Consider the following 57,671-nt stretch of genomic DNA (forward strand, 5'->3'; position numbering starts at 1 on the left):
ATTAATAAGTTAAATGAGATTGCTACTGATACAACATTAGAAGTTCATGAGCGTTTGCGACAAATAAGAGCTCACGTAGTTAAAGATCCTAACTTCACAAGAATCATCCTGACACATAAGCAAGTTAATACCTTTAGTTTTACGTACTTAAAAATGTGTTTTTTCTCACTGTTGGAAGCATTAAATTTATATACCCCTACCCGAAAGAAGCTTCTTGACCAGCTTAATGAAGCTGTAAAAAAGCCTCCTGAAATCGGAGAATTAACAAAACGTTTTGGCCTATTTGCCCCGCCCCAAACACCCAAAGAGGTCGAAGCAAAAAAATATGCAGCACCTGCTATCCCAGTTAGCTTTTCCTAATCTTATCGCGAATTATTATTCTAATTAATAATTATCATCCTAAAGACTCTTCATCACTCAAATGTTCCGCTTCAGCTTTTTTTGTATGATCTTCTGCTAACCAAAGATACATTGAAGGAACAACAAAAAGAGTAAATAAAGTACCAATTGAAATACCCATTGCAATCACTAAACCAATGTTATAGCGACTCGCAGCACCGGCGCCCGTAGCAAAAATTAAAGGGATAACTCCTAAAACCATAGCCGCGGTAGTCATTAAAATAGGGCGCAATCGAATTGCAGCAGCCGCTTTAATTGCATCTAACTTTTTTTGTCCATTGGCTTGTAAGTCATTGGCAAATTGTACAATCAAAATACCATGCTTGCTGATAAGACCAATTAAGGTAACCAAACCTACTTCGCTATAGATATTAAGATTTGCTTCACCAATACCTAAACTAACAAAAATCATCGCGCCACAAATCGACATGGGCACACTAATCAATACAATAAGCGGATCACGGAAACTTTCAAACAAGGCAGCTAATGATAAAAAGATAATAATGAGCGCGAAGAAAAAAGTAGTGATCAGACTAGAACCTTCTTGAATAAATTGTCGTGATTGCGACGCGTAATCTATGTAATACCCTTGAGGTAAAACTTCCTTGGCAATAGTGGCAAAAGTATCCAACGCCTTCCCCATTGATACGCCAGGAAAAGCAACGGCAGAAATTGTTGCTGAGTTAAGCTGTTGAAAGTGATTTAAAGATTCAGGAACAATTTGTCGTTGCAGACTCGCAACGGTGGAAAGAGGGATTGAGTCTCCAGAAGCAGTTTTTATATAATAATTTAATATCTGATCCGCATTTAGACGAGTGTCTCTCATCACTTGGGGAATAACCTGATAAGAACGACCTGCGTAATTAAAATAGTTAATATATCCCTCACTAAGTGCTGAGCCAAACAAATTACCAATATCCTGCATGGTCAAACCAAACTCGGAGATTTTATCGCGATCTAAATTAATCTTTGTCTGAATTTGATCGATTTTGAGATCCGGATCAATATAAGCAAAAATACCCGAAGCATACGCTTTATCTAAAATACGCTGTAACACATCGTTTAATTTGTCAAAAGTTTCCGTCGTATTAATAACAAATTGAATAGGAAGACCACTCCCTCCTCCTGGTAAAGAAGGTAACTGAAACGCAGCTACTTTAGCGCCTGCAATTTTATCAAGTTCATTTTGCACTAACGGTTGCAATTGATTCGAGGTTCGCTGGCGTTGATCCCATGGTTTTAAAACCATACCAATAATAGAAGTATTTAACCCTTGAACTCCATCGACTTGAAAGATGTGATCCGTTTCAGGAAATTTTTTAAAAATTTCATTCACCTCATTTGCATAAAGTTTAGTTTGAGCTAAGGATGAGTTAGCTGGAGCGGTAACTTGAGCAATAATGACACCTAAATCCTCTTGTGGTGCCAACTCAGAATCTGTTGTAATAAACAGAAAGTAATTACTACAAAGAATAATCGCAGCAAAGACAATAACTACCGGTAGATGATTTAATGTTTTAGATAAAATTCGTTCATAAAATTTCTCTAGTTTTGCAAACGAATTATCAACATAAGTCATAAATCGTCCTTTAGCCCCCCCATCACCTAATTTAAGGAATTTAGAGCACATCATCGGAGATAAAGTTAATGCAATTACAGCAGAAACAGTGACTGCGCCTGCAAGTGAAAAGGCAAACTCTGTGAACAAAGCACCAGTCAAACCGCCCATAAATCCCACCGGCAAATAAACAGCAATTAAAACCACTGTAATTGCAATAATTGGATTTGCTAATTCCCGTGCTCCCAATAAAGCCGCTTTAAATCGAGTCTTTCCTTCTTCAATATGACGTTGTACGTTTTCTACAACAATAATCGCATCATCAACTACCAAGCCTATTGCAAGCACTAACGCTAATAAAGTGAGCAGGTTAATTGAGTACCCCAGGATGAGCATAATCCAAAATGCACCAATCAGAGATAAGGGAATAGCAACTATTGGAATAACAACGGATCGAAGCGAGCCAAGAAAGATAAAAATAACCGCGGTTACAATAAAAAATGCTTCTAATAAAGAAAGAATAACTTCATGAATGGAAGAATTAACAAATAAACTGGCATCATATACGATCTTGCTTTGCAATCCTTGAGGCAATTGTTCCTGAATGGTTGGAAATATTTTTTTAATATCATCAATTACTGTCAAAAGGTTAGCGGAAGGTGCCACAACAATACCAATATAAACTGCTGTTCGCCCATCAAAACTGACTGAAGAATTATAATTTTGGGCCCCTAAACTCACCGTAGCGACATCCTCCAAACGAATAATTGCTCCATTTTGGGCTTTAATGACCATCTTCTTGAATTGATTCACATCAGTAAGATCGGTACTTGCAGTCAGGTTTTGAATAAACATCTGTCCATCCGTACGACCTACTGCGGAAATAAAATCATTATTTGCAAGAGCAGCTCCGATTTCTGCTGCAGAAATACCATATCCAGCCAGCTTCACCGGATCCAGCCAGGCGCGTAAAGCAAAAGTTTGATTCCCGAGGATCTCTGCTTTTTGTACGCCATTAACCGCCTGTAATTTAGGCTGTACTACACGAATCAAATAATCGGTAATTTTATTGATTGGCAATTCATCGCTGTAAAATCCTATATACATTGACTCAATCGTTTGCCCCACCGACACAGTAATTACTGGTTGTTGAGAATTTTTAGGTAGCTGATTCAGAACTGCATTCACTTTGGTAGTGATATCTGACAATGCTTTTAAGGGATCATAATTCAGTAGAAGATTTACTGTAATCGTGCTGGTACTTGGAGAACTAACTGATGTCATGTAATCAATACCATTAGCCTGTGCTATGGAATTTTCTAAGGGTGTAGTAATAAAACCGGCAATAACATCGGGATCAGCCCCGGTATAAACTGTAGTAACGGTCACTATGGCATTTTGAGTAAATGGATACTGCATTATGGGCAAAGAATTAATAGAGCGTAAGCCCATTGCTAAAAGCATCAAACTAATCACTGTAGACAGTACAGGTCTTTTAATAAAAATATCCGTAAACCGCATTCTTACAATCCTTAGATTATTCTTTTATCCAAACGAGTAACTTCGTAACCTGGATGAAGCGCGGCCTAACCCGGGAATGAGACGTTCACTCAATCCAGTCCCCCCTAGTTCGGGCTACAAAACTATCATCACGTTGTATTATCGTTATTTCTCAACTATCTCTGGTGAGGCCTCATTACTCGGTTGTATTTTGTTATTTATTATGATCTGGCTGCCGTTCTTAAGCTTTAATTGGCCACTGGTAACTACAATATCTCCTGCTTGTAACCCTTTTAATATAGCGATTTGATCGCCTCGAGTTTCTCCAACGGTCACAAAAATCTGTTTCACTACAAGAATTGGTTGATTATTTTTATCTTTTTGTCCGCTGTCTTTAACCAGATAGACAATATCACCATAAGGATTAAAGCTAATTGCCGATTGCGGTAACGTTAGATAGTTTTGTTTCGCTCCTGTAACAACCTCTACTCGAGTAAACATACCTGGCTTCAATTTAAAATCAGGATTAGGCAGAGTCGCCTCCACCCGAACATTACGATTAGTGCTATCTACAATAGGTTCTATAGTAGTGATTTTTCCTTGAAAAATTTCATCGGGGAACGTGTCGGTAACAACATGTACTGTTTGCCCAAGTTCTAACTTTGCTAAAACTTGTTGGGGTAAATAAAAATCAACATAAATCGGATCTAAAGACTGTAATGTAGTTACCGCATCTCCTACATTAAGATACTGTCCTGGATTAATATTATTAATACCTAATTGGCCAGAAAAAGGGGCACGTATCGTCTTTTTTTCCGCTGTTGCAGCTTGTTGTGCAACTTGAGCTTGTAAGTTTTTTAGATTCCATTCATCAGCATCTAGAGTCTGTTTACTTACTGCATGAACCATATATTGCGCTTTATCGCGTTTATAGGTAATTTTTGCCAATTCAACTTGCGCCTGTAATGAGTGCAATAATCCAAGTTCAGCTCCTGCATTCAATTGCACCAAAACAGTGCCTTCTTTAACTGCTGTACCTGGGGTGAAATAAATTGTTTGTACCATACCCGCAAGCTCTGTAGTGACATTCACACCTAATCGTGCCCGTATGCTGCCTACTGCCTTTAAAGTGGGTTGCCATGATGAAGGCTCTACCTTCATCGTGGACACCGTAACTGGAGGTGACTTCATTTGGAGAAAAAATTGGTTTCTCATGTAATGAAAAAAAGCCTTCCAACCAAAAATCAGGCCGAAAAGAACTCCCACGGAAACCAACATAATGATCATCTGTTTTTTCAAAAAAATTTCTTTCATCATAGACACTCTTTGACACACCAAGGTTTATGCCACCAGCCCCCGCCTAAGGCCTGGAATAATGCGGCCGTATCACTGTAACGCGCAGCTTGTGCTTGAATACGAGTAATTCGCGTCTGTTGGTACTGCTGTTGTGCGTTTAATAAATTGATGTAACTTACCCCACCTAAACGATATTGCTTTAGGGTCAGGTTTAAAGAATCTCGAGCGGCATTTTCAGCTTTTATTTGCGCTTGCAATGTACGCGCATCGGTTTCTATTCCTCTTAAAACATCCGCTACATTTTGAAAAGCTTGCAATACCGTTTGTTTGTACTGCGCAGCGGTCTGTTGATAAGCTGCAATTGCAGAACGTCGTTGCGCCCATAAAGCGCCGCCATGGAACAAAGGTTGCATTACTTGGCCGGTTAGAGCCCAAACTTCATTCCTTTTGGTGAAAATGTTTGCAAACGAGGTATTAAGCCATCCCTCATTGGCGGTAATAGTAAATTGTGGAAATAAATTGGCTGTTGCTACTCCAATTTGTGCACATGCTTGATGAAGTAATGCTTCAGAGGCACGCACATCAGGACGCTGACGCACCAGATTTGAAGGCAAGCTCACAGGCAACTCCGTAGGTAGCCTTAAGCGGTCCAATTGAATAATGGGCAAAGGAGCCTCTGGAAAAGTCCCTACGAGCGTAGATAAAGCATGTTTGGCCTGAGATAAGTTTTTTTGGAGTGGTGGCAAAGTTGCTTTGGTCTGTTCAAGTAAGGTTTCTTGGGTCAATACATTTTCTTTGGAAACACCCCCTAAACGATATTGGTCATTTAAAACATTAAGAAGCCCTTGTTCTGCTTTGATCAAATCAACTGTAGCTTCAATTTGTGCTTGGTAAGATGCAACAGCCACTGAGGTGGTAACGATATTAGAAGTCAGCGTCAAATAAGTAGCAATTACTTGAAATTGCTGGTAATCAACCTGAGCTTTCAATGCTTCAATTTGACGCCGTGCTCCACCAAAAACATCCAGGGTGTAGGATAAATTAAATGAAGTATAAACCAGATTAAACGTCACACTGTCACTTGGAATACCTATTTGCAAACCTGAATAACGCTGCCTTTGTACCATCTGAGATGCATCTATAGACGGCCACATTGAATTGCCAATTTGAACTTTAAGGTTTTCCTGAGCTTGACGCAAAGCGGCTGAGGCTGCAGCTAAATTGGGGCTATTTGCTAATCCCATATGAATTAGTTGATTGATTTCAGGTGAATGATAAAGTTCCCACCACAAAATAGGGATTTCTTTATTGGTAATAAACCTTTGTGCCTGACCACCTGCTCCAGGTGTGTTTACGGTTTTTTTCGGTAATGGTTTTTCAGTATATTTTTTGACTTTTGGTGGCTTGGGTGAATGAAAATTAGGTCCTACCATACAAGAAGTTTGCAACACTGTACTCAGCGAAACCAGTATAAAAACTTTTATATGCGGTCTAAAATCAAACACGAACGACAATCCTTTGCCAATCATCTGATGAATAATTATTAATTTATCATGGATCCTCGTGGGTTGACAGTTTCAGTGAACAGAATTGTTATTTTTAGTGAAGGTATTGCAGTTTAATTTAATTGAATAAAAAATAAACACGCAGTACAATGAGCACTACTTTTCATGGTCTATCTTGAAATTCTATGGACGATCAATGAGTAAGGAACTAAATATGCCTGCTGTAAAAATAACAGGAATGGGGAGTTATTTACCCAGAAATAAAGTTCTATCCACTGAACTTGATTTAAAACTTAATCGGCCCCAAGGAACGGTACAAAAAAAGTCCGGATTGATTTCGCGACACTTTGCATCTGCTGATGAAACAACGTCTTATATGGGAGCACAAGCGGGATTAATTGCAATCCAAAAAGCAAATATACAATTAACCGATATTGATGTCATCATCAGCGCGTGCGGCGTAGGTGAACAAGCAATTCCCTGTACTGCTGCATTAATTCAAAAACAACTAGGATTGGAACAATCAGGAACCGCATGTTTTGATGTAAACAGTACTTGTTTAAGTTTTATTAATGCCTTAGACATTGCATCATATTTAATCGAGGGAGAGCGATTTAAACGTGCTCTAATTGTTTCTAGTGATATCGCGTCGGCAGGATTGAATTGGCAAGATATGGAGACGTGCACTATTTTCGGCGATGGTGCTGCAGCCTGTGTGCTTGAAAAAAGTAATGGAACAAATCGAATTCTAGCATCACATCATGAAACGCATAGTATTGGTTCTACGTTCTGTCAAATAGAGGCAGGAGGTACGCGCTTACCAGCTAAAAATCCGTTACTGCGTATAGAACAAAGTCTATTTTATATGGAAGGTAAAAAAGTATTCAAATTAGCTTCCAAATTATTAGACAATCTCATGGACAATCTCTTCAGCAAAGCCAAGCTTAACCTATGTGATATAGATTGGTTCGTCCCGCATCAAGCAAGCTTGCTCGCGATGCATCACGTGCAGAAGAGATTAAATATTCCAACTGAAAATTTTGTTTCTATTTATCCCTATTATGGAAATCAAATTGCCGCATCTATTCCTACCGCATTATACACTTTAATTAATAGCAAACAGTTACAACGTGGGCAATTAGTGTTATTAATGGGTACCGGAGCTGGGCTGGCAGCTGGTGGTATCATCTTGGAGTACTAATATGGTTTGCGTTGTAACAGGAGCTACGGGTTGTCTCGGATTGAATTTGACCCAAAGATTGCTCAAAGACGGCCATGAGGTAATCGCCCTGGGGCGCAATGAGCAGCTTGGCAAAATCATTACTCAATCTGGCGCACAATTTATAACTGTCGATTTACTACATCAAGAGAAGTTAAAAAAAATAACTCAGAATGCTCAAACTATTTTTCATTGTGCGGCCCTATCTAGTCCTTGGGGACGGTATAAAGATTTTTATGATGCCAATGTGCTAGGCACCCAACATGTAATTGAAGCAACTCCCTTAAATACGCGCTTAGTTCATGTTTCATCACCAAGTATTTATTTTAATTTCACGGAACAACATAATATCAAGGAAGATGTTCCGTTACCCTCAAGACCGGCCAACTATTATGTAAAAACCAAATTACTTGCTGAAGCTCTGATTGATAAGGCCTTTCAAGAAAAAAGCCTTAATGTGATTACGATACGCCCACGAGCAATTTTTGGCCCTTATGATCGGGCCATTTTACCGCGCATCCTCCAAAATGAAAAAAAAGGGGTACTGCCTATTGTTGGAAATGGAACAAATGTAATTGATATCACTTATGTTGAAAATGTTGTAGAAAGTCTGCTTTTAGCAGCACAAGCGGATCAACAATTTTGCGGTAACAAATACAATATAACCAATGGTGAACCACGAGCGCTAATAAGCATTATTTCCGAACTTTTTAGTGTCTTACAAAAGCCATTTATACCTAAATTTATCCCCTACTCGATTGCAAAAATATATGCTGCGTGTGCAGAAGAATTCTATAGCCTCCCATTTATTCGAAAAGAACCACGTTTAACCCGATACAGTGCAGCTGTTTTATGTATGGGGCAAACATTAAATATTGAAGCGGCCCAAAAAGATTTAGGTTATCAACCTAAAGTCAATATCAGACAAGGAATAGAACATTTTGCGGAGTGGTATCAAAGATCATGATAGAGTATCAATTATTTGAAGTTGGTTTTTGCAAACATTGTGCGCGAATGACCCTGCAGAATGCTCATTGGAAACAAAGCGAATACCCTGCCCTCTGTGCTTTAATCAAACATCCAACTCGAGGTTATATTCTATTCGATACGGGTTATAGCAACCGATTCTACGAATTAACCCGAAAATTTCCTTTTTCCCTTTACAGAAACCTAACACCGGTACTACTGAAAAAATCACTTAAAGAACAATTAGCAGAACATAATATCCAGTCTTCAGAAATTAAAGGAGTTGTGATCTCACATTTTCATGCAGATCACATTGGTGGTTTAAAAGATTTTCCTAATGCTCAATTTTTCTGTCATCCTGATGCCATAAGCAACATACATCAAAAAAAAGGAATAAAAGCATTAATGCAGGGATTCTTACCCGGATTACTTCCTAAAGACTTTTATGAGCGCCTGGTTTTATTAAAAAACGAAGTTGCGCTGAACGCCAATCTATTCCCTTTTACCACTGGATTTGATCTCTTTAAGGATGGAAAGCTCATTGCGATCCCCTTACCAGGACATGCCAAGGGACAAATAGGTTTATACTTTAAAGCGGCTCAAGAAACCTTTTTGCTTGCAGACAGTTGTTGGCATCAAGAAACTTTTAAGAAAATGATTTTTCCAAGTAATCTCACTTACTTGATTCACGATAATAAAGAAAGTTATCAGCAAACAATCAAGAAATTGCACCTACTTTTTAAAAATAATAAAAAAATCGATATGATTCCATCCCATTGTCAGCACATACGGGCACGTCTTTCAGGGATTCGAGCATGATACTTAGACTTCTTTATTATTATTTCAATACCCAATTTCTGCGAAAACGATTTAAATCACGAGACCAATTAGCTGCTTATCAGGAAAAGCAATTTAGAAAGTTAATAAAAAAAACCTTATATAAATCTCCTTTTTATCAACCCTATTTGGATAAGCCATTTAAGGAATGGCCAATTATCAACAAAAAAATAATGATGCAGCACTTTGATGAAATAAATACGGTCAAAATAACGAAGGATCAGGCCTTGAAGCTGGCTTTAAAAGCAGAAAGCACACGCGATTTTTCCGCCTTAATCAATGGGATTGCCGTTGGACTTTCTTCTGGCACATCAGGAAATCGGGGTTTATTTCTTGTCAATGAAAAAGAACGCGATGCCTGGGCTGGCATTTTATTAGCTAAGGCCTTGCCCAAAGGCTTAAAGAGAAAAGAGCGCATTGCCTTTTTCCTTAGAGCTAATAATAAGCTCTATACAAATCTCAGCAAAGGTAAAAAAATTCAATTTCATTTTTTTGATTTACTCGAAAACTTCGAAATCCATCTTGATCGCTTAAATAAAATACAACCCACCCTTTTATCAGCACCGACCTCTGTATTACTGGCTTTATCAAGGGAAAAACAACGCTTATCAATTACTCCCGAAAAAATTTTTGCTGTTGCTGAAGTTATGGAACAACGTGATGAAGAAATTATAAAAAACGCCTTTAATTGTCAGGTCGCGCAAGTATATCAATGCACGGAAGGATTTTTAGCCATTAGTGATAAAGACAGTAATCATTTACTAATGAATGAAGAATATTTAATTATCGAAAAGGAGTGGTTGGACGAAAAGCGATTTGTACCTATTATCACGGATTTATTGCGAACAACACAACCCATAATCCGCTATCGTTTAGATGATGTGTTGATTGAAGAACAATCAAATGACGTTTTTACCAGGCTGGAAAGGATTGAAGGCCGTGTAGGTGATATTTGTTATGCAACCCAAAATAATAAGGTATTTCCCCTCTTTGCCGATCTGATACGTCAGAAAATGGCCTCCTTCACTTTTGAATTCGATGATTACACCATCCAACAACACGCTTTAAATCAATTTACAATTCAAATCACCCCTGACTTGCCCGATAAAGATGCATTAATCGCTCATTTAAACGAATTATTTCATGCACAAAAGTACGATATCCCTTCATGGCAATGGCAGCCTTTTATAAAAAAAGAGCTTGGGGCCAAAAACCGAAGAATTCAAGCCCTCCCTAAAATCGCGCCGTCTGTTTAAATTAATTATAAAATGGACATTAAAAGAGTAGGACTCACAATCTTGTTCCTGTATAATGCTTTTTTTTAATACAAGTCACATGAATTTTTTATGCAATCTAGACACTTTTTCACCACACCTAAAATACTTTCAAAAATAACTGTTGAGATGGATGACCTTGCATTCACAAACGATCAATTTACTGCATTGATTACTGATGGGGTTTGTACGTGCATTGCTTTTATGATTAGAGGCCAATACTGGGATGAGGAGCTTGAAGAAAAAATCAATTTTTGTGGCTTATATCATTGGTCAGGCTTTGGATATTCAAATAAAAACAAAGACCAGTTAGCCCAAGAAACCTTTGAAGATTTCCTGGAAGGTCTTCGTGCCGAATTTAACCTATTTCCTCATATTCCGATTGACATCATATCACTTCGATTTATCGGTGGGGAAAAAGAAGAAATTGACGGTGATGAAATAACCTCACATGGCACAGAAGCCGAAGTTAACTCATTAACAAAAATAGTCCAACAATATGATTTTAAGGGACATTTTTTTAATCTTCATCCTGATGCAATTGAGCATCATCATTTTTTAACCAGTGGCAATGAATTCATTACAATTACCGCAACACCCCACACTTGTGAGTTTTATATTAATTCAGGGATAGATGAAGATTTAACTTATCATCCAGAATTAGGCTCCCCCTAAGGGGAGTCGTAAAGAAATTATTGTGATGCTTTTTGAATGTCTTTACCCACAGTAGATACGTCTTTTCCAAAGCCATGAACCGTTCCACAAGAACTTAGTAGGCCAAGTGTTGTAAGACAAATACTTACGATCGCTATTTTTTTCAGAGTATTCATAATTCTCCCCTCTTGTTGTTTTTAAAAATTTCCTTTATGTACATAATTCTAGTCCATATTTTTATAAAGTTAGAAATTAATAGTCAGTTTAAGTAATATGATCACTAATGTATTTCTCAAAAAATATTGATACATTATCCAATTTCACGCATATAAAGGGAAATAAATTTTGCGATTCTCTTTAGTAACTTGTATTTTAATCACGTTCGCATCAACAGGCTGTTCTCTGTTTGGTGAACCCCATACGAGTACAGAACCACTCAATTCAACTAAGCTAGCAGTAAAACACGTTTATAAAAAACCTGAACAAAGCAAATCAGTGCATCATTTTAAACGATTTAATGATCCCCATTTATCTCAACTCATCTCTGTCGCTCTTGCTGATGCCCCTGATATGCACAGTGCCAAAGCACGAGTGATACAAGCCCAACAACTTGCAAAAGTCGCCTCATCATCATTATGGCCATTTATAGGCTCGAGCGGTTATTTGGAACAATTTTACTTTCCAATACATGGCAAAATACCGCCTCCAATTAACTCGATAAAAATCGATCAAGCAAAAGTTGCAGATATTGGCTTAAAATTTAATTATGAGCTCGATTTCTGGGGCAAAAATAGAGAAACCTTAGCCACTAGATTAAGTGAAACATTTGCGGCACAAATGGATCTAGCCGAAACCCAGCTTGTTTTGAGTGCTTCTATTGCGACCGCTTATTTTGAAGTACAAAATAACATTATCCAACAACATTTGGCCAAAGAAAACGCACGCTTGTTAAAGCAGCTTGCTGATATCATCGCAGATCGCGAACGACAAGGCATTGAATCAAATATTCCTGTACAAACAGCGGTGGCTAATGCTCAGGAAGCCATCTTATCCATAGAGGATTACAAGCGTGCTGAAATGCAATCGCGACATCAATTAGCCGTTTTAATGGGTAAAAACCCCTTAAATACACAAATTGATCCAGCACCTTTTGTTTATGACGAAAAGCAACTCCAGTTACCCACAATAATCCCAGCAAATATACTCGCACAAAGACCTGATATTGCTTCAGCACGTGCTCTTACTGAAGCTGCAGCACATCAAGTGAATGTTGCAAAAACCGCTTTTTTCCCCAATATTAATTTGAAGGGTTTACTCAGCTTACAAAGTCTATACTTTAGCAAAGCTTTTAATATATGGCTCCAAAACGATAATGCCGCTGCGGCTTTTGATTTACCTATTTTTGATGCAGGTGCAAGAAGAGCGAATCTTGGGGTTAACTATGCACAATTTGAACTTGCAGTGAACCAGTATAATCAAACTATTTTAAATTCATTACAACAAGTCAGCGATCAACTTTCTACTCTAAAAATACTTAAGACTCAAATTACAGCACAGAACCAAGCGTTAATTAATATCCAATCCAATTACAAATTATTCCAGGCGCGTTATACTCAAGGAATTATTGATTACACCCAACTAATTGAAATAAAACAGTTACTAATCCAGCAAAAAGCTATTTTGAATAATTTACAAACACGTCAAAAGCAAGCTTTTGTAGCCTTATTAGCAGCTTTAGGTGGAGAGCTATAGAATTATGGCCGAAAAAAAAGAAACTGAAGTCGAATCGAAAAAAGTTGGTGCAACAGTTAAAACATTATATAAACGAAAAATTGCTATGTTCGCCCTCGGCAGTATTTTTTTACTTACTGCATTGATATGGATTCTCTATTGGCTCATTTGGGGACGATTTGAACTCTATACCGATGATGCCTACGTCAACGGAAATATGGTGCAACTGATGCCTCAAATCTCCGGTACTGTTATCTCGATTAACACTGATGAAACTCAATTGGTTACTGAAGGCCAAATCATAATTAAATTGGATCCTACCGATTATGCAATAGCGCTACAAAAAGCGAAAGCAAATCTGGCACAAACCGTCCGACAAGTACGTCAGTATTTTGAAAATGCCGCTCAGGTACAACAAAATGTGAATGTAAACAAAGCAAATCTGGTTAAAGCGCAATTGGATTTAAAACGTCGCGAAGGGCTAGTTGGTAATCGAGCTGTATCCCGTGAAGAGATGCAACATTATAAAACAACAGTGGAAGCGGCAAAAGCAACTTATGATAGCTCATTGCATCAACTAGATGCAGCTCTTGCGTTGGTTGAAAATGCACATCTGTATACTCATCCACTTGTTGAAACTGCCAAAGCCAATCTAAAAACAGCTTATCTGAATTTTCAAAGAACAACTATTGCCGCCCCAATTACTGGTTACGTCGCAAAACGTAGTGTGCAACCGGGACAGCAAGTATCGCTCAACTCCGTCATGCTGGCGATTATTCCACTCCACGATACTTGGGTAGATGCAAACTACAAAGAATCTTCTCTAAATGATATTCGCATTGGTCAGCCAGTTACTCTCTATGCTGATGCTTACCCTGAAATGACTTATCATGGAAAGGTTGTTGGTTTAAATGCGGGAACAGGCTCAGCTTTTTCTTTACTCCCACCACAAAATGCAACAGGGAACTGGATTAAAATCGTGCAAAGACTTCCTGTGCGTATTAGTTTAAACCCCATTGAATTGAAAAAAATTCCATTACAACTAGGATTATCCATGCGAGTGACTATTGATACGCATCACTTAGACGGCAATCGGATTCCACAAACGACCGAGTCTAAGATAAAATATCACACAAAAATTTATAAAAAACAGCTCGCAGAAGTAAATTCCCTTATTGACGAAATTTTACATGCAAACTCCCCCGATATGTTCCTTCCAAGGACAAAATCATAATGGCTGATCATCTTCCACTAGTTGGTAGTAGATTAGTTCTGATGACCATTTCTTTGTCATTGGCTATCTTTATGAATGTCCTTGATATCTCGATTGCTAATGTAGCCATTCCGACCATTGCAGGCGATTTAGGCGTTAGTCCAGATAATGGAACTTGGGTTATAACTTCTTTTGCTGTAAGTCAAGCCATTATGCTGCCGCTAACTGGATGGCTAGCCAAGCGTTTTGGCGAGGTTCGTTTATTTATTTTCTCCTCAACCTTATTTACAATCGCCTCTGTGCTTTGTGGATTATCAATGAGTTTGGAAATGTTGGTTTTTTTCCGAGTGATTCAAGGTGCGGTTTCTGGACCAATGATTCCTTTATCACAAAGTATTCTCCTGGCTAATTATCCTCCTGAAAAAAGAGGATTGGCAACTGGTATATGGACCATGACTGCTGTTGTGGGACCAATATTTGGTCCAATTCTGGGCGGGGTTATTACCGATAATTATACCTGGCCCTGGATTTTTTATATTAACGTCCCTGTAGGTATCTTTTCAGTAACATTTACGCTGATTACTCTTAGTGGAAGAGAGACACCTATCACTAAATTACCAATTGACTTTATTGGCTTGATATTATTATCAATAGGCGTTGGCTGTTTGCAAATTTTATTAGATAAAGGACATGATTTAGATTGGTTTCATTCACCGTTTATTGTTTCTTTAGCAATCATCTCGACAGTTACGCTTAGCTTTTTAATCATTTGGCTTTTAACACAAAAACATCCAATTATTGATTTATATTTATTTGCTAATCGCAATTTTACTATTGGGACAATGAGTTTAACCTTAGGGTTTATGGTGTATTTTTCCACTGTAGTTATTTTCCCGTTATGGCTACAAACGCAAATGGGTTACACCCCAACTTGGGCAGGATTTGCAGTTGCTCCTGTAGGGATCTTACCCTTCTTTTTAACACCTATTGTCGGTATTTATATGGGTAAATTTGATTTACGCATTATTATCAGCCTTGGGTTTATTGTGTTTGCGGGGACATGCATATGGCAATCTACTTTTTACACTGAAATGAGTTTTATTCAACTGATTAGACCTCGATTTATTCAAGGGATTGGCCTTGCCTTTTTCTTTACCCCATTAATTGCACTTATTTTGACTGAACTGCCTCCTGATCGCTTGGCGAGTGCATCGGGCCTTGTCAACTTTTGTCGAATTTTAGGTAGCAGCTTTGGCACATCAATCAGCGTCACCTTATGGAATCATAGAGAAGCGTTACATCAAAGCCATCTGGTGGAGCAAATAACCGCGTACAATCCCTTAGTTCAACAATCACTCAATCAATTGCATTCATTGGGAATTTCGGGGCTCAAAGGGTTTGGAGTCCTCTATGCAACGATAATCAATCAAGCATTTATGCTCGCTACGAACGACATATTCAGACTCGCAGCTTGGATTTTCATATTCTTGCTTGCCATGATTTGGCTTGCTCAGCCCACCTTTGTACGCTCACCCGTAAGGATTACAGCAGAGTGATTGTTTTTGAATCAATACTTCCCTATAATCGCCATCGGCTCTAAATAATAAAAATAATAAAAAAGGTGTTCTGAAATGAAAAAATGGATTCTTCTGGCTACAACCAGCTTAATGATGATGAATGCTCATGCAGATAAATCTTGGTGTGGATATAAAGATTATTTTCGCTTAAGCGATACTTCCCACCCTGGTATCTATGTCGTAAGCGGATTTAATGATCCAGATGTGATGCTCCACATAGTTGGGCCACGTAGTTTTGAGATATTAGACTCATTTGCATGCCGTTCTGGTTATGCTCATGTTACTGTTGCCTATGATTCAGAGAACTGGTGTGTTCTTGATATTAAAGATGGACCATTAATGAATCATCCAGTTGTTAGTGCTTCTTGTAATGGAATTCGCTACATCAATACAGTATACGATGGCATGGGTAGCTATTCCTATACTATTAATCTTGATTAACAAATAACGTTATGATGTAGAATTAAGGCAAGAGTGATTCCTGGAGTATGATATAAATATTTGTCCAAACTCCTTTTGCCTTTATCCCTATCTTATCTTTTTTTGCCTGCATCTAAAGACCACCCGCCGCCTAAAGCTTTAATTAATTGAATACTTGCAATTTGACGACGGGTGTGGATATTAACTAATGCAAGTTTTGATTGCAGTGCAGTATTTTCAACAACCACAACCTGCAAAAATGTAACCAACCCTCCTTTGTATCGGTATAACTCCTGATCCCAAGCTCGTTTTGCCGCACGAGCTGCCGCCTCTTGGCTTCGATATTCCTGATCGAGCTGGTGAATCGCAATCAGATTATCCTCCACCTCCTGGAATGCAGTTAACACGGTTTGTCGATAAGCAGCAACTGTTTCAAAATACTGGGCTTTGGCTTGATTTAGTAGACCTCGCAATCGCCCACCATCAAAAATCGTCACTTGTGCTACAGGTTGAGTTAAAGTCAATAAACTCAACGGACCCAGAGCCCAAAAAAGGCTTGGCTTTGAAATGAGATTTGCAAGGCTTTGACTCTGAAAACCAGAACTTCCAGATAAGTCAATCACAGGGAAAAAAGCAGCTCGTGCTACGCCAATATTTGCATTTGCCGCTTGCACTCGAGACTCAGCCGCAACGATATCAGGCCTTCGCTCTAGAAGGGTTGAAGGAATATTAGGGGCTATTTCCAGAAAAACCTTAGGTGATTTGGCAGGAGCCAAAGAAAAATTACTGGGTATTTCCCCAATCAATACTGCGATTGCATGTTCAAGTTGGGCTCGCTGTAATCGCATTTCTGCAGCCATGGTTTTTGCATTCTCAAGCTGAGTTTCTGCTTCATCAACATCGGCTATAGGCGCAGCCCCACCTCGATAACGATTTTTCGTCAAATAAAGCGCTTTTTGATAAGCCATAACGGTAGTATCTAATATACGTTGCGCCTCATCACTCCCTCTTAATGCAAAATAATCATTTGCAAGTTCTGCTTGTAAACTCAAACGAATCGAAGCAGCATCAGCAGCGCTTGCCGTAGCATTACGCTCACTGGCAAGAACCGAATTGCGAACACTTCCCCAAGCATCAAGCTCATAAGCGAGAAAACCACCCAATAAAAACTGGTTAAATACGGGGGTTTTTACAGAATTCGCTACCGTTCGTGAGTTTTGCTGGCGATCTGCATTGAATAACCCCTGAATGGTGGGGAAAAAATACGATCGGGCAACGTGTACTAATGAAATTGCTTCCTGAAAATGAGCATAGGCCAATTTCAAATCTTGGTTTGCTCCATTCAGTTGATTTTCCAAATTATTTAATACAGGATCATTGAACGCTTGCCACCAGGCATCCGGCGTAACGATTCGTGGTGTCGATTTAATTTCCACCCATGTTCCTGGTTCTTTAAAGTGCTCAGGGATAGGCATGATCGGGCGATGATATGTTGGAGCTAAAGAACAACCCATTAATGCAAAAACAAGCGCTCCAGGGCCAATCAATTTTTTCATGAAACAACTCGCACAGTTTCCCCATTCACAATGGCATCAGGAGGATTAAGCACAACGCGATCACCTGGCAATACTCCTGTGGCAATTTCAACTGTTGCGCCAAAATCGCGTCGAAGAGTGACCAATTTTAAAACAATCTTGTTGTCTTTATCCAAAGTTGCTACTTGTAATCCTTGAGCCTGAAAAAGCAAGGTATTGACAGGAAGAATCACAGTTTTGGGAGGAATGGGTAAAGTAAACCAGACTTCAGTATACCCCCCCGGTAATAACTCCCCATTTTTATTCGGGGAAATAAATTGAGCGAGCAAAGTACGCGTATCAGGATCAATTGCTTGCGCTGTTTCAAACAGTTTGGCAGGAAAAACTTGCTTGGGATGCTCCGCAAAATGGAGCTCCACGGTCATATTTGGTTTAATCCGTGACGAGTAATACTGAGGAATTTTGACATAAATTCGCAAAGGGCTGGTTTGGGCAATACGAAATAAAGGTTGTGCTGTGGAACTGCTTCCTGCATCAATTAAGTCACCAATATCTGTGGCGCGATCCGTAATGACACCATCAAAAGGAGCAATAACACGTTCAAATCCGACTAATTCTTGTAATCGTTGCAAATTAGCCTTAGCCGAAAACATCGCAGCCTCTAAAGCCGCAGCCGTACTTACTTTTTCATCCGTCTCTTGTTGGGAGACCGATTCTGTTTTAACTAAATTAAGCCAACGTTTTGCAGTAATCTGTGCCAATTGATTATTTGCTATCGCGGTCTTCAAATCGGCCCTTGCTTGACGCGCCTGTGCATCGAGCTCAGGTGTTTCAATGACGGCAAGCAAATCGCCTTTTTTAACGTGACTGCCAATATCAACATACCATTTTTTTATATAACCGTTAGTACGTGCATAAATAGGTGATTCGTGCCAAGCTTGCACATTGCCTGGTAAAATAATTTTATCAACCCCTTTCTCTTGTTGTGCTTTCATCACCCGGACTACAGGAACTGCATCAGCAAGAGTTTCATTACGTAAGTGAATCGCTGCATAAACACGAAAAAAAACTATCACCAACATGATGAATAAAAAAACTGCAATCGCGATAATACGTCGTCTATGTTTGTGGTCCTGTCCAAATGATTGAATTGATTTAAGCATGATCCTTCCTTTGCTTCTTCTTCAACTTGCGCTCGTGAATCACATAAAAAACCGAAGGGACAAAAAAAAGCGTGGCCATCGTTGCAAAAGATAACCCGCCGATTACTGCCCGTCCCAACGGAGCATTCTGTTCTCCCCCATCTCCCAAACCTAATGCCATAGGAAACATACCGATTATCATGGCCAATGCAGTCATCATTACGGGTCTTAAACGAGTCTGTCCTGCCTCAAGGGCTGCTTTCATGGGATCATTTTCAGTTGCAAGATGATCGCGAGCAAAACTAATGATTAGGATGCTATTTGCTGTTGCAACTCCCATACACATAATTGCTCCTGTTAGAGCAGGCACACTTAATGCGGTATGAGTAATAAATAACATCCAGGCAATTCCTGCAATCGCAGCAGGCAATGCGGTAATAATAATAAATGGATCAACCCAGGATTGAAAGTTAATAACAATCAACAGATAAACTAATAAAATCGAAAAAGCTAATCCCCAATATAAACCATTGAATGCATGCTCCTTAGTTTCAATCTGACCACGAATCGCTACAGATGACCCTCTAGGCAACTCGTTCTGCGTATCACGGATAGTCTTTCGGATATCCTTGGTTATCGAGCCTAAATCTCTATCCTGGATTGAAGCAAAAATATCAATAACTGGCTGAACATTATAATGTGACTCGACAACTGAGGTCCAAGTACGTTTCAGTTTTGCAAAAGAACCTAAAATTTGCAGTTGACTAGGCAAAGTTAAACTTCCAATTGGAATATTAAGCAAATCATTTAATGAAGTCATCACATATTGCGGTGCCTGCGTAACAATCGGATAAGACACTCCATTTTTAGGATCTAACCAAAATGTGGGTGTCGTTTGAAAACTGCCTGATAGAGTCACTAATAAATCAGAGGCGACATTGAATTGAGTAAATCCAAGTTCATTTGCCAAGCTACGGTCAACCTCCACAAAAAACTCAGGATAATTATTAGACTGTCTTATTCGAACATCGGTGAGACCTGGTACTCGTTTTAGCTGATTCATCAGTTTATTGGCATAATGCGCATTGTCTTCTTTTTTTAAGCCAATAACCTGAATATTAATAGGTGATGGCAAACCAAAATTGATAATTTGGCTTACTATATCAGCAGGTAAAAATGCAAACGTCACTGCTGGAAAATGTTCTCTTAAAACGGATCTTAATTGATGCACATATTCCGAACTGGGTCGATGCCCCTCTTTTAGAGATATTAAGATATCTGCGTCTTCCGGTCCATTCGTTGCAGAATTGCTGTACGATAAATTAATTCCGCTTACAGGTAAACCAATATTATCAACAATACTACTCAGATCCTTAGGCGGTATTACTTGTCGAATCACGGTATCAATATTATCTACAATTCGTGCCGTTTCCTCTACCCGGGTTCCGGTTGGAGCACTAATATGCAATTTAATTTGTCCAGCATCCACATTAGGAAAAAAATTTGAACCAAGCCATGGCCAAAGCAATAATATTGAAATAGCAACAAAACCTAAAAAATAAAAAATAAACGCTTTAGCATTGTTTAATGCCCAAGATAATGATTTAGAATACTGCACGCGTAATCGTGCAAATTGTTCTTCGAATGCTTCGTGTAAGCGAGCAAATCGTCCCTTATTCTTCTCTTCCGTCATCAGCTCATGTTTGTGCAACCAATATTTTGCCAGGGTAGCAACCAGGGTACGTGATAAAATATAAGACATGAGCATGGCAAAAATTACGGCTTCAGCTAAAGGTACGAATAAATATTGGGCGACACCCCCCAAATAAAACATAGGAACAAACACGATACAAATGCATAAAGTTGATACTAAGGCAGGTATTGCTATCTGTTTCGCACCATCAAGAATTGCTTGCTCTACTTCCTTACCTTGCTCCAAATTCCAGTTAATGTTTTCAATAGCAACCGTAGCATCGTCAACTAAAATACCCACAGCAAGTGCTAAACCACCTAAAGTCATAATATTGATCGTTTCTCCCAAAGCAGAAAGGATAGTAATCGAGGCAATGATGGATAAAGGAATGGACAAAGTAATTATAAGCGTGCTACGTAAACTACCTAAAAAGAGTAAAATCATAAGCCCAGTTAATGCCGCCGCAATCACCCCCTCTGTAATAACCCCGCGAATCGCTGCGGTAACAAAGATTGATTGATCTGCGAAGTTGGACAAATTAAGTCCTTCCGGAAGCATGTTCTTAACTTTAGGTAATAAAGCCTTAACACGATTCACAATATCTAAAGTAGACGCATTGCCGGTTTTTTGAATTGACATCATTACTGCCCGTTTCCCATCCACTCGGACAATATTGGTTTGCGGTGCAAATCCATCGCGTACATGGGCAACATCACGAATATATAAAACTCGACCAGGTGTTGATTTAACTGGCACATCATTTAATTCAACTGCTGAAAGCGGGCTACCATTTAATTTAACAATGTACTCATACTCACCTATTTTTTGTGTTCCAGCAGGAATAATCAGGTTTTGGGCAAGAATTGCATTATTCACCTCTTGTGCGGAAATACCATAGGTTTGCATGGCTTGCAGATCTAAATCGACCTGGATTTGACGTATTTTTCCTCCATAGGGATACGGTACCGCTGCTCCTTGTACTGTTGCAAGCTGAGTACGAAGAAAGTTATTTCCCAAATCATTTAACTTTTGTTCCGGGATGGTTGCACTCGATAACACCAGTTGTAAAACAGGAACTGTTGACGCTTTATAGCTTAATACCAATGGTGGCAAAGTCCCTGGTGGCAAGCTACGGAGCATCGTTTGTGCGATTGCTGTAACTTGGCTTAAAGCCAAGTCAACATTCACATCAGGCTGAAAGAATAATTTGATCACACTGACGCCAATCAGCGACGAGGATTCAATATGTTCAATATCATTCACTGTGGTAGTAACGGCTCGCTCAAATACACTCGCAATGCGATCTCCCATTTCATCAGGAGGCAAGCCCGCGTAATTCCATACAACGCTCACAACCGGGATATCGATGTCAGGAAAAATATCTGTAGGAGTACGCATTATTGCTAAGGGCCCAATAATTAGAAGCATCAGAGCCATTACAATAAACGTGTAAGGTCGCGAAAGCGCAATCCATACAATCCACATAAATATCCATATTAACCATTCGAAAAGGATGGACATTATATCAATGAAATACATAAAACTTTAAGAATAAACTGGAGTTTTTCTTATGTAATTATGTATAAAGTCATTTAGATAGCTCTCATTCTTGAGAAAGAATGAACGATTTATAATCTGGCAATAATATATAATTTCAAGAAACAATTTTTCCAATCGGACTTTGTCTTTAAAATTGAACTGATTAAGTAAGTAATTACTCGTTTTTAACTGAGATCAAACTCCTGACCACAACGAACAAAACCTGCAAAACCATGAGCTTGTGCATCAGGAAGCATCCCATCATTATAATGATATAACCAGATCTTGGCTTTAATTTCAGGATCTAATGTAACTAACTGATTAAAATGAGCATGCACTCCGCTGGGCGTTTCCAAGGTTTCACAATCATGAAAAATCAGAGCAGCATCTCGATAATATGGTGCGAAGCGTTCCGGCGTAAATCGCGCATCAGTAGTAATGAAGTACTGTTTTTTATTATAACTAATATCCAAACCATAACTTGGCATCAACTCCTTATTAGAATAGATATGAACTGTTTGCACGGGGTTTAGTTTCTGGCCCTCCCAACTAAAACCATGGCCAGTACGAACTACGTGAACATTAAAATAATCGCTCAAAGTTGCCTCTTTATCATCAAGTGTTTTTAACCCTCCACTAAGGCTACTGTTCCATAATAGATGTACTAAGTGTTCATGAATAATTAAAAGTGGCATTTTATTCTTTTGGAAGGCAAATTTTCGTTGAAATGCGAACCATTCGATACCACCAATATGATCGGCATGTAAATGGCTAATATACAATGCGTCAATATCTTGAGAATGGTATCCTGCTTTAGTTAATGAAAAACGAATATCTGTACCACAATCTATCAGTAGTTTCTTACCACTATCTGTTAGAAGTAGCATGTTTGATTGAAAATTTTCGAAATCCGTTCCGATACCGCTGCCGGCCCCTAAAAATAACAATTTCATTAATTAATCCTTGAGCTAATTTAAGGATCAAGTCTAGCTCGTCCTAAAAATTCCCTAATAAAACAGACAGATTCTTCTTTAAAGAATAGCATTTAAAATTAGTTATTAGAAATTGCTCCATTATTATGTAAATAAGCTATTCTTGAATGTAAGTTAATTAAGTAAAAGAGTTAAACGTGCTCAAAAAGCTTCATCTTAAAAACACGCGTCTTTTATACTACTTTTTCTTCTTCTTAACGCTCTCTTTAGTGAGCCTGATCATTTGCTTATTTGCATTAAAACACATTGCAGTTCAAGAGGTCATTGATGGAAATGAGCGCTATCAATTATATATGTTAGCTAATAAACTTCGTCAAAGCTCCGATGATTTAACTGAGATGGCTCGCCTTTATGTGGTAACTGGCGAGCAAAAATACCGTAAGTACTATAATGAAATTCTAAGCATACGTAATGGAACTTCGCCTCTACCTTTAAATTATGACGAATTGTATTGGGATTTGGTTATTGATAACAAACGTCCCCAACCTTATGGCTCAGCAAAATCGTTATCTGCAATGATGTTGGAACATCATTTTACGCTAAAAGAATTTTCTTTACTGGCTAAAGCAGAAAACCAAAGTAATCAGCTCTCAGAAACTGAAATCAAAGCCATGAATTTATTTGATGGAAAATATCAAGATAAATCAGGTGATTACACCATTATCGGCAAACCTAATCCTCAATTAGCGCAACAAATGGTTTTTGGCGCTGATTATATGAGCGCCAAATTACAGGTAATGAAACCCTTACAAGAGTTTTTTACCCTGATAGATAGTCGAACATTCTTAACTAACGAAAAAATTGATATCGAGATGTCAAAAATCATTGCCTTGGCACTTGCGCTTTCACTTCTATCAACCATACTCATGCTCTTTTTTATTATTCATGCATTAAAGACATTATCGAGGGTAAATGAGGAAAATGATTTATTACTCTTGAATATTTTGCCAGAAGCGATTGCTTCACGCTTGAAAATGGGCGAGGAAGATATTGCTGATGAATATACCCAAGCCAGTGTCATGTTTGCAGATATTATTAATTTTACGCAACTCACTGAACAATTGGGCGCTAAAAAAACGGTAAATATTCTAAATCGATTATTTGCCGAGCTCGATAAACTTACTGAAAAATATCATGTAGAAAAAGTTAAAACTATTGGTGATAACTACATGGCAGTATCAGGAGTTCCCGAACAAACAACTCGACATGCTATTAATATCGCGAATTATGCTTTGGCCATTCTGGAACGAATGCTGACTTTTAATCAAGAAAATCAGATGAATCTTCAATTTCGGATTGGTATCACATATGGTACCGTAATCGCAGGAATTATAGGTCATAAAAAATTCGTTTATGACATATGGGGCAATGTAGTTAATTTAGCCAGTCGACTGGAGGAAACCTCCCTTCCTAATAAAATTCATATCTCGGAAAAAATGGCCTTTATGCTTCAAGATGAATTCCTTATTGAACCACGAGGTACTACAGAAATGAAAGGGATTGGTAATGTGAAAACTTATTTCCTTTTGGGAAAAAAAGAATAATATAACTGCCAACAATTTTTATTGTCCTTTATGGCAACGTGGACATATCCCATAAATATTCAATGCGTGATCCGTCATCTGAAAATTAGCGCGTTCAGCTATGGTTTTCTGCCTTTGTTCAATGACTTCATCAACAAACTCTTCTACACAGCCGCATTTGATGCAAACTAGGTGATCATGATGCGCTCCTTGACTCAATTCAAATACTGAGTGTCCTCCTTCAAAATTATGTCGATTCACTAACCCTGCTGCTTCGAATTGCGTTAACACTCGATAAACCGTAGCAAGACCAACATCTTCTCCTGTTTCCAATAACGCCTTATAAACACCTTCTGCGCTTAAATGATGGTTAGGAGATTGCTCCAATATTTGCAATACTTTTAAACGTGGTAAAGTAATCTTCAATCCAGCATTTTTTAGCTGCTTACTCTCTTCCATCAATGCTCCTTCGCAGTAACGAATTTGTCTTCTCTACACCTGAAAAAATTCCAGAAGATTCGGTACTTTTAGCTTGCCCAGTATGGTTTCAACTGCTTTTCCAGGTTAAAGGTGTCTTTCAGTAAATGACGTGTTATTATGGCGAAATTTTTCACGATAGGCAAAAAAATGAGAATAATAATTTTTCTACTAGGAATTGTATGCACTTTAACCCTTACGCAATGCTCATCGTTTGATCTGTCTCGACGAGTAGTACAACAAGGAAATTTGTTGCCACAGTCAAAAATAGATCGACTCAAAGTAGGAATGAGTAAAAATGATGTTGCTATATTAATGGGAACCAGTTTGTTAAGTCCTACGTTTAATGATAACCGCTGGGACTATGCATACACTTGGCGTAGAGGCCGAGGATATATGACCATGTCAACCGTGAGTTTATACTTTCAAAACGGTATTCTGGCACGTATCGAACGCGGCAAGCTAAAACCAGGCGTAGCGTCAATGAATGAACCTGACATAAATCAAGAATAAGCAGGATTTATAAAGTTTTGAGGAATTGTAGCCTGGGTGCAGCGCAGCGAAACCCAGGTTCCGCTGCGCTGCTTATACTCAAGTTCTGAATATCATCGAGTGCGAATCGCCTTTTGCCGACGCTTCTCTTTTGGATCTAAAACCAGGGGTCTGTATATCTCTACCCTATCACCTTCTTGCAACACCTGTTCTAAAGAAACCTGTTTTGCATAAATTCCAACAGGCATGCCTCGTGTTTCCTGATGAATATCATATATTCCTGATGTATTAAGCGCATCAAGTACCGTTGCTCCCTGTTTGAGCTCTAAAGTCATATGTATCGTGGTCTTGTCTAAAGCCACATAAATGAGCTCAACCCTGACCATAAATTGCCTTGGCTCGCTCACAAAATGAATCGACCATTTTATCCGTTATTTGTTCGAATACAGGCCCTAGAAGCATGGAGAACATGCGTCCAGCAAATTCAAATTCGAGATCAAAAGAGATTTTGCATCCCTCTTCAACTTCATCAAACCGCCAGAACCCCTCTAAATGACTGAACGGACCATCAACAAGACGAATTTCTATCATTTTATTAACTTGCAGCATGTTACGTGTGGTAAATGACTTACTCATACCGGCAGCGCCAATAACTAAAGTGGCCTGCACTTCATCTTCATCGCGATGATGTACCAAGCTTTCTGCGCAGTAAGGTAGAAATTCTGCGTACCGCTCTACTTCATTCACCAATGAAAACATTTGTTCACAGGTATAATTCACCGTACGTGACTTTTTCACTATGGGCATTATGCTTCTCCCCGAATTTTATCTCTAAACCAAAGACTTAAGTCTTTAATTTCCTCAAAACAAATTGAATGTTCCATAGGATACTTATAATAAGAAATATGTTCATATCCTTTATTCAATAACCAATCTTTACTTGATTCAGTCCATTGAGGCAAAACCAAGGGATCAAATTGTCCTGCTCCCATAAAAAAAGGCGTGCTTTTATCCAACTTTGGTCTGGTATGCACCGCTAAAGGTAAATAAGCAGATAAAGCAACAACTCCCGCTAAACGCGCTGTCGTATGAAGAGCGGTATGCAATGCCATCGCCCCTCCTTGTGAAAATCCTGCCAAAAAAATCTGATTGTACGCAAAACCATCGTTTAATTGGTCATCCATGACTTTACGAATCAGCAACTCGGATTGCTCAATTCCTTCTTTATCTTCTCTATCAATGAGTTTCATGCCCATAATATCATACCAGGCAGGCATGACCATGCCACCATTTAAAGTCACTGGACGTTGGGGGGCATTAATAAATACATGGCGTATCCCGACATCTGCGATCGTCAACTGATCGACTAAACCCATCATATCGGAAGCATCAGCGCCTAATCCATGCATCCAAATAACGCATGCCTGGGCCTTAGCCTGTGACTCATTTATAAGTACATTCAAAACAAATCCCCTCGCAGACAAAAAGGGAAATTATCGCTAATGCATTAGCACAGTGCAAGTTATACGTTTTCTATATTTTTTGAATCTAATAGCATCAAATATAAAACAAATTGGCACCAAATTGTGGAATTTTAAAACAATAAAGGCGCTCAACCTATTCCATTATTAGTCAACATGAATTATAGTGCGCTACAGTGCGCCAATAACTGGCAATAATATGTTCAACAAGTGGCAAGAATATGTTTGATAAAATAGAATCTAAATCATTTACCCTTACGATGTTGGGGACAGGCACAATCTATACTCCTACTCTAAAAGACAAGAAAAAAGCACCTGTAAAATTAGGGGATACAGTGATGGAGTATTACCCTAAGGGAGAAACTCTGAGTATTGTTTCTACGTTGATTAAAACAGATGACCCAGTTATTGATCACAAACAGCTTGTTCCTTATCAATCTTTAAAAGTCAGGGTTGTTAATGGCCCTAAAAATGATGGAACCAATGTTGGCGAAAAAATTGGAATTGGGCTAGGTATTGCTTTAAATGCTCTTGTTCGCGGACAAACTGAACTTAATGAGATTGGACACAGTAGAGGTGGAGTTGAATCGATTCTGATTGCTCATGAAATCAATGCGATAAAAGAAGCCATTAACTCTTGTCAAAATTTCGAGCAATTAATAAAAGAGCTCGTCAGACAGCAAGCAGAGAGACAAAAGGAAAAGCGCTATAATACCCCTGACATTATCAAACCCTTATTTACCCAATTACCTAAAGATAATGTAGCTCAAGAGCAATGGTTTAATGAACTAAAACGCAATATCGCCAAAGTATCTATGAGCCTTTTTATCATTGACCCTGTCCCTGGGGACGTCTGGCCAGTAACTTGGTACGACTCGAGATTTTTTACTATTCCACCGATTGTTAAATACGCAGAAATTGTCTATTACGAAAATGAACATTCAGATTGGGGCTTTACACCAATCTATCCGGAAGCTTCAGATCCTGAAAATCAGGTACTCATTCGCAACACCCTACCTGGTCATCATGGTACAGGTTCTGCTGGCAGTAATGCGTCACAACGAAGCAAAGTCGTTTCTCCTGAAAACACTAAATCGACCCACGTGCAAAAATTAATGATCTTTAAATTACTTCGTTTTTTAGTCAACCATGGTGTTGAATTTAAAGATGCTCAAGAAATTTTTCATGAGCGCACCGGTCTAGGTAGAAAATATATTGCTTTTCTGGACGAGATAGGAATTGATAATGGTGTTGATGTAGCAAAACTTGATTTTCCAACCATATTTCGCAAGCTTTATGACAAAATTTATGCAAATAGAGCAGCCTATGAAGCATTCAATATGACTTGCTACCTTGCTATGGGCGTAGCGCCACAAAGAAAAGTATTACGCACTGACCATAAATATGGACTCCTAACTGAGATTTTTCCTAAAAACCTTGGGTATGTTAACGAAGAGCACAGTTTTTTAATGAAAGAGTATTTCTTCAAAATACTTCAAGTTGATTCGCATGAAGATCAAACTCTGGCAGATCTAATTAGATCCGCAAAAGCTGTATTATCTAAAAACATTAGAGCCATTACCAATCTTTCATCGTCTGTTACTGAACATTCAATTGCTCCCGCTGCAATACTTGATAGTGAGGATGCCCGTAAAGATGTCTTGAGTTCTTTTGGTACATTACTTCAAAGAGTAAGCCAGCAATATCTGATAGATGACTGGAGTAAAGAGAGTAAGCAAATAGAAAAGCAAGACCTCTTTGAAGCCATCATTGCAACATTTCAAGAATTTAACAAATTATTAGAAATAGACAATACAACCATACAAGAATTTGTCAAAGCTCTTCAAATTTTGAGTTCAAATGTAATTACCCAAACAGCGGGACAACAGCACGCAAACTTGCAAGATGATTTTAATCGTCTGCAAACGCCAATCAATGCAAACTTGCAGCGCTTTTTTAATACCTTATTAACTCAGATCAATAAAGATGAAGACGCTTCTAATTCAGAAATTAACCCGGAAATTGCCGCGATCTTTAATAGTCCTGATTTTGCTAAATTAGCAGATCATCCGATAAAAATAAAAATAGAATACATTTGCCAACAACTGAAAGATAAACTGCCTCAAAGTGAAGCTGAAGAAAATTTAGTCGACCAACTTGTAATACGATTTGAGGAACAATATGGCAGTTCTTTTGATGAGTTTGAAAAACTGTATCATCAAATCGAAGTCTTTATTGATGACATTGCAGCATTGGGTCAAGTACGCGAGCTTGCGACCGAAGAAGCTGTTTTCAATAAACATGAACTGTCTCTCCGAAAAGAAGCCGAAGCGTTAATTGATGTTGCAGCACAAAAATTTTATCGAGACCGACCTAATGCCTTGCCTGAACCGGCAGAAAAAGGTACGTTTAAAGAGTTAGTTGAACGCCATGCTATTAACAAATACGGGGTAGTTGATCGACTGAAGCAAGAAAAAGCGGCTTTAGAAGTAGAAAAGAAACAATTAGTGGCTGATATACAAGATACACAGCAAAATCTAGAGGAAGAAAAGCAAAAAAAGACTGCTTTAGAAGTAGAAAAGAAACAATTAGTGGCTGGTATTCAAGATATACAGCAAAATCTAGAAAAAGAAGAACAACAAAAGAAAAATATTGCCACTACATTAAAAACAGAACAATGCAAAAAAATCGAATATCATACAGCACTAAACGATGAGAAAGAGGCTGAGCATTTACTACTCATTAAGAGAAAACTCATTCCTTTAACCGCAGAATATTTGGCTTCACTCAAATCTGAATTATCCGGTAGACCCAAAAAGTTGGAACAAGATGATGAAATAAAAAAAGCCGATGCTAAAACACAAGAGAAAATTACAGAAGTAGCCAAACTACTTAAAATCTTAAAAAATGAAGCGGAATTTCCCCACCCTAAAGATCGTGCGCGCGAATTTTTTAATAGGCTTGATATAGTTGAACCGATTCTGACAAAGCACCGTTGTCCGCGATCAATTAGATATATCAGAAATGTCGTAATTGCTGCAAGTATTCTTGTTGTCGGCCTCGGATTAATTGCACTCGCCGCTTATAACAGTGTAGGTTATTCATCTATAAAATCGTTTTTATTTTGGCAACCCTTGGGACAAAATGTTGTTTCTACATTGAACGAATATAGAAAAGAGCTTCATGTATCGATTGATAATGAAGTTGATGACGAAAGAACAGTAAGAGCACTGGATCGCAAAGTATAAAGTAGTAGAACCCGGGATTTTTATTAAATTTTCCCGGGTTACTTTAAAAAAATTGGATATTGCTTGAATTTTTACTCAATTAAATAGATAGTTACCTTCTAATCGTTAACGTGCTTATTTTTAATGAAACGAATTTACTTTTTATTTATGGTTTGTCTTGTCATATTCTTATCGGCTTGTGGGCAAAAAGGACCTCTTTATTTGCCAGAATCAACAAAAAGTTCAGCAAGTAAATAACTATCGACTTAATTGATAAAAATATGAAAATTAAATTTACCAAAATGCATGGCTTAGGCAATGATTTCATTGTGATTGATGGGATCCATCAGAATATTAATCTAAGCCCCCAACAAATCGCCACTATGGCTCAACGTCATACAGGTATCGGTTTTGATCAATGCTTGTTGATTGAATCCAGCCAACAAGATGGTATTGACTTTAATTATCGAATTTTTAATGCCGATGGCCAGGAAGTGGGGCAATGCGGTAATGGAGCACGTTGCCTTGCTTTATTTGCAAAATACTACGGTTTAATCAACAAAAATCACGTAACCGTTGCGACCAGAACGACACAGATGAATTTACATATCAATTCAGACTCTAGTGTAAGCGTCGATATGGGAATTCCTCAATTAGCTCCATCAACTATTCCACTGCGAGCGGAGCAACAAGCTATAGAGTATTCTTTAGAACTTCAATCCCAAAAAATGGTCCGTTTCCATGCCTTAAGTGTTGGAAATCCACACGCGGTGTTATTGGTAACCGATACAGAAACAGCACCAGTTGATACTCTAGGAAAACAAATCAGTTTACATTCGTGCTTCCCGGCTCAAGCCAACGTTGGATTTATGCAAATTATCAGTCCTCAGCATATTAAATTACGAGTTTATGAACGTGGCTGTGGGGAAACACAGGCTTGTGGAAGTGGCGCTGTTGCAGCGGCTGCTATTGGACGTTTATACCATCAACTGGATAAACAAATAAAAGTTACCTTACCTGGTGGCGATTTGTTTATTGACTGGCCAGCATCTAATAAATCAATCACCCTAACTGGTCCGGCCGTTTTTGTATATGAAGGTCTCTTGTTTTAAAAATAGATACTGGCTCATCTTCATATCAATTTCACTTTTTATGCAAAATTAACACAAGTATTGAATTTTATTTACAAAGAGTTATCCTGAAAGAACGACCTCACACTCGCACCGCCCCATTAAACTTCTTTCGAAACTCGCTGCAGCGAGTACATACGGGAGGAAGAGGAGCGCGCAGAACCGGAGTGTACACGGAGTACATGAGGATTCGAGCACCACATCGACAAAGTAATTTGCCGCCTCGATAGAGTTCGAAAGAAATCTATTTGGGAAACTGGTGCTTGACTAAAAGGAGAGCGCCATGACAGGAAGCAAAATACAAAGTTTTGATTTATTCAAAGCTGCGATGGGAAACCCTGAGTACTTAAAGGAGATCAACAAGGATATAGGAAGCCAAACTCAATTTTTAACAACCCTTGAAAAGGAACAATTTACTGCCCCAAACATTCTTGAGTCCATAAAAATAGTGCAAAGTCTAAAAGTAAAATCCCTCTTAATTATTCATTTATTAAGTCAAAAAGAATTCCTGTCTTATTTAAGAGGCGATTCATTATTAAATAGGTTAACGCAGCAAGATCATCATATCCCGTCACGTCTTAATATTCTAGTTCACCAACTTGATTTAGAAACACTCTCCACTCAATTAATTGGCAAATTGGAACCCGAGGCAGCAGTAAGTATTCTTTGCTCAATTCCTCACTTCCATCAATTAACCAAAAAACAAATAGAGGCTCTAATTGAGCAATGCCCTCTCTATGAGAGACACAAGGTTCTTACCTATTGGCTCTACCATTTTTCATCCATGCCAAATGCCCATTACGTCTTAGCCCATTTAATGAACATTGCAGGCCCCAATGTCATCGATGAATTAAGCAAAATGGAGTCGAATCAGAAAGAACTAATCCTTATCAATATTATTGAGCATTTAGGATTGTTTAATAACATACCTATTAAATTTTTAGAGTATGCGAATAAAGAATCTCATTTGATTTTGGCGATACGTTTATATCTCAATGGCCATTACAATAAGGCTTATGCAAGTTATATTAATCAACTAGCAAAAAGATTATTAGATAAAAATCATTCTTTTTCGCTGGAAGCAATTGAATTACTTTTTTTCCTAAATGATAAACTTGCATTTAAAGAATTAGCGAAAAGGACTGCTTTTTTAACGAATCGCTATTTAAGAAATAATGCACAACTAGGAAATGTTGCATTATTTTATCAAAATAAGCGAATTAATATTCAACGAATGCTCCAAACTGTTTATTTAAACCCAACCATTCCCGGGGGTTCAAAAGAACAAAATCAATCATTAAACTCCGATGAAAACCCCTTTATAGAGGGATTGATTAAACATGACAAGTCAATTAATTGTTTTGAGTATTTTTTAATACACTATAAAGGCAGCCCAGCACCTATCACGAAACTAATTAATGACTACATGGAATTTTATGCTGGATCAGAAAACCTAAGATCGCGAAATCAAGCAATACACCATATCGGTTTTATGTTAAGACGTCCTGAATTAGATGGAACGATTAAGGAAGCAATATTTACTGCATTTTTAAATCATCCCATTTTTTTTGATGAACAACTCAGCTATCAATTGTTTTTATTTGATGCAAAGAGGATCATCCGTTATTTTGGTTTACGTGGTGGGAAAGAAAATTATCAACGCGTGATCGATTTGTGTTCCTTAGCGCTAAAAAATCTTAATTCCGAAAATAATCAGGAAATTATTCAAGTGGCTCAACAAGCGATTATAGAGGCACGGCAAGAGTTAACCTATACTCAAAATCAAGGATTTTTTGCTAATCTAATTAAATGGATTAAACGATGCTGGACTTATGGATGGACTGGTTTTTTTAAACCCAACCCACCTGATTATGTTGCTCCAGAGTCATGGGCACCAATGGAAAACAATAAAAAAACCTTCACAAATCGAGCAAAAAAAAACCTTCAAGTCCCGGACCCAGGTAAAGATCTTCTGGATTTGTTAAACAAAATTAGTTTGCCATTAACACAGGAAAAATTTGAAGACATTATTAAAGCATTCGATAGTTATTCATTACTGCCAATGCCTAAAAAAGAATTAAGCACAAGACATAAACTCCATACCTTGTATCATTACGTAATGACCCATAAAGAGAGCAACGAGGAGCTGTGTCGCTGGCTTAAAGAAAACCAAAATCCATTTATTGTAAATCGATTCCGTTTGTTAGAATTAATATTAAAAGAAAAACAACGTAGTGAGGTGGATTCATTGCTTGCAGAAGTCAATGAAGATTCTGATCATCTCCAATATGTTTCTGATGAGTTGGATTGTCCAATGCCAGAATTAATAATCAACCCCAACCCCAAGCCTTTAAAAACACAGGAAAGCACTGACTTTGTTACAAGCGCCTCTAAAGTGATTTCCGAATATGCATGTGAAGCAACTGTATATGCACAAAGCGCATTCCATTGGGCTGAAGGTTTTTTTGCCAAAATAAAAAAGCCTACACAAGAAGAGGAAGATACCTTTGAAGTGGAGCATATTGAATCGTTTAAAACTGCAATAAGTAATTAAACTATTACAATTTGAGTTTCCAACGTTTATGCATCCAGTTCCATTGCTCAGGATGGGCCAAAATAATACGTTCTAAAGCTTGGTTATAAGCCAATGTATTATGGTAAAGCGATTCTTGAGCACTTCCATAATCTTTCCAAGGAATAGGATCATAAAACTCTAAAACATGTTTTCCATTCGGTAATCTATAGCCTGCTGCAGGAATTACTGGTACTCCCGTATAACGTGATAAAGTTGCTAAACTCCGATAAGTTCCTGCCTTCGTACCAAAAAACTCTACGGCAATACCATCTCGATTCGCTAATGAAGCATGTTGATCAAGAACAAAAATCACTGCATGGTTTTGCTCTAAAGCGGCGCAAACCTTATCTAGCGAGTTTTTTTTAGGAATAACGTTTAAACCGACTTGATAATATTGCTTAAACAAACTTCGCTCAATAAATTTGATCGATAAAGTGCGACGGATAAAATGAAACTGCCCCTGAAATTCTTTAAAATTTAAAACACCGCCGATGGGTGCAACTTCCCAATTTCCAAAATGCCCTGTCAGAACCAAAACGCCTTTTTGTTGTGCTACAACCGCCAACATGTTTTCATGACCCCGAACCTCGACCTGATTACGTAAATCATCTTCAGACATAAAACGCAATTGGATTGCTTCTTTAAAGGATTTAAGCAAATGAGAGTAATACGATATAGCAAGTCGCTTTTTTTGCGCTTTACTTAATTGATCACCGAAGACACGATCGATATTGGCCATAACTATTTGCCGCTTATAGGGTAAAAATTTATGGACAAATCGTCCTAGCCAGCTCACGGGCAATTTATTAACTTTTTGTTCTAATTCAGTCACAAGCTTTGATCACCAAACACGCATTCATACTTGCAAATCCTCGATTAATTGTCAGTGCATAAGGTCCTCTTTTTAGAGGTTGATGATCTGCACTTACGAATAAACCATTACAACTGGATGCAATATTTTGCAAATTAGCTATCCCTGGCACACATTTAGATGAAAGTGCATAGGTTGTCATTACTGCGTCAATCAAACCAGAGGCGCATATAGTATGTCCCATAGACCATTTGAAAGCGGTTACTGGAACTTCCTCTTCGGCAAAAACATTTTGTATTGCCTGAGATTCGCTATAATCTGATTTACTATTACCATTTCCATGAGCAACAATAAAACCTAAATCATGAGTATTTAGTTTTACAACATCCAAAGTACGTTGCATCAATTCAGCAAGCTTTTGCCCGCTTGTATCCACAGAAAATAATCCTTCTGTTTCACTGGTTGATAAACCGCCGATTATCTCACCGTAACACGTTGCTGAGCGCGCACGCATGCTGGCTTCACTTTCCAAGACCAAAGCAGCAGCGCCTTCGGCTAATATGGTGCCATCATGGGCTTCGTCAAAAGGTTTTAAATGTTGAGTACTCAAGACCCCCAATTGCTGATAGTAAAATAGAGCTTGCGGCTCAATAGCCATATCATAGGCAACAACGACAGCTCGTTCTGCCTGACCACTACGAATTGCGTGAAATGCTTCCAATAAAGCTTGTGTTCCACCAGCAGCATGATTGGTTACATTATGATTGGGACCTTTAAATTCATAGGTAATCCCTGTGTATGCAAGAACATTATTAGGTAATATTCGTAATAACCACATCGGATGGACTGTTTCAAATAAATGCTGCGCAAATTGCTGCATATCGCCTTGAGTTTTTGCCAACAACGGTAAAAAATCATATTGTTGAAAATATTTATTTCCAGGTGAGCCTACAAAAACAGCGGTTTGCTCATTAAATGAATTAGGATCTTCAAGAGTATCGCGATACGCAATCATTTGACTGTGCTCGATTGCTTGTACTGCAGCATTAATTCCCATCACATCCTGACGCGAAATGACTTTCATCAACTTGCGATCTGGTAGCATTTTTGCAGGATTGAACTCCTTTAGTTCGCCCCCCAAACGATGAGACCATTGTGACAAATCCCATTGAGCTATTTCAGCAATCCCACTTTTACCAGAAAGAATTGCATTCCAAGTTGCATCTGCGGTAGAACCTGATGCAGTTAATGCACTTCGACCTGTGATAAATACTCTATTGTCCTGACTCATAAATCTGCTCCCCCAAATTCAGGATGCTTAAACAACAAGCAGCTATTGGAGCCACCAAATCCAAAAGAATTGGATAAAACGACTCCCACAGAACGTTCACGTGGACCATCAATCACATAATCCAAATCACATTCTGGATCGGGGGTTGTTAAATTGGCCGTTTTAGGTATCTGTGCCTGTTCTATGGATTTAACTGATAACACCGCTTCAAGTGCGCCTGCCGCAGCAATCAAATGTCCTGTTTGACCTTTAGTCGAACTTACAGGCAAGGTTGCGACAGACTCGCCAAAAACTGCTTTAATCGCATTTGTTTCACTCAAGTCATTCATTTTGGTTGAGGTACCATGTGCATTAATATAATCTACATCAGAAGCCTGTACTCCTGCATCCTGAAGAGCACGTTCGATAGCTTGAATAGCACCGTCACCATTTGGATGTGAATCAGTAATTCGATAAGAGCTTAGAGAGTTCCCCTCACCAGCCAATTCCGCATAAATACGAGCACCTCGCGCTTTTGCCTTACTCCATTCTTCAAGAATTAAAAAGGCAGCTCCTTCTCCCAAGACAAAACCATTACGTGTCGCATCAAAAGGTCGACTCGCGGTTTCCGGTGTACTGTTGTAAGTTGATAAGGCACCTAATAGGCAAAAACTAGATAATCCCAAAGGATTAATCATTGAATCAAATCCGCCAGCTAACATGAAGTCTGCTTCGCCGCGACGAATTACTTGCATTGCTAATCCTAAAGCTTGGCCACCTGACGCACACGCGGTGTGAACGGACGAGGCATAACCGCTGATTCCGAATTGTTGAATCAATAAAGACAACCCTGAGTTTGGCGTCGTTTTACCAAAATCAGATAATTTATAAAATTCTTGTGTATTAGCAAGCAAACGTCCCCAATCTGCTTCACCATTTTGAGCACAAATTTGTTGAAATCGAGATAGATAATCAAATTCGGCAGTCATCATACCACTGCCTGTAACTACCCCCCACTGGCTTGCTGTTTGTTCTGTAGGCACGATCCCTGCATCATCAAAAGCCTGTTGAGCAGCTGCAAGAGCATAGCGGGTAAAGTGCACAGAAAAGCGACTACGTTTGGTAATTAATTTGGGATCGAGGGTAAAGTTTTTTACCTCAGCCGCAATATAAGTTGGAAAAGCACTGGCATCAAATTGTTTAATTTCAGCAATTCCGGAATGTCCTGCCAATAAATTAGACCATGTGGACTGGACATCAAGTCCTAAAGGGGAAACCGCTCCCAAACCTGTAATAGCGACTCGTCTTTTTTTCACTTTATTTACCTCTGGGAATAAGTACTACATCCACAACACAAACACGTTTACCGGCTACCTCGCTGCGATAAGCCAGGATCAACTCGTCTTCCGTTTGTTTTTTTACTGTTACATAACATTCAAGAACATCGCCAGGATAGACAAATTCATTCATTTTTATTTTGCGAAATTCACTCACTTGATAGTGAGTTGAATATCCTGCGCGCAGAACAAATTCATAAGCTAAATTGAGTTTGCATTCCAATAATACCGTTAAAGGTAATACAGGTTTCTTCGGAAAATGATCTGCAAAATAAGGAGCAGCTCGCGATATTCTTTTTTCAGCGATTAAACTAATACCTGGCTGACTGGAGCGAATTCTATCAAATGTCATGGGCACTACAGATAAATCCGAACCCATTATCAGATATTCATCTTCCACGGGTCCACTTTCTTTACTAATAACCGACCAATCACCAGGACGGTTAATTTCAGAAAATTGCTGCTTCACTTCATCTAAATTGATAAAATCATCCATAGGCAGCAAAGGGCCTAAAGCACCGTCAATACTGAAGACAAGTTCACTACCCACCCTGGCTTCACTATGATATTGCATGACTGAATCATCCAAGTGTTCTATAAATGACTCAAGCAATAAAGTTTCACCGACATAGGCTCGCCGATGCATGGAGGCACGTGCAACGATACCAGCCACAGGCCTATGAGTAAATCCTTGCAGTGCCATCACATTCCATGCGGCCAATTGCCCCAGTGTTTCTCCGATTAAAGAGGGGATAAAACAAGGCCGCCCCTGTTCATCAACTGTGAGGAACGTATCATTTGAGGTAACATGTTTGATTCCCCTGATCAACTGACCAGGAGATGACTCCACTATACGATCAACAAATAAAAATCTCATCAGTATTTATTAAACCCTATTAATCTTAATTTTAAAAGTAACACCGAAATTAAGCCCCAGCTCCGGCAGTTTGTTGCTCGTTGATCGCAGCAACAACTAATTTACAAAATGTTTCAATGGTAAACAACAAGGGTATTTCATTAACTTTCATGTTCGGTTTGAATTGATCTGCAGGAACTTCACTCAAATAGTTTTGCAATACCTGCAAACCTTGCTCAGTGATGACGCCGCCTTTTTCAAATTCATCTTCTGCCAAATCACCACGTGCATTTTTTTCCAATTGACCGCGAGGAATTTTAATTTTGAATTCTTTTTCTAATTGGAAAACCAAATCAAGAAAATCAATAGATTCGGCGCCTAGATCTGCTATCAATCGACTGTTAAGAGATACGTCTTCTGCATCAATTACTAACACATCAGCAACAATTTCCCTAACTTTAGGATAAACGTCTGCTACATTCATATTTTGTTCCTCAGAGATCAGCTAATTTAAAAAGCCCGGAATTATACCATATATTTTTTTAAAGACACAAAATTAAAGTGATGAGGTATTAACCAACCTGACTATACCCTGCATCAACGAATAAAGTATGCGCATTAATCATGGCCGCTTCCGGCAAGCATAAGAGATAAATTGCATTGGCAACATCTTGTGTTGTCAATGGTCTATCTGTCAACGAGTGGGCCTGATATTCATCAAGTAATTGTTCTCTGTTAGGAAAATGCTTTAAAGCATCTGTATCAACTACTCCAGCAGAAACAGTATTCACTGTAATCCCATCAACAGCTAACTCAAGACTCAAAGAACGAACTAATGCTTCAAGAGCTGCTTTGGAAGCTCCAATAAAGGCATAATTAGGAATCGCTCGAGATGCACCAAGACTGGATAAAGCAATAATGCGACTCCCTCTAGGCATTAATGAACGAGCTTCTGTCGCCAAATGATTTAATGCCAAAGCATTTGTTTCCAAACACCAACGCCAATGCTTGGTAGACATCTTAAGTGCCGATTTTAAAACGCCACTGGCCGCATTACTAATCAAGAAATCAAGTCGATTAAAGTGTTCGCGGAATTGAGCAAACATTTCTTTTACAGACTGATGATCGGCCACATTCGCTTGCAGAGCAATTGCCTTGCGCCCCATAGTATGAATTTCTTCGACTAAAGCTTGGGCCTCATCAGAACTGTTGTAATAAACTATAGCAATATCACATCCCGCCTGCGCTAATTTTAATGCAGTCGCCTTACCGATACCTCGCGCACCGCCAGTAATCAAGCCAACTTTATCTGCAAAAACCAAACTCATGGAATATTCCTCATCAACTTCAATTTATTAAAAATAAAAGCAACTGTTGATAAAACAATGGTACCCACTTAAGAAATCATGTCCCTGTTGCGTTTAGCCTGGGTGAACGCGAAGCGGAACCCGGGAATTCGTTCCCTACAAAACCCAGGTTCCGCTTCGCTCCACCCAGGCTACGATTTCAAGATACCAAGCGCTCGTAAATCGACGCCCTTGGACGAACAGTTACAAAAAGCTACATTTTCATTTTTATTTATCGATAAAGCAATGATTAGATCATTAAATTTTCAAATATCTTGTTTCTAGAGGGTTAACTTTGTACTATCGGCACACGATTAAGATAAACATATATTAATGAATGAAGCATTCTTGGTTTAAAACTGTGTTTCCTATAGCTGCAATTTTTTCTTTTCGCATGCTCGGCTTGTTTTTACTCATTCCTGTATTTAGCATTTATGCAGAAAATTTGCGAAGCGCAACTCCTGCATTGGTCGGTTTTGCGCTAGGAATTTATGGACTTGCTCAAGGGCTCCTCCAAATCCCTTTTGGCATGCTTTCCGATAAAATAGGTCGAAAACCCATGATTACTTTGGGCTTGCTCCTTTTTGCTTGTGGAAGCTTACTTGGCGCTATAACTGATTCTATCTATGGGATGATCCTTGCCAGAGCATTACAAGGTACAGGTGCCATTGGAAGCGTTTTAATCGCATTACTTGCCGATCTTACACCTGATGAACAACGGACTAAAGCGATGGCGGTCATTGGTATGACTATAGGGACATCATTTAGTCTGGCTATGGTTGTGAGTCCTGCCATTACACATCATTTCGGCCTGGCCGGTATTTTTTACCTCACTACGATGTTAGCAATAGCAGGAATCATTTTACTTCATTTGGTCATTCCTAAACCTGTAAATGAACGTTTTCATATTGATAGCGAAACAAATCCCGCTTTATTCAAACAAGTTATGTCCAACTTGCAACTACAACGCCTCAATGTAGGTATTTTCTGCCAGCATTTTATTCTCACAGCAACATTTTTTGCTATCCCCTTTATCTTAAGAAAACAAATGGAACAAGGCCATTTATCCCAACAGTGGCATTTTTATCTGCCACTCATGCTGATATCATTTATACTGATGATCCCGTTTATTGTGCTTGCGGAAAAGAAAAAGCGCATGAAAAGCATTTTTCTTTCCTCAGTTCTTACAATGACTTTAGCACAATTATTACTGGCGTATACATTTCAAAATTGGTTTGGTTTGTGCGTCCTTATGTTAATTTACTTTGTTGCTTTTAATATCCTCGAAGCAGCACTACCCTCTTTGGTATCAAAACAGGCAAATCCCAATAATAAAGGGACTGCCATGGGTATTTATTCTACCAGCCAATTTTTAGGGCTTTTTATTGGCGGAGCACTATCTGGCGTGCTATACCAATGGGACAGTAGTCAAGGAATCTTTATTACTAATGCCATCCTAGGCGTTTTATGGTTAATTATTTCCATTTCAATGAAATCAAACGTCTCTGTTTCAACACTTATCTTGCCCTATCCTTGGTCCGAGAGAAAAGAAAACATTATTACTCAACTATTAAATATTAAAGGCGTTATTGAAGTTGCACTCGCAGAAAATGAGCAGGTTATTTATTTGCGAGTTAACAGAGAAAGCTACACAGAAGGCAATGCAGAAAAAATTCTATCGACATTATCTCCCTGAAAAAAGGGGGTATAACGGGGTGATAATTATCTCTTCTTCGCTTCTAAAACGTCATAACCCCCTATCACTCCATGATCACGTTCCTAGTTTCCAGAAAAAACGTAAAAATTGTTTCGTGAACTGTCATTTGATTTCCATTGACTCAGGACTTACGAAAAACGCCAAGGTCGAGGCAAAAAATGTTTTTAATGAGGGAATTTAGATATACTAAATAACCGAATTAAAATCATTTTTTAACGAAGAGATTGGGATTTTTCGTAAGTCCTGTGACTGTATTAACTGTTGTTTCAAATCCAGTAAGATAAGGATCTTGCCAAAAATTTTTTTGTCATGATACTACTTATGTTCCGATTTGAGTTAACTTTATGGATAACTCAAATCTACTAAGTAGTGATTTTATTATTGACGAACCAAGCGCAAATTTTTATCTGCAAATGAAGTCTTTTCCGTAGAACGATAAGGATTGATATCCAAACCACCTCGTCTTGTGTAACGACCATATACAGTCAACTGTTCGGGTTTACAATAGTTCATAATATCAACAAATATCCGTTCAATGCATTGTTCATGAAACTCGTTATGATTTCGATATGAAACAAGATATTTCAATAAACCTGCGCGATTAATTTTTTTTCCTTTATAAGCAATTTGCACACTTCCCCAATCAGGCTGGTTGGTGACCAGGCAATTTGACTTCAGTAGATTGGAGCATAATGTCTCTTCTACTAGTTCATCACTTGTAGTGAGAAATGAGGGCTCAACAAGATATACAGAACACTCTATATCAAGATGATCCAGTGACTCCCCCATTAAAGACGGTTGTACCGCAAACTGATTGGTTGCCTCTAAAAGATGAATCTTCACCCAAACTTCCGCACCAACACGTTCTTGTAAATCTTTTTTAATCATATTTTCTAATTCTTCAACATTTTGAATTCGAGTGTTGTTGAATGAATTAAAATAAAGTTTTAATGATTTTGACTCGATCAGATTAGGTGAGCTGCAATCATAAAATAATTCCGCAATTGCGATCATAGGCTTTCCTTTAGCATTAAGCCAGGAAACTTCATAGTGATTCCAACAATCAAAGCCATAAAAAGGTAATTGCATTGGATCAACTCCAATTTCCTGTCGCTTGCCTGTTCTCGGAATGGGGTATAACCGATCCGGGTTATACGTATCATCATATGCAGATTTTTTCCCTAATTCAGATTTTGCAGCTTCAGATTGATATTTCTGCAGAACGTGATCATTCATTGTATTTAACTCCAATATTTCTATAATTTTTGCAGTACTTTTCCAATTTACCGGCTGATCCATTTCCATTTGGCTGGAAATGTAAGTAAGCAAAGAAGCCGCTTCATTAATCCGCGCAGCTTTCTCAGTTAATTCGCGTGCTTGTATGCCAATGGATGCCATCACATCAAAATTTGGATTTTCTGTAATCTTTTTGATGGTCGATAAAGAAAAACCCAAAAACTTTAACGTGGTAATCTGTTGTAATCGTATTAAATCCATTTCAGAATAAAGACGATAGCCACTCATGGAACGTTTTGTTGGTTTTAATAAACCAATCTCATCATAATATTGTAATGACCTAATTGTTAATGAGGTCATTTGGCTAATCTCTTTTATTTGGTAATATTTCATTCAATCTTCTCCTGAAGACGAATTTTAAACTATCACGTTACGTGAGAGTCAATAGATAAAATGAAAATAACATTCTATAGGGATAATACATTATGTCTAAAGTTGATTTTAGTTGGCTAAAATATATCACAGAAATCCAAGCTATTGCTCAAAATGGACTATGCTATTCAAAAAATGAATTTGATAAAGAACGTTATTTAAGACTTCGGGAGATTGCTTCTGAATTTATGGCGAAATATTCAGATACTCCACTCTCGGAGATAAAACAGATCTTTTCATTAGAACAAGGATATGCCACGCCTAAAATAGATGTTCGTGCTTTTATTCTACAAAATAATAAAATACTATTAGTTAAAGAACGCTCAGATGGGCTATGGACCTTACCTGGTGGTTGGGCGGAAACAAATGAATCCGCATCAGAATCAGTAATCAGAGAAGCAAAGGAAGAAACAGGCTTTGATGTTTCTGTAATCCGACTGCTTGCATTATGGGATAAACAAAAACATGATCATCCACTACAATGGCCTCATACCTATAAATGTTTCTTCCATTGTGAAATCTTGTCTGGGACAGCAAAAGAAAATCTGGAAATTTCTGAAATTGATTTTTTTGACTTAGCCCTCCTGCCACCACTTTCAACCCATAGGGTGACCCAGAAACAAATTACACGCCTGTATGAACTTGTTTCAAGCTCGGATAAAACCCTTTTTGATTAACCTGTGTTTGACTCTAAGCTTACCTCATATATTAACCTTGTTAACCGCGCTCTATTTCAACACATCCGTGCAAGGGATATATAAATTAGGTATACTCTTCTCCTAACTTTCGCATACAGGAGATCAAAAATGGCACGTGGTATAAATAAAGTCATCCTAATTGGCAACGTAGGCGTTGACCCTGACGTACGTTACTTACCAAATGGCAATGCAGTCACGACACTATCAATTGCCACCAGTGAAGCATGGAAGGATAAAGCAACCGGCGAAAAGCAAGAGCGGACCGAATGGCATCGTGTAGTCTGTTTTAACCGCTTAGGTGAAATCGCTGGTGAATACGTACGCAAAGGATCTAAGCTCTATATAGAAGGCAGTTTAAGAACAAGAAAGTGGCAAGATCAGCAAGGTCAAGATAGATACACTACTGAGATTGTAGCTAATGACATTCAAATGCTAGACAGTAAAGGAGGGGCTGCATCATCCAGTTTTGATGAGATGCCACAAGCCCAATTTACACCAAGCAACCAAAATGCTACAAGACAGCAACCTATGCAAGTACCACAAGATGCTTTTGACCAGCTAGATGATGACGTTCCATTCTAAAGCAATTAAAAATAAGTTATTTAAACTAATTGTAGCCTGGGTGCAGGGAAGCGAAACCCAGGAATGCTTTTGTTAATGAACCCAATATAATCACAATTCAGTTTTCGTTAAACCACTTCATATTCCCCGAGCTAATTATATAACACAATATTCCTCTTCAAATTCATGTCATCCTTTGCGAACCTCTTCTTCGCTATAGCGCTAAAACGTGAATCAGCCCTTGTGACATTTAATTTGCAATCATTTTGAATAACATCGATTTTAAGAGTAATGAACCAGGTGAAAGGACATCAATATTGCTGGACAAACTAACCTTGGTTCATTTATTTTGCGCTCTCTTATGTAAAAGGAGGAAGCTCGGCGTGGTTATCAAATGGACAGAATGCAATTGCACATGTATATTTAATGGTCGCTGTAATTAATGATTGGGCAGGCAATATTATGGTAGGTAGTAAACAAAAGCTCTCCTTAACTCCAAGAGACCCAAGCAATGATTTTAAATTCTTATCCAAAGAGATTGAGGGAGAAATTGCTGGTTATTTATCCATTCAAGATTTATCAAATTTAGCGCAATCATCCATAACAACCTATAATTTATTCAAACCTAACTTAGACATCGCTTTAGCCCTCAAAGCCAGGATGTGTGTGGTACAAGGGGATGTGGCGGGTATAATCTTAATTGCAAAAAGGAAACCTGACGTCTTATTTGATAAAGGGCACGTCACAGACCCTCGCCAAAGGAATTTTTATCAGGTATCCGCCTATCAACTCATCCTATTTCTCTGTGATTCGGACATGAAAAATCAAATCATACCCTATATTCCACCGAAATTTGCAGCAACATGCGAGCAGCAATCTGCTGAGATGGGTACAGGTGGGGCTGATTTAATTAAATTAGACCGTGACCCTTTATTAGTAGCGGGCGAGGATTTCCAAGGAATTATTGAATTTAAAACCAAAAACTTCCGAAACAAACATAAAATTACCTTCCCCCTATTAGAAAATCCGGATGGGATTATTTATTATCAAGACGATAAGAATGAAGTCCATTTTTATTATGCGAATCGTAAAACGAGGGAAGTCAGGAAACTTCATGTGAACCCAAGTTCAGAACAGTGGGATCAACTCCATGAGCTCTTCGACTCCATGGAGAATAATTCCGGACGCCGTTCGAATGATGCAGAACATCAACTGATTGCCAAAACCTTACAATACTCTTTGCAACGCGATGGAATTCAATTTGAACACGAGGGCGTACATTATCGTGATAGTCGTACTGGATTTAAACTGATTAATCACTATAGAACATGTGAAAGGCTCTATGTTGAGGCTGATAGGAATGGGAAAGTAGATGATGCTCATACTTATTGGTGCAAAGAAGTTGGGAAAGCTCAGGGTGAAGAGATGTGGCTTTTACAACGTATTTGCGAGGAAAACCGCCCCTTTGACCCACTCCCTCTTCATTTTAATGAGTTCAGGAGATGATTTCAATTTTACAATCGCCTTTCAAGTAAACATGAATCTGCCTTTGTCCATGGCAAACTTGTTGCTGGTTTAGGTGCGAACTTAGCTTTATATAAGAACCATGGCCAGGCTAGGGGCGAAGCTTATGAAGTGGAAATGGATCGTGATCTGCTGGCCATTTCCAAGCTAGTTGAAGATGCAAAAAAAATATTGTTACAATGAATCAGGAAATAGGGAGCCAATTACCATACAATGGCTCCTGCATTCTCGTGTAATTGCAGTTGGATCTGGATGTCGAGGAATAACACCAGTGCGACGGCGGTTGCAGATAGCTCCCCACTCCCCCTAAATTCATGCGACGTGTATGGAAACAGTCCCATTCTCCAACGCTACTATTGCCAATAGCCTTCTCATATAATTGTTGTTGGATCCTGAGCATTACGAGAATAAATCGGGCCAGCGTTTGTGGATAACGCCCTCATAATCCCAAGATTTGCATGTCAACACACATAGAATAGGAATAATACATATAATCGCTAATTCATTAGTATCTGCAAATTTGAGTTGCAATCAAATACACGATACACAAAATTGTACACTGGAAAGGAGTGTGCCGTACTGTCAAAAGAGAAAGAGGAATAATTAGTTCTTTACTGAGGCTATTAGATAAGTAGGAAACTTGCGATGAAGTCTTCATTAAATCCTTATAGAACAAAAACCCGCTTAAAGCGGGTTTTCAAATCATGGGGAAAATAATTACTCTTCAGTTTCGTCACTAACAGAAGGTCTGTCTAATAACTCAACAATAGCCATAGGCGCATTATCACCATCTCTGAATCCACACTTGATGATACGTACGTAACCACCTGGACGCTCAACAAAACGTGGACCTAAATCTTTAAATAATTTACCAACAGCTGATTTAGATCTTAGAATATCGAACGCATGACGGCGTGTAGCCACTGAATCAACCTTTGATACAGTAATTAAAGGTTCAATGTAACGTCGTAAATCCTTCGCTTTTGGTAAAGTTGTTTTTATCAACTCATGCTCAATTAAAGAACAACACATGTTTGCAAACATAGCCTTTCTGTGGCTACTTGTACGGCCAAAACTACGGCCAGAATTACGGTGACGCATAACCAAAACTCCTAAACATTATTCGCCAAGATTTGCTGGCGGCCAATTCTCAAGTTTCATACCGAGCGATAATGAACGTGAAGCTAAAACATCCTTAATTTCAGTTAGAGATTTCTTACCTAGATTAGGTGTTTTTAAGAGTTCATTTTCAGTTCTTTGCACTAAATCGCCGATATAATGAATATTTTCTGCTTTCAAACAATTTGCAGATCGAACAGTTAACTCTAAATCATCGACGGAACGTAATAGAATAGGATCAAAATCATTGCGTTCTTTATTATCAGATCGAGATTCTTCAAATTTCATATCAACAAATGCATGAAGTTGTCTTTGAAGAATACTTGCAGAAATCCTTATTGATTCTTCAGCATCAATAGTTCCGTTTGTTTCTAATTCAATAGTTAACTTATCAAGGTCAGTACGATTTTCTACACGAGCACTATCAACATAATAAGCCACTTTCTTAACTGGTGAGAAGCTATTATCAATTTTAAGCTTCCCAACAGATTTTCTTTCTACTTCATCATCGAAATGTCTAATGAATGAATCAGTACTGTGAAATCCGATTCCTCGTTCAACTTTCAATGTCATATTTAATTTGCCCTTTTCATTCAAATTAGCAATGACGAGCTCAGGATTAATAATTTCTAATCCATGAGTCAGTTGAATATCTCCAGCGGTAACCTGACAAGGACCTTGCTTGTTTAATGTTACAATAGCATCTTCACCGACTGACATTTTAATTGCAACTAATTTTAGGTTCAGTAAAATGTCAACGACATCTTCTTGCACACCTTCAATCGTGCTGTATTCATGTAGAACACCTTCAATCGAAGCTTCAGTAATTGCACTTCCTGGCATTGATGATAACAAAATACGTCTCAAAGCATTGCCGAGAGTATGACCAAAGCCACGCTCCAAAGGCTCTAAAACTATTTTAGCTTTATAGGGCGATTCTGCCTGGACCTTAAGAACATTAGGTGTCAACATTTCATTGATTTCAGTATACATTCAGCTATTTCTCCGAGCTTACTTAGAGTAAAGTTCTACAACTAAGTTTACGTTGTAGTCTGAAGATAAGTCAGTTAACGTTGGTGCTGTAGAGAATGTTCCTTTGAAAGAAGATGTATCTACAGTAATCCAATCACATGGAGCTCTTTGTTCAGACAAAGCTAAAGCTGCTTGGACACGACCCTGACTTCGTGCTCTTTGTCGAACAGATATCACGTCACCAGCTTTTACTAAAAATGATGGAACGTTAACTATTTTATCATTAACAAGTATGGCTTTGTGCGTAACCAATTGACGTGCTTCAGCACGTGTGCTCGCAAAACCCATACGATACACGACATTATCCAAACGTCTTTCAAGTAAAGACATTAGATTTTCGCCTGTTGCGCCTTTCATACGAGCAGCCATTTTGTAATAGCCACGGAATTGCTTTTCAAGAACACCATACAATCTTCTAATTTTTTGTTTCTCTCTGAGCTGAATTCCATAACCATTCAGGCGTGGTTTTTTGTCACCGTGTTGTCCAGGTAATTTTTCAGATTTACATTTGGACTTGTGATCACGGACACCACTTTTAAGTAATAAATCACAACCTTCACGACGTGATAGCTTACATTTTGGACCAAGATATCTAGCCATTAATTACTCCTGAGTCTTATACACGACGTTTTTTAGGTGGCTTACACCCGTTATGAGGTATACCTGTAACATCGGTAATTTCAACAATTTTAAAATCCTGTGATATTAATTCACGAATAGTGGACTCTCTTCCAGGGCCAGGACCATGAACAAATACAGCCACAGATTTCATACCGTATTCTTTTGCAACAGCAGCAGCACGCTCAGTAGCAACCTGTGCAGCATAAGGTGTACTCTTTCTTGAGCCTCTAAATCCTGAACCACCAGATGTTGCCCAACACAGCGCATTACCTTGCCTGTCAGTAAAGGTCACTATAGTATTGTTAAAAGAAGCATGTACGTGAACGATACCATCAGATACGACACGCTTTGCCTTCTTGCGTACTTTTTGTTGTTTTGACTTAGTTATTGCCATCTTACTTTCCTACATGAAAAATCAAACGGTAGTGCCCTTTCTGCGGCCTTTACGTGTACGAGCATTAGTTTTCGTACGTTGACCTCGCAATGGCAACCCTCTTCTGTGTCTTAGACCACGATAACATCCTAGATCCATAAGGCGTTTAATGTTCATTGTCACAACACGACGCAAATCACCTTCCACGGTTATTTTTGCAATTTCTGTTCTCAAAGACTCAAGTTGAGCATCTGATAGTTCTGAAACCTTTGTAGAAGGTTCAATACCAACTGTCGAACATAATTTTAAGGATGTAGGTTTACCAATACCATATATTGCTGTTAAAGCAATCACAACATGTTTGTGATCAGGTATATTTACTCCTGCAATACGAGCCATTAACTTCTCCGAACGTTATTTGTTCTGTCGAAAGGGACAGAAGAATACTATTTTTATAAAATTAAATCAAGCAGATATTAACCTTGCTTTTGTTTGTGCCTGGCATCTTTACAAATAACCCGTATAGTGCCACTTCTTTTAATAATCTTGCAATTGCGACAAATTCGCTTTACAGATGCTCTTACTTTCATTCCTAACTCCGATAAAAATCATAAAAGACCAGGTAATTTAGTACCTTTAAAATTAGCCTTTTTCATTAAAGAATCATATTGCTGAGTCATTAAATGAGCTTGTACCTGAGCTACAAAATCCATAATAACAACTACGATAATCAGCAAAGACGTTCCTCCGAAATAAAAAGGGACATGCCATGTATACATCAAGATCTGAGGCAAAAGACAGACCAATACTAAATAAAGTGCTCCGACTAGTGTCAAACGAGTCATTACACCATCGATATATTTAGTTGTTTGTTCCCCTGGTCTAATTCCAGGTATATATGCACCAGATTTTTTTAAATTATCTGCAGTATCTTTGGGATTAAACACCAGTGCGGCATAAAAGAACGCAAAGAATATAATTGCTACTGCATAAACAATTAAATATAAAGGTTGTCCAGGAGATAAGGCCATTCCAACATCAGCAAGCCATCCTAAACCCTTAGTATGAGAGAAAAACTGGGCTAAGGTTGCTGGTAGTAAAATAATACTGGATGCAAAAATTGGAGGAATTACCCCAGACATATTTATCTTTAAAGGTAAATGGCTGGTTTGTGCAGCATATACCTTTCTACCTTGTGTCCTTTGTGCATAGTTAACTCTGATACGTCTCTGTGCACGCTCCATAAATACTACAAATCCTGTTACTACAACTACCACTACTGCAATAATGATTAAAGTCAATGCTTGCATTTGTCCTTCTTTAACTTGTTGAAGAACTGAAGCGATTGCCGTGGGCATACTCGATACGATACCTGAAAAGATAATTAGTGAAATACCATTGCCAACACCTTTTTCAGTAATTTGTTCGCCTAACCACATCAAAAACATAGTACCTGTAACTAAGGTAGCAACTGCAGTAAAGTAGAATGAAAAGTCAGCTTGAAGCGCAATTTGTTGTCCAGCTAACCACCGTGCCATCCCTAAAGATTGAAACACAGAAAGCACTAAAGTTAAGTATCGCGTATATTGATTTATCTTTCTGCGCCCTGATTCACCTTCCTTTTTAAGTTGTTCAAGCTTAGGAGAAACAACTGTAAAAAGCTGAAGAATAATAGAGGCCGAAATGTATGGCATAATACCAATAGCAAAAACAGTAACACGCGATAATGCACCACCAGAAAACATATTGAATAAGCCAAAAATTGTATTCTGTTGCTCATTAAAAAAGTTAGCCAATCGTGCAGGGTCCAAACCTGGAACAGGAATATGTGCACCCAAACGATAAACCAGAATAGCCAGAACAACAAACAATAATCTAGATTTTAGTTCAGCCAATCCACCACGTGATTGGCTTGCATTATGTTTTTGGTTTTTCATAGTCACTCTTCTATGCTGCCGCCTAAACCTTCAATGGCCAAACGAGCTCCTTTAGTGACCCTTAAACCTTTAAGTTTGATGGCAGTAGTTAATTCACCGGACAAAATAACTTTTACATCTTTAATAGAACTATTGATTAGACCAGCTTCACGCAAAACATTTAGATCGATTACATCTGCAGATAATTTTGCAAGTTCACTGAGACAAACTTGATCTACAGTTCTACCAACTCGTGACTTAAAGCCCATTTTTGGTAGTCGTCTTTGAATTGGCATTTGACCGCCTTCAAAGTTAATTTTATGGTAACCACCGGCTCTAGCTTTTTGACCTTTATGTCCTTTTCCACTAGTTTTACCTAAACCGGATCCTATACCACGTCCTAAGCGTCTTTTGGGACGTTTTGAACCAGGATCTGGTGACAGTGAATTTAAATTCATTATACACTCTCCTCAACCAGCAATAGGTAATCAACTTTATTAATAAGGCCACGGATCGCTGGGGTATCATTATGTGATACGCTCGAATTGGTTTTACCAAGACCTAATTGTTTTACGATAGAAATATGCTTTGGCTTTCTGCCTATGATGCTCTTAACCAAAGTTATTTTAATTTTCTTTTCCATAATTAGCCCGCCATAACTTCTTCAACAGTTTTACCACGCTTGGCTGCAACATAATCTGGGGTACCAATATTAGTTAAAGCTGCGATTGTTGCTCTTACAATATTGCTTGGATTGGTAGAACCAATACTCTTAGCTAATATATTTTGTACGCCTAAAACTTCTAATACAGCTCGCATTGCACCGCCAGCAATAATTCCGGTACCTTCACTTGCAGGCTTCATAAATACTTTAGAAGCACCATAGTTCCAAGTAATTTCGTGGAAAATAGTTGATCCAGAAAGTGGAATATAAACCATGTTTTTCTTAGCTTGTTCCATTGCTTTTTGAATTGCAATTGGAACTTCTCTGGCTTTACCTCTACCAAAGCCAACTTTACCCTTGCCGTCACCAACAACAACAAGAACTGCAAAACCGAAAACACGGCCTCCCTTAACAACTTTAGCTGTACGATTGACCGATACTAGCTTTTCTTGGTAGCCATCTGATTTTGGTGATGATTCATCGAATGCCATAATCGTTCCTTAAAAATCCAATCCAGCTTCGCGTGCACCTTCTGCAAGGGCTTTCACTCGGCCATGATATTTATAACCAGCACGATCAAATGCAACTTGAGTAATGCCTTGCTCGCTCGCTCGCTTACCAAGCATTTTGCCAACTAGGTTAGCTTGTTCTACTTTACATTTTCCGGTCAGACTGGCACGTAATTCTTTATCGTTTGTTGAGCATGCAGCTAAAACCTTATCACCAAGCTTATCTGCCTGAATGATTTGAGAGTAAATATGCAAACCACTTCTAAAAACGACAAGTCTTGCTCTGTCTGATTTGCGAATCAGTGCTTTTGCTTTTAATCCACGTCGATTACGTGAGTTGTGTTTATTCATAACTTAAACCTTATTTCTTTTTCGCTTCTTTACGAGCAATATACTCGCCAGCAAGTTTAACACCTTTACCTTTATAAGGCTCTGGTGGTCTAAATGCTCTTATTTCAGAAGCTACTTGGCCCAAAATTTGTTTATCCACCCCTTTCAGTAAAATAACTGTATTGCTAGGAGTTTCAACTACAACGCCTTTAGGCAAGTGGTATTCAATAGGATGAGAAAAACCCAACGATAAAGAAATTGATTTATCTTTAGATTGTGCTCTATATCCTACCCCGACCAGTTCCAAGGTAACAACAAAACCTTCAGTTACACCCTTAACCATATTATTTACTAATGCTCGTGCCGTTCCAGCTTGAGCCCAAGCTTTTGGATCATTTGCAGCTGGAGCAAACTCAACATGGTTAGAATCTTTATTTTTAGTTACTTTTACTAACCTATTAATCTTTTGGGTTAGCGTTCCTTTAGGCCCTTTTACAGTAACCTCACCATCACCTATTGTTATTTCAACATTTGCTGGTTGAACTACTGGGGCTTTTGCTACTCTAGACATATTATTCCTCGCAAGTATTAAGCCACTTCACAAATGACTTCACCACCAACGCCTTTCATCTTTGCAGATATATGGGTCATTATACCTTGTGATGTAGACAATATAGCCACACCAAAACCAGGAATAGAAGACAAATCTTTGTAAGACTTATATACTCTCAATCCGGGTCGACTAATTCTCTTAATTAGCTCGATAACAGGTCTGCCATGATAATATTTCAGCTTTATCGTCATCAATTTAAGATTATTATCTAAAGACTCAACAAAGAAGTTTTCGATATAACCTTCTTCCTTTAAAACTCGAGCAATTTCTTCTTTCAACTTAGAAGAAGTTAATGTTATTTGCTGATGTTTTGCTTGTTGACCATTTCTAATTCGGGTCAGCATATCAGCAACTGGATCATGCATACTCACAATCGTTCTCCAATTAAAAAATTACCAGCTAGATTTTCTTCCGCCTGGTATATTACCAACCATTAGTTGTTGTCTTAAGCAAATTCTGCAAAGAGCAAATTTACGATAAACACCATGTGGACGACCACATTGCTGACATCGTGTTTTAAAACGAACAGGATTTGAATTAACAGGCAATTTAGCTAACTTTAACTGACTATCCATAATTACCTGAAAATCATCAGATGATTTAATCAATATTTTCAATTCGTTTCTACGCTTACTGTACTTATTTACAAGCTTGCTACGCTTTAACTCTCTCATAAGCATTGATTTTTTAGCCACAATTTCACCCTTATTTTTTATCTCTATCTTTCAATGGAAGGTTAAAGGCTTCTAATAAAGCTTTAGCTTCTTCATTTGTCTTAGCACTCGTAGTAATACAAATATCTAAACCACGGATACCATCTGTTTTATCGTAATCAATTTCTGGAAATACGATTTGCTCATGGATCCCCATACTGTAATTACCTGTTCCATCAAAAGATTTGGGATTTAAACCACGAAAATCTCTTACACGCGGTAAAGTTACGGAAATCAATCTGTCTAAAAATTCATACATACGTTGACGTCTTAGAGTTACTTTACAGCCAATTGGCCATCCTTCCCTAATCTTAAAACCAGCAATAGATTTTCTTGCTTTAGTAACAACAGGCTTTTGTCCTGCAATTAAAGTCATATCTTCAACTGCATGGTTCATTACCTTTTTATCACCAACAGCTTCTCCAACACCCATGTTTAAGGTGATTTTAAGCAACTTTGGAACTTCCATAACGCTGGAATAGTTGAACCGTTTCATCATCATTGGGATGATTTCTTTTTTATAAAATTCATTAAGTCTTGCCATTTGAATCACCTAATTAAACACGGTCAATTATTTCATTGTCAGATTTAAAATATCTAACTTTTTTGTTCTCACCGTTACTCTCGATGAATTTAAATCCTACTTTATCTGCTTTATTAGTGTTTGGATTATAATGAGCAACGTTTGAAACGTGAACTGGTGCTTCAAGAGTTATAATTCCACCCTTGTTTTCAGGCTTCTGTGGATTAGGCTTAACATGCTTCTTAATCAAGTTTCCACCTTCAACAACAACGCCATTGTCAGTTACACGTAGGACTTTACCTCTATGACCTTTACTTTTTCCGGCAATTATAATTACATCATCGCCTTTTTGAATACGTTTCATATCTAAATCCTTCTCACAAAACTTCTGCAGCCAGAGATATTATTTTCATAAATCTCTCTCGTAGCTCGCGAGTAACAGGGCCAAATATACGAGTACCTATTGGCTCGTTTTGGTTATTTAACAATACTGCAGCGTTACCGTCGAAGCGGATCAAAGATCCATCATCTCTACGAACGCCTTGTGCTGTACGAACAACAACTGCCTTCATTACAGCACCTTTTTTCACTTTACTTCTGGGAATTGCATCTTTAATACTAACTTTGATTACATCACCTACACGTGCATATCTACGGTGCGACCCGCCAAGCACTTTAATACACATAACTTTACGTGCTCCGCTGTTGTCAGCCACTTCAAGCACTGTCTGCATTTGGATCATTTTTTACTCCAGCTCTGATTTCGACCAGAAAAAGGTTGCTGATTATATCAGGCCTTTTAGGGTTTTAAAAGTAAATCAACAGTGTTGATTAAGAAATTACTTCGACTAATACCCAGCTTTTTGTTTTAGAGAGTGGTCTAGACTCACGGATTTTTACTATATTACCAATTTTACATACTTGATTTTCATCATGAGCATGTAATTTAGCTCTACGTTTCATAATTTTTCCATACTTTGGATGCTTAACAGAACGTTCAATCATCACAACTATGGTTTTATCCATTTTGTCACTAACTACTTTTCCAACCATTGTTCTGGCATTTGATTCACTATTAGACATGTCACTTACCTGCCTTTTCAGTCAACATTGTTTTTACTCTTGCCACTGACTTACGCACCATGGTGATGAGATGTGTTTTATCTAGTGAGCCGCTTGCTTTCTTCATTCGTAAATTTAGTTGTTCTTTACGCAATGAAAGCAGTTCATTTTGCAGTTCTTCTACTGATAAACTGCGTAATTCATCAATTTTTTTCATTACATCACCTTCCTTTCTTCAAATATAACTTTGAAAGGAAGTTTTGCTTTAGCCAGATCAAAAGCTTCCATAGCAAGCTCTCTGGATACACCTTCCATTTCAAATAAAACCTTGCCAGGTTGTATTTGAGCAACCCAATATTCAACGCTACCTTTACCTTTACCCTGTCTTACTTCTAAGGGCTTTTGAGTAATCGGCTTGTCTGGGAATACTCTAATCCAAATTTTACCACCACGTTTAATGTGACGTGTCATTGCTCTTCGAGCTGCTTCGATTTGACGCGCAGTTAAACGACCACGCTCAAGAGCTTTCAAACCAAATTCACCAAAACTGATGTTGCTACCGCGTAAGGCTAAACCTCTGTTACGGCCTTTCATCTGTTTTCGGTATTTTGTACGTTTAGGTTGTAACATGATTCTTAATCCTCACTCACTCGGCAACGTCAGAAGATCTTTTCTTTTGAGGGAGAATTTCGCCCTTGAAGATCCAGACTTTTACACCAATAATACCGTAGGTAGTTTTAGACTCTGCTGTACCATAATCAATATCTGCTCTGAAAGTATGTAAAGGTACACGTCCTTCTCTATACCATTCACTGCGAGCAATTTCAGCACCACCAAGTCTTCCACTAACACAAATTTTGATTCCTTTAGCACCTGCTTTAAGAGCAGAAGTAACCGCACGTTTCATAGCACGTCGGAACATGACGCGTTGTTCTAATTGTTGTGCAATTCCTTCAGCAACCAAAGTTGCATCTAACTCAGGTTTTTTAATTTCTTCAATATTTAGATGAACTGGTACACCTAATTTATTAGAAATTTCTGTACGTAATGTCTCAATACCGCCACCTTTTTTCCCGATGATCACACCAGGTCGGGCAGTAAGTATTGTAACTACCGCATTATTAGCAGGACGTTCAATTAAAATTTTACTCACAGCAGCTGCCATAAGTTTCTTTTTAAGATCTGTACGTAATTTAATATCTTGAATTAAAAATTCAGCGTACTTCTTACCTGCGAACCATTTGGAATTCCAGTCTTTAATAATACCAAGCCGTATACCTATAGGGTTAACTTTTTGTCCCATTGCTATTCCTCGTCAGACACTTTAATCGTGATATGGCAGGTACGTTTACAAATTCTATTTGCACGTCCTTTAGCTCTGGGACTAATACGTTTTAAAGTCATAGCTTCATCAACGCAGACCATACCTACTTTTAAATCATCAATATCCGCCCCATTATTATTTTCAGCATTTGCGATAGCTGACTCTAACAACTTAAGCATTAATTGAGCACCTTTTTTTGGTGTAAACTTGAGGACATCAAGCGCACCAGATACTTTCATATTGCGTATCATATCGGCTACCAATCGGCCCTTTTGAGCGGATAAGGGAGCACCTTTCAATTTTGCTGTTACTTCCATCATATCCTCTTATTTACCTTTTGCCTTTCTGTCACCAGAATGACCTTTAAAAGTTCGAGTCATGGCAAACTCACCTAATTTATGACCAACCATATTATCTGTAATATATACAGGTATATGATCTTTGCCGTTATGAACAGCAATTGTTAAGTCAATCATTTCAGGAACGATTGTCGATCGTCTAGACCATGTTTTAATTGGTTTTTTAGATTTTGATTCAATTGCAGCCTCTACTTTGGCAATCAAATGATGGTCAACAAAAGGACCTTTTCTTATAGAACGAGCCACTTGATATCCTCTCAATAATTATTTCTTTTTACGTCTTCTGACAATAAAGCTATCAGTACGCTTATTACTTCTGGTTTTATAACCTTTAGTAGGCATGCCCCATGGTGATACTGGATGACGTCCACCAGAAGTCCGGCCTTCACCACCACCATGTGGATGGTCAACTGGGTTCATAGCTACCCCACGAACTGTTGGGCGAATACCTCTCCAGCGTTTTGCTCCGGCTTTACCTAATGCGCGTAAACTATGCTCACTATTACTTACTTCACCAATTACTGCCCTGCAAAGAACATGTATTTTACGCATTTCACCTGAGCGAAGTCTTAATGTTGCATAAATACCTTCTTTAGCAACGATCTGCCCGCTTGCTCCAGCACTTCTTAAGACCTGAGCACCTTTTCCTGGTTTCATTTCAACACAGTGAATTGTAGTACCGACAGGAATATTTTTTAATGGAAGACAATTACCTGTACTGATTGGTGAATCTGCACCACTGATAACAGTATCACCAGCTTTTAAATTGG

General features: G+C 38.4%; 63 protein-coding genes and 1 pseudogene (2 of these 64 running past the window's edge). 20 read left to right on the plus strand and 44 right to left on the minus strand.

Annotation, left to right across the window (positions count from 1 at the left end; genetic code table 11):
• A protein-coding gene (locus tag ELY20_RS05205) for an SdhA (protein ID WP_110141682.1) crosses the window boundary here: on the plus strand, positions 1-360 show its 3' portion. It extends 5,343 nt beyond the left edge of the window; only the last 360 of its 5,703 coding nucleotides appear in the window; its start codon lies off the left edge, out of view; its stop codon occupies positions 358-360.
• Positions 361-394: 34 nt separating this feature from the next.
• On the opposite strand, the gene ELY20_RS05210 is transcribed toward ELY20_RS05205, so the two are convergent.
• The 3 genes from ELY20_RS05210 to ELY20_RS05220 all read right to left on the minus strand — a co-directional run bounded on the left by ELY20_RS05210 (position 395) and on the right by ELY20_RS05220 (position 6,258).
• On the minus strand, positions 395-3,478 hold the full coding sequence (locus ELY20_RS05210; RefSeq protein WP_110141681.1) for an efflux RND transporter permease subunit: 3,084 nt from the start codon (positions 3,476-3,478) through the stop codon (positions 395-397).
• Positions 3,479-3,622: 144 nt separating this feature from the next.
• Positions 3,623-4,771: an efflux RND transporter periplasmic adaptor subunit gene (locus tag ELY20_RS05215; RefSeq protein ID WP_110141777.1), complete on the minus strand. Its 1,149-nt coding sequence runs from the start codon at positions 4,769-4,771 to the stop codon at positions 3,623-3,625.
• Positions 4,771-6,258 (minus strand): efflux transporter outer membrane subunit, encoded by a 1,488-nt coding sequence (locus ELY20_RS05220; RefSeq protein ID WP_110141680.1) that lies wholly within the window; start codon positions 6,256-6,258, stop codon positions 4,771-4,773. Before ELY20_RS05220 ends, ELY20_RS05215 begins: the two co-directional genes overlap by 1 nt.
• Positions 6,259-6,472: 214 nt before the next feature.
• Here ELY20_RS05220 and ELY20_RS05225 point away from each other — a divergent pair, with 214 nt between their 5' ends.
• The 5 genes from ELY20_RS05225 to ELY20_RS05245 all read left to right on the plus strand — a co-directional run bounded on the left by ELY20_RS05225 (position 6,473) and on the right by ELY20_RS05245 (position 11,229).
• A complete protein-coding gene (locus ELY20_RS05225) occupies positions 6,473-7,459 on the plus strand; it encodes a beta-ketoacyl-ACP synthase III (protein ID WP_110141679.1) in 987 nt (328 codons plus the stop codon).
• A gap of 1 nt (position 7,460) precedes the next feature.
• Positions 7,461-8,444, plus strand: coding sequence for an NAD-dependent epimerase/dehydratase family protein (locus ELY20_RS05230; protein WP_110141678.1), 984 nt, complete (start codon positions 7,461-7,463; stop codon positions 8,442-8,444).
• Positions 8,441-9,262, plus strand: coding sequence for an MBL fold metallo-hydrolase (locus ELY20_RS05235; protein WP_110141677.1), 822 nt, complete (start codon positions 8,441-8,443; stop codon positions 9,260-9,262). Before ELY20_RS05230 ends, ELY20_RS05235 begins: the two co-directional genes overlap by 4 nt.
• A complete protein-coding gene (locus ELY20_RS05240; RefSeq protein WP_110141676.1) occupies positions 9,259-10,536 on the plus strand; it encodes a F390 synthetase-related protein in 1,278 nt (425 codons plus the stop codon). The genes ELY20_RS05235 and ELY20_RS05240 overlap by 4 nt, the downstream gene beginning before the upstream one ends.
• Before the next feature lie 90 nt (positions 10,537-10,626).
• The gene (locus tag ELY20_RS05245; RefSeq protein ID WP_110141675.1) at positions 10,627-11,229 is read left to right on the plus strand and encodes a hypothetical protein; all 603 of its coding nucleotides are present in this window, start codon (positions 10,627-10,629) and stop codon (positions 11,227-11,229) included.
• A gap of 17 nt (positions 11,230-11,246) precedes the next feature.
• On the opposite strand, the gene ELY20_RS05250 is transcribed toward ELY20_RS05245, so the two are convergent.
• Positions 11,247-11,384, minus strand: coding sequence for an entericidin A/B family lipoprotein (locus ELY20_RS05250; protein ID WP_110141674.1), 138 nt, complete (start codon positions 11,382-11,384; stop codon positions 11,247-11,249).
• Between the two features lie 169 nt (positions 11,385-11,553).
• On the opposite strand from ELY20_RS05250, the gene ELY20_RS05255 reads away from it, so the two are divergent.
• The 4 genes from ELY20_RS05255 (at position 11,554) to ELY20_RS05270 (ending at position 16,170) form a co-directional block, all read left to right on the plus strand.
• Positions 11,554-12,960 carry an efflux transporter outer membrane subunit gene (locus tag ELY20_RS05255; RefSeq protein ID WP_110141673.1) on the plus strand — a complete coding sequence of 469 codons (1,407 nt, stop codon included), beginning with the start codon at positions 11,554-11,556 and terminating at the stop codon, positions 12,958-12,960.
• Between the two features lie 4 nt (positions 12,961-12,964).
• Positions 12,965-14,173 carry an HlyD family secretion protein gene (locus ELY20_RS05260; protein WP_110141672.1) on the plus strand — a complete coding sequence of 403 codons (1,209 nt, stop codon included), beginning with the start codon at positions 12,965-12,967 and terminating at the stop codon, positions 14,171-14,173.
• Positions 14,173-15,708, plus strand: a complete 1,536-nt coding sequence (locus ELY20_RS05265) for a DHA2 family efflux MFS transporter permease subunit (RefSeq protein ID WP_110141671.1) — start codon at positions 14,173-14,175, stop codon at positions 15,706-15,708. Before ELY20_RS05260 ends, ELY20_RS05265 begins: the two co-directional genes overlap by 1 nt.
• 75 nt (positions 15,709-15,783) lie before the next feature.
• A complete protein-coding gene (locus tag ELY20_RS05270) occupies positions 15,784-16,170 on the plus strand; it encodes a hypothetical protein (protein ID WP_110141670.1) in 387 nt (128 codons plus the stop codon).
• Between the two features lie 92 nt (positions 16,171-16,262).
• Here ELY20_RS05270 and ELY20_RS05275 read toward each other — a convergent pair whose 3' ends face one another.
• The 4 genes from ELY20_RS05275 to ELY20_RS05290 all read right to left on the minus strand — a co-directional run bounded on the left by ELY20_RS05275 (position 16,263) and on the right by ELY20_RS05290 (position 23,011).
• Positions 16,263-17,705, minus strand: coding sequence for an efflux transporter outer membrane subunit (locus ELY20_RS05275; protein ID WP_110141669.1), 1,443 nt, complete (start codon positions 17,703-17,705; stop codon positions 16,263-16,265).
• Positions 17,702-18,847 (minus strand): efflux RND transporter periplasmic adaptor subunit, encoded by a 1,146-nt coding sequence (locus ELY20_RS05280; RefSeq protein ID WP_110141668.1) that lies wholly within the window; start codon positions 18,845-18,847, stop codon positions 17,702-17,704. The genes ELY20_RS05275 and ELY20_RS05280 overlap by 4 nt, the downstream gene beginning before the upstream one ends.
• Entirely contained in the window at positions 18,840-22,004 is a 3,165-nt protein-coding gene (locus ELY20_RS05285; protein WP_110141667.1) for an efflux RND transporter permease subunit, read from the minus strand. The genes ELY20_RS05280 and ELY20_RS05285 overlap by 8 nt, the downstream gene beginning before the upstream one ends.
• A gap of 239 nt (positions 22,005-22,243) precedes the next feature.
• Positions 22,244-23,011 carry an MBL fold metallo-hydrolase gene (locus ELY20_RS05290; protein WP_110141666.1) on the minus strand — a complete coding sequence of 256 codons (768 nt, stop codon included), beginning with the start codon at positions 23,009-23,011 and terminating at the stop codon, positions 22,244-22,246.
• A gap of 176 nt (positions 23,012-23,187) precedes the next feature.
• Here ELY20_RS05290 and ELY20_RS05295 point away from each other — a divergent pair, with 176 nt between their 5' ends.
• Positions 23,188-24,594 (plus strand): adenylate/guanylate cyclase domain-containing protein, encoded by a 1,407-nt coding sequence (locus ELY20_RS05295; protein WP_110141665.1) that lies wholly within the window; start codon positions 23,188-23,190, stop codon positions 24,592-24,594.
• Between the two features lie 18 nt (positions 24,595-24,612).
• Here the strand turns inward: ELY20_RS05295 and fur are convergent, their stop codons facing one another.
• The gene (gene fur, locus ELY20_RS05300) at positions 24,613-25,032 is read right to left on the minus strand and encodes a ferric iron uptake transcriptional regulator (protein WP_110141664.1); all 420 of its coding nucleotides are present in this window, start codon (positions 25,030-25,032) and stop codon (positions 24,613-24,615) included.
• A gap of 138 nt (positions 25,033-25,170) precedes the next feature.
• Here fur and ELY20_RS05305 point away from each other — a divergent pair, with 138 nt between their 5' ends.
• The gene (locus ELY20_RS05305) at positions 25,171-25,563 is read left to right on the plus strand and encodes an outer membrane protein assembly factor BamE (RefSeq protein WP_110141663.1); all 393 of its coding nucleotides are present in this window, start codon (positions 25,171-25,173) and stop codon (positions 25,561-25,563) included.
• A gap of 92 nt (positions 25,564-25,655) precedes the next feature.
• On the opposite strand, the gene ELY20_RS05310 is transcribed toward ELY20_RS05305, so the two are convergent.
• From ELY20_RS05310 to ELY20_RS05320, 3 genes are read right to left on the minus strand one after another with little or no spacing between them, the layout of a single operon-like run.
• Positions 25,656-25,928: an RnfH family protein gene (locus tag ELY20_RS05310; protein WP_110141662.1), complete on the minus strand. Its 273-nt coding sequence runs from the start codon at positions 25,926-25,928 to the stop codon at positions 25,656-25,658.
• Positions 25,915-26,349, minus strand: coding sequence for a type II toxin-antitoxin system RatA family toxin (locus ELY20_RS05315; protein ID WP_110141661.1), 435 nt, complete (start codon positions 26,347-26,349; stop codon positions 25,915-25,917). Before ELY20_RS05315 ends, ELY20_RS05310 begins: the two co-directional genes overlap by 14 nt.
• The gene (locus ELY20_RS05320; RefSeq protein WP_110141660.1) at positions 26,349-27,005 is read right to left on the minus strand and encodes an alpha/beta hydrolase; all 657 of its coding nucleotides are present in this window, start codon (positions 27,003-27,005) and stop codon (positions 26,349-26,351) included. Before ELY20_RS05320 ends, ELY20_RS05315 begins: the two co-directional genes overlap by 1 nt.
• A gap of 239 nt (positions 27,006-27,244) precedes the next feature.
• Here ELY20_RS05320 and ELY20_RS05325 point away from each other — a divergent pair, with 239 nt between their 5' ends.
• The 4 genes from ELY20_RS05325 (at position 27,245) to ELY20_RS05340 (ending at position 33,934) form a co-directional block, all read left to right on the plus strand.
• Entirely contained in the window at positions 27,245-30,271 is a 3,027-nt protein-coding gene (locus ELY20_RS05325; protein WP_110141659.1) for a hypothetical protein, read from the plus strand.
• A 123-nt stretch (positions 30,272-30,394) separates the two neighbouring features.
• Entirely contained in the window at positions 30,395-30,508 is a 114-nt protein-coding gene (lptM, locus tag ELY20_RS05330; RefSeq protein ID WP_110141658.1) for an LPS translocon maturation chaperone LptM, read from the plus strand.
• Between the two features lie 23 nt (positions 30,509-30,531).
• Positions 30,532-31,362, plus strand: a complete 831-nt coding sequence (dapF, locus tag ELY20_RS05335) for a diaminopimelate epimerase (RefSeq protein ID WP_110141657.1) — start codon at positions 30,532-30,534, stop codon at positions 31,360-31,362.
• A gap of 301 nt (positions 31,363-31,663) precedes the next feature.
• Complete coding sequence (locus ELY20_RS05340) at positions 31,664-33,934, plus strand: hypothetical protein (RefSeq protein WP_110141656.1); 2,271 nt, start codon at positions 31,664-31,666, stop codon at positions 33,932-33,934.
• A 4-nt stretch (positions 33,935-33,938) separates the two neighbouring features.
• Here ELY20_RS05340 and ELY20_RS05345 read toward each other — a convergent pair whose 3' ends face one another.
• The 6 genes from ELY20_RS05345 to fabL all read right to left on the minus strand — a co-directional run bounded on the left by ELY20_RS05345 (position 33,939) and on the right by fabL (position 39,557).
• Positions 33,939-34,787 carry a lysophospholipid acyltransferase family protein gene (locus ELY20_RS05345; RefSeq protein WP_110141655.1) on the minus strand — a complete coding sequence of 283 codons (849 nt, stop codon included), beginning with the start codon at positions 34,785-34,787 and terminating at the stop codon, positions 33,939-33,941.
• Positions 34,780-36,057: a beta-ketoacyl-[acyl-carrier-protein] synthase family protein gene (locus tag ELY20_RS05350; protein WP_110141654.1), complete on the minus strand. Its 1,278-nt coding sequence runs from the start codon at positions 36,055-36,057 to the stop codon at positions 34,780-34,782. The genes ELY20_RS05345 and ELY20_RS05350 overlap by 8 nt, the downstream gene beginning before the upstream one ends.
• A complete protein-coding gene (locus tag ELY20_RS05355) occupies positions 36,054-37,352 on the minus strand; it encodes a beta-ketoacyl-[acyl-carrier-protein] synthase family protein (protein WP_110141653.1) in 1,299 nt (432 codons plus the stop codon). The genes ELY20_RS05350 and ELY20_RS05355 overlap by 4 nt, the downstream gene beginning before the upstream one ends.
• Before the next feature lies 1 nt (position 37,353).
• Entirely contained in the window at positions 37,354-38,250 is an 897-nt protein-coding gene (locus ELY20_RS05360; protein ID WP_110141652.1) for a hotdog family protein, read from the minus strand.
• Between the two features lie 49 nt (positions 38,251-38,299).
• A complete protein-coding gene (locus ELY20_RS05365; protein ID WP_110141651.1) occupies positions 38,300-38,713 on the minus strand; it encodes an acyl carrier protein in 414 nt (137 codons plus the stop codon).
• 88 nt (positions 38,714-38,801) lie between these two features.
• Positions 38,802-39,557, minus strand: coding sequence for an enoyl-[acyl-carrier-protein] reductase FabL (fabL, locus tag ELY20_RS05370; RefSeq protein WP_110141650.1), 756 nt, complete (start codon positions 39,555-39,557; stop codon positions 38,802-38,804).
• A 355-nt stretch (positions 39,558-39,912) separates the two neighbouring features.
• On the opposite strand from fabL, the gene ELY20_RS05375 reads away from it, so the two are divergent.
• Complete coding sequence (locus tag ELY20_RS05375; RefSeq protein WP_110141649.1) at positions 39,913-41,271, plus strand: MFS transporter; 1,359 nt, start codon at positions 39,913-39,915, stop codon at positions 41,269-41,271.
• Positions 41,272-41,670: 399 nt separating this feature from the next.
• On the opposite strand, the gene queF is transcribed toward ELY20_RS05375, so the two are convergent.
• Both queF and ELY20_RS17115 read right to left on the minus strand, forming a co-directional pair.
• A complete protein-coding gene (gene queF, locus ELY20_RS05385) occupies positions 41,671-42,528 on the minus strand; it encodes an NADPH-dependent 7-cyano-7-deazaguanine reductase QueF (RefSeq protein WP_325049820.1) in 858 nt (285 codons plus the stop codon).
• A 240-nt stretch (positions 42,529-42,768) separates the two neighbouring features.
• Positions 42,769-42,921 (minus strand): annotated as a pseudogene (locus ELY20_RS17115) (MerR family DNA-binding transcriptional regulator); the annotation flags it as partial.
• Positions 42,922-43,013: 92 nt separating this feature from the next.
• On the opposite strand from ELY20_RS17115, the gene ELY20_RS05390 reads away from it, so the two are divergent.
• From ELY20_RS05390 to ELY20_RS05400, 3 genes are all read left to right on the plus strand, one after another.
• Positions 43,014-43,637 (plus strand): NUDIX hydrolase, encoded by a 624-nt coding sequence (locus ELY20_RS05390; RefSeq protein ID WP_110141647.1) that lies wholly within the window; start codon positions 43,014-43,016, stop codon positions 43,635-43,637.
• Between the two features lie 129 nt (positions 43,638-43,766).
• Complete coding sequence (gene ssb, locus ELY20_RS05395) at positions 43,767-44,240, plus strand: single-stranded DNA-binding protein (RefSeq protein ID WP_110141646.1); 474 nt, start codon at positions 43,767-43,769, stop codon at positions 44,238-44,240.
• Between the two features lie 405 nt (positions 44,241-44,645).
• Positions 44,646-45,725: a hypothetical protein gene (locus ELY20_RS05400; RefSeq protein WP_233590502.1), complete on the plus strand. Its 1,080-nt coding sequence runs from the start codon at positions 44,646-44,648 to the stop codon at positions 45,723-45,725.
• Positions 45,726-46,460: 735 nt separating this feature from the next.
• On the opposite strand, the gene rplQ is transcribed toward ELY20_RS05400, so the two are convergent.
• The 24 genes from rplQ to rplB form a co-directional block, all read right to left on the minus strand.
• On the minus strand, positions 46,461-46,844 hold the full coding sequence (gene rplQ / locus ELY20_RS05405) for a 50S ribosomal protein L17 (RefSeq protein WP_110141645.1): 384 nt from the start codon (positions 46,842-46,844) through the stop codon (positions 46,461-46,463).
• 18 nt (positions 46,845-46,862) lie between these two features.
• Positions 46,863-47,855, minus strand: a complete 993-nt coding sequence (locus tag ELY20_RS05410; RefSeq protein ID WP_110141644.1) for a DNA-directed RNA polymerase subunit alpha — start codon at positions 47,853-47,855, stop codon at positions 46,863-46,865.
• Positions 47,856-47,873: 18 nt separating this feature from the next.
• A complete protein-coding gene (gene rpsD, locus ELY20_RS05415; protein ID WP_110141643.1) occupies positions 47,874-48,494 on the minus strand; it encodes a 30S ribosomal protein S4 in 621 nt (206 codons plus the stop codon).
• Between the two features lie 16 nt (positions 48,495-48,510).
• On the minus strand, positions 48,511-48,909 hold the full coding sequence (gene rpsK, locus ELY20_RS05420; protein ID WP_003633055.1) for a 30S ribosomal protein S11: 399 nt from the start codon (positions 48,907-48,909) through the stop codon (positions 48,511-48,513).
• 21 nt (positions 48,910-48,930) lie between these two features.
• On the minus strand, positions 48,931-49,287 hold the full coding sequence (gene rpsM / locus ELY20_RS05425; RefSeq protein WP_110141642.1) for a 30S ribosomal protein S13: 357 nt from the start codon (positions 49,285-49,287) through the stop codon (positions 48,931-48,933).
• 77 nt (positions 49,288-49,364) lie between these two features.
• On the minus strand, positions 49,365-49,478 hold the full coding sequence (gene rpmJ, locus ELY20_RS05430; RefSeq protein ID WP_010946099.1) for a 50S ribosomal protein L36: 114 nt from the start codon (positions 49,476-49,478) through the stop codon (positions 49,365-49,367).
• A gap of 18 nt (positions 49,479-49,496) precedes the next feature.
• On the minus strand, positions 49,497-50,825 hold the full coding sequence (gene secY / locus ELY20_RS05435) for a preprotein translocase subunit SecY (protein ID WP_110141641.1): 1,329 nt from the start codon (positions 50,823-50,825) through the stop codon (positions 49,497-49,499).
• A gap of 2 nt (positions 50,826-50,827) precedes the next feature.
• Positions 50,828-51,262: a 50S ribosomal protein L15 gene (rplO, locus tag ELY20_RS05440; RefSeq protein WP_058466766.1), complete on the minus strand. Its 435-nt coding sequence runs from the start codon at positions 51,260-51,262 to the stop codon at positions 50,828-50,830.
• Positions 51,262-51,447 (minus strand): 50S ribosomal protein L30, encoded by a 186-nt coding sequence (gene rpmD, locus ELY20_RS05445; protein WP_019233377.1) that lies wholly within the window; start codon positions 51,445-51,447, stop codon positions 51,262-51,264. The genes rplO and rpmD overlap by 1 nt, the downstream gene beginning before the upstream one ends.
• A gap of 2 nt (positions 51,448-51,449) precedes the next feature.
• A complete protein-coding gene (gene rpsE, locus ELY20_RS05450; protein WP_010654817.1) occupies positions 51,450-51,959 on the minus strand; it encodes a 30S ribosomal protein S5 in 510 nt (169 codons plus the stop codon).
• A 9-nt stretch (positions 51,960-51,968) separates the two neighbouring features.
• Positions 51,969-52,328: a 50S ribosomal protein L18 gene (gene rplR, locus ELY20_RS05455; protein WP_110141640.1), complete on the minus strand. Its 360-nt coding sequence runs from the start codon at positions 52,326-52,328 to the stop codon at positions 51,969-51,971.
• Positions 52,329-52,338: 10 nt separating this feature from the next.
• Positions 52,339-52,878 carry a 50S ribosomal protein L6 gene (gene rplF / locus ELY20_RS05460; RefSeq protein WP_110141639.1) on the minus strand — a complete coding sequence of 180 codons (540 nt, stop codon included), beginning with the start codon at positions 52,876-52,878 and terminating at the stop codon, positions 52,339-52,341.
• 17 nt (positions 52,879-52,895) lie between these two features.
• Positions 52,896-53,285, minus strand: a complete 390-nt coding sequence (gene rpsH, locus ELY20_RS05465) for a 30S ribosomal protein S8 (protein ID WP_199739212.1) — start codon at positions 53,283-53,285, stop codon at positions 52,896-52,898.
• A gap of 27 nt (positions 53,286-53,312) precedes the next feature.
• The gene (gene rpsN, locus ELY20_RS05470) at positions 53,313-53,615 is read right to left on the minus strand and encodes a 30S ribosomal protein S14 (protein WP_110141637.1); all 303 of its coding nucleotides are present in this window, start codon (positions 53,613-53,615) and stop codon (positions 53,313-53,315) included.
• A 10-nt stretch (positions 53,616-53,625) separates the two neighbouring features.
• Complete coding sequence (rplE, locus tag ELY20_RS05475) at positions 53,626-54,177, minus strand: 50S ribosomal protein L5 (RefSeq protein ID WP_058466773.1); 552 nt, start codon at positions 54,175-54,177, stop codon at positions 53,626-53,628.
• Between the two features lie 13 nt (positions 54,178-54,190).
• Positions 54,191-54,520 carry a 50S ribosomal protein L24 gene (rplX, locus tag ELY20_RS05480; protein WP_110141636.1) on the minus strand — a complete coding sequence of 110 codons (330 nt, stop codon included), beginning with the start codon at positions 54,518-54,520 and terminating at the stop codon, positions 54,191-54,193.
• Positions 54,521-54,533: 13 nt separating this feature from the next.
• Complete coding sequence (gene rplN / locus ELY20_RS05485) at positions 54,534-54,899, minus strand: 50S ribosomal protein L14 (RefSeq protein ID WP_006872243.1); 366 nt, start codon at positions 54,897-54,899, stop codon at positions 54,534-54,536.
• 88 nt (positions 54,900-54,987) lie between these two features.
• Positions 54,988-55,239 (minus strand): 30S ribosomal protein S17, encoded by a 252-nt coding sequence (gene rpsQ / locus ELY20_RS05490; RefSeq protein WP_058466775.1) that lies wholly within the window; start codon positions 55,237-55,239, stop codon positions 54,988-54,990.
• Between the two features lies 1 nt (position 55,240).
• Positions 55,241-55,435, minus strand: coding sequence for a 50S ribosomal protein L29 (gene rpmC / locus ELY20_RS05495; RefSeq protein WP_110141635.1), 195 nt, complete (start codon positions 55,433-55,435; stop codon positions 55,241-55,243).
• Positions 55,435-55,848, minus strand: a complete 414-nt coding sequence (gene rplP / locus ELY20_RS05500) for a 50S ribosomal protein L16 (protein ID WP_003633085.1) — start codon at positions 55,846-55,848, stop codon at positions 55,435-55,437. The genes rpmC and rplP overlap by 1 nt, the downstream gene beginning before the upstream one ends.
• A gap of 16 nt (positions 55,849-55,864) precedes the next feature.
• The gene (gene rpsC / locus ELY20_RS05505; protein WP_110141634.1) at positions 55,865-56,521 is read right to left on the minus strand and encodes a 30S ribosomal protein S3; all 657 of its coding nucleotides are present in this window, start codon (positions 56,519-56,521) and stop codon (positions 55,865-55,867) included.
• Positions 56,522-56,523: 2 nt separating this feature from the next.
• Positions 56,524-56,859 (minus strand): 50S ribosomal protein L22, encoded by a 336-nt coding sequence (rplV, locus tag ELY20_RS05510; RefSeq protein WP_003633087.1) that lies wholly within the window; start codon positions 56,857-56,859, stop codon positions 56,524-56,526.
• 9 nt (positions 56,860-56,868) lie between these two features.
• On the minus strand, positions 56,869-57,147 hold the full coding sequence (gene rpsS / locus ELY20_RS05515; RefSeq protein ID WP_010654828.1) for a 30S ribosomal protein S19: 279 nt from the start codon (positions 57,145-57,147) through the stop codon (positions 56,869-56,871).
• A gap of 18 nt (positions 57,148-57,165) precedes the next feature.
• Positions 57,166-57,671, minus strand: the 3' portion of a protein-coding gene (gene rplB, locus ELY20_RS05520) for a 50S ribosomal protein L2 (protein WP_110141633.1). It continues 322 nt past the right edge of the window; 506 of the gene's 828 nt are visible here — the last part of the coding sequence; the start codon falls outside the window, past its right edge; the stop codon is at positions 57,166-57,168.

Source organism: Legionella qingyii (assembly GCF_003990155.1).
Taxonomy (GTDB): domain Bacteria; phylum Pseudomonadota; class Gammaproteobacteria; order Legionellales; family Legionellaceae; genus Legionella; species Legionella qingyii.

Bases quoted from the DNA above. Each gene is read 5' to 3' on its own strand.
- rpsE (WP_010654817.1), bottom strand. From the start codon at position 51,959: ATGGCATTCGATGAATCATCACCAAAATCAGATGGCTACCAAGAAAAG.
- rplR (WP_110141640.1), bottom strand. From the start codon at position 52,328: ATGAATAAACACAACTCACGTAATCGACGTGGATTAAAAGCAAAAGCA.
- rplF (WP_110141639.1), bottom strand. From the start codon at position 52,878: ATGTCTAGAGTAGCAAAAGCCCCAGTAGTTCAACCAGCAAATGTTGAA.
- ELY20_RS05390 (WP_110141647.1), top strand. From the start codon at position 43,014: ATGTCTAAAGTTGATTTTAGTTGGCTAAAATATATCACAGAAATCCAA.
- ELY20_RS05365 (WP_110141651.1), bottom strand. From the start codon at position 38,713: ATGAATGTAGCAGACGTTTATCCTAAAGTTAGGGAAATTGTTGCTGAT.
- lptM (WP_110141658.1), top strand. From the start codon at position 30,395: ATGAAACGAATTTACTTTTTATTTATGGTTTGTCTTGTCATATTCTTA.
- ELY20_RS05305 (WP_110141663.1), top strand. From the start codon at position 25,171: ATGGCGAAATTTTTCACGATAGGCAAAAAAATGAGAATAATAATTTTT.
- ELY20_RS05210 (WP_110141681.1), bottom strand. From the start codon at position 3,478: ATGCGGTTTACGGATATTTTTATTAAAAGACCTGTACTGTCTACAGTG.
- ELY20_RS05235 (WP_110141677.1), top strand. From the start codon at position 8,441: ATGATAGAGTATCAATTATTTGAAGTTGGTTTTTGCAAACATTGTGCG.
- ELY20_RS05250 (WP_110141674.1), bottom strand. From the start codon at position 11,384: ATGAATACTCTGAAAAAAATAGCGATCGTAAGTATTTGTCTTACAACA.
- ssb (WP_110141646.1), top strand. From the start codon at position 43,767: ATGGCACGTGGTATAAATAAAGTCATCCTAATTGGCAACGTAGGCGTT.
- ELY20_RS05265 (WP_110141671.1), top strand. From the start codon at position 14,173: ATGGCTGATCATCTTCCACTAGTTGGTAGTAGATTAGTTCTGATGACC.
- ELY20_RS05280 (WP_110141668.1), bottom strand. From the start codon at position 18,847: ATGCTTAAATCAATTCAATCATTTGGACAGGACCACAAACATAGACGA.
- rpsM (WP_110141642.1), bottom strand. From the start codon at position 49,287: ATGGCTCGTATTGCAGGAGTAAATATACCTGATCACAAACATGTTGTG.
- ELY20_RS05260 (WP_110141672.1), top strand. From the start codon at position 12,965: ATGGCCGAAAAAAAAGAAACTGAAGTCGAATCGAAAAAAGTTGGTGCA.
- fabL (WP_110141650.1), bottom strand. From the start codon at position 39,557: ATGAGTTTGGTTTTTGCAGATAAAGTTGGCTTGATTACTGGCGGTGCG.
- rpsH (WP_199739212.1), bottom strand. From the start codon at position 53,285: ATGCATGATCCAGTTGCTGATATGCTGACCCGAATTAGAAATGGTCAA.
- ELY20_RS05225 (WP_110141679.1), top strand. From the start codon at position 6,473: ATGCCTGCTGTAAAAATAACAGGAATGGGGAGTTATTTACCCAGAAAT.
- ELY20_RS05215 (WP_110141777.1), bottom strand. From the start codon at position 4,771: ATGAAAGAAATTTTTTTGAAAAAACAGATGATCATTATGTTGGTTTCC.
- ELY20_RS05285 (WP_110141667.1), bottom strand. From the start codon at position 22,004: ATGTGGATTGTATGGATTGCGCTTTCGCGACCTTACACGTTTATTGTA.
- rpsK (WP_003633055.1), bottom strand. From the start codon at position 48,909: ATGGCAATAACTAAGTCAAAACAACAAAAAGTACGCAAGAAGGCAAAG.
- ELY20_RS05245 (WP_110141675.1), top strand. From the start codon at position 10,627: ATGCAATCTAGACACTTTTTCACCACACCTAAAATACTTTCAAAAATA.
- ELY20_RS05350 (WP_110141654.1), bottom strand. From the start codon at position 36,057: ATGAGTCAGGACAATAGAGTATTTATCACAGGTCGAAGTGCATTAACT.
- ELY20_RS05230 (WP_110141678.1), top strand. From the start codon at position 7,461: ATGGTTTGCGTTGTAACAGGAGCTACGGGTTGTCTCGGATTGAATTTG.
- rpsQ (WP_058466775.1), bottom strand. From the start codon at position 55,239: ATGTCTAATAGTGAATCAAATGCCAGAACAATGGTTGGAAAAGTAGTT.
- rplE (WP_058466773.1), bottom strand. From the start codon at position 54,177: ATGGCAAGACTTAATGAATTTTATAAAAAAGAAATCATCCCAATGATG.
- rplV (WP_003633087.1), bottom strand. From the start codon at position 56,859: ATGGAAGTAACAGCAAAATTGAAAGGTGCTCCCTTATCCGCTCAAAAG.
- rplX (WP_110141636.1), bottom strand. From the start codon at position 54,520: ATGAAACGTATTCAAAAAGGCGATGATGTAATTATAATTGCCGGAAAA.
- ELY20_RS05270 (WP_110141670.1), top strand. From the start codon at position 15,784: ATGAAAAAATGGATTCTTCTGGCTACAACCAGCTTAATGATGATGAAT.
- ELY20_RS05290 (WP_110141666.1), bottom strand. From the start codon at position 23,011: ATGAAATTGTTATTTTTAGGGGCCGGCAGCGGTATCGGAACGGATTTC.
- ELY20_RS05240 (WP_110141676.1), top strand. From the start codon at position 9,259: ATGATACTTAGACTTCTTTATTATTATTTCAATACCCAATTTCTGCGA.
- ELY20_RS05410 (WP_110141644.1), bottom strand. From the start codon at position 47,855: ATGTATACTGAAATCAATGAAATGTTGACACCTAATGTTCTTAAGGTC.
- rpmD (WP_019233377.1), bottom strand. From the start codon at position 51,447: ATGGAAAAGAAAATTAAAATAACTTTGGTTAAGAGCATCATAGGCAGA.
- ELY20_RS05400 (WP_233590502.1), top strand. From the start codon at position 44,646: ATGGTCGCTGTAATTAATGATTGGGCAGGCAATATTATGGTAGGTAGT.
- ELY20_RS05310 (WP_110141662.1), bottom strand. From the start codon at position 25,928: ATGGTCAGGGTTGAGCTCATTTATGTGGCTTTAGACAAGACCACGATA.
- fur (WP_110141664.1), bottom strand. From the start codon at position 25,032: ATGGAAGAGAGTAAGCAGCTAAAAAATGCTGGATTGAAGATTACTTTA.
- rplO (WP_058466766.1), bottom strand. From the start codon at position 51,262: ATGAATTTAAATTCACTGTCACCAGATCCTGGTTCAAAACGTCCCAAA.
- rplP (WP_003633085.1), bottom strand. From the start codon at position 55,848: ATGTTACAACCTAAACGTACAAAATACCGAAAACAGATGAAAGGCCGT.
- queF (WP_325049820.1), bottom strand. From the start codon at position 42,528: ATGAATGATCACGTTCTGCAGAAATATCAATCTGAAGCTGCAAAATCT.
- rpsD (WP_110141643.1), bottom strand. From the start codon at position 48,494: ATGGCTAGATATCTTGGTCCAAAATGTAAGCTATCACGTCGTGAAGGT.
- secY (WP_110141641.1), bottom strand. From the start codon at position 50,825: ATGAAAAACCAAAAACATAATGCAAGCCAATCACGTGGTGGATTGGCT.
- ELY20_RS05275 (WP_110141669.1), bottom strand. From the start codon at position 17,705: ATGAAAAAATTGATTGGCCCTGGAGCGCTTGTTTTTGCATTAATGGGT.
- ELY20_RS05325 (WP_110141659.1), top strand. From the start codon at position 27,245: ATGTTTGATAAAATAGAATCTAAATCATTTACCCTTACGATGTTGGGG.
- rplN (WP_006872243.1), bottom strand. From the start codon at position 54,899: ATGATCCAAATGCAGACAGTGCTTGAAGTGGCTGACAACAGCGGAGCA.
- ELY20_RS05340 (WP_110141656.1), top strand. From the start codon at position 31,664: ATGACAGGAAGCAAAATACAAAGTTTTGATTTATTCAAAGCTGCGATG.
- dapF (WP_110141657.1), top strand. From the start codon at position 30,532: ATGAAAATTAAATTTACCAAAATGCATGGCTTAGGCAATGATTTCATT.
- rpmJ (WP_010946099.1), bottom strand. From the start codon at position 49,478: ATGAAAGTAAGAGCATCTGTAAAGCGAATTTGTCGCAATTGCAAGATT.
- ELY20_RS05360 (WP_110141652.1), bottom strand. From the start codon at position 38,250: ATGAGATTTTTATTTGTTGATCGTATAGTGGAGTCATCTCCTGGTCAG.
- ELY20_RS05375 (WP_110141649.1), top strand. From the start codon at position 39,913: ATGAAGCATTCTTGGTTTAAAACTGTGTTTCCTATAGCTGCAATTTTT.
- ELY20_RS05315 (WP_110141661.1), bottom strand. From the start codon at position 26,349: ATGCCCATAGTGAAAAAGTCACGTACGGTGAATTATACCTGTGAACAA.
- rpmC (WP_110141635.1), bottom strand. From the start codon at position 55,435: ATGAAAAAAATTGATGAATTACGCAGTTTATCAGTAGAAGAACTGCAA.
- rpsC (WP_110141634.1), bottom strand. From the start codon at position 56,521: ATGGGACAAAAAGTTAACCCTATAGGTATACGGCTTGGTATTATTAAA.
- rplQ (WP_110141645.1), bottom strand. From the start codon at position 46,844: ATGCGTCACCGTAATTCTGGCCGTAGTTTTGGCCGTACAAGTAGCCAC.